The sequence below is a fragment of the Azotobacter chroococcum genome, assembly GCF_004339665.1.
Taxonomy (GTDB): domain Bacteria; phylum Pseudomonadota; class Gammaproteobacteria; order Pseudomonadales; family Pseudomonadaceae; genus Azotobacter; species Azotobacter chroococcum.
In genome coordinates this window covers 55,575-112,580 of sequence record NZ_SMMU01000009.1, presented here as the reverse complement: position 1 = coordinate 112,580, position 57,006 = coordinate 55,575, and the positions used below count along the sequence as shown (strand labels likewise).

The window sequence follows — 57,006 nt, the reverse complement described above, 5'->3', positions numbered from 1 at the left end:
AGCGCGACCTGCGCCTCGACTACGTAGTGCAGAGCGGCCCGCTCAAGGGCCTGGGCATCGCCTGGGCCAACGCCTCGCTGCGCAGCGACGTGGCCAGCCAGCGTGACATCGACGAGAACCGGCTGATCCTGCTGTACAGCATTTCGCTGCGCTGAGGGGCAGGCCCGCGGGCTCCCGCGCTTCAGGGCGGGCCGCTGCGTTCGGGGTGGCATGCCCAGGCCGGGCGTCTGGGCATACCGAAGGCAGGGATCAGTCGTTCTCGCTCCAGAGATACTGATCGATTTCCTGCATCAGGAAGGCATTGCTTCGGATGTTGCGCGCCACCGATTCGGCTTCTTCCTGGGTATAGCCGTTCAGGGTGAAGCTGGTCCGGCCCACCGGCTCGGCTTCATAGAACAGGCGCACTTCCAGCAGCCAGGTGTCGGCGCGGTGCGGATCGGACAGCAGGCGCAGATAAGCCTTGAGCTTCCTCTCGAGCGGGACGATCAGATTGAACACTTCCGTCGCTGCAGGCGATGACTTCACCTCACCCATTGGTTTCCCCTTGTCACTGCAAAGCCGCCGCTCGTACGCCGGGCCTTGCGTTTCATGATGTGCTTCCGTCCGTGCCCGGCGGGTCGCCCGGCTCGTCGTTGCCGTCCGGCGAGCGGTTTGGCAACATCCGGGCCCTCGCCGACGCGCATCGGCGGGATCGACTGGTGTGAGGCCGAGCCGCCGATCGGGCCGCATTAGAGCAGATCGTCATCCGCCGTGATACCGCCAGCGCAACGCTCGGTTTTTGCAACCGGTTTTGAATAAGGCTGTTTCGAGAGCGGCGGGAGTGCGGAGCGAAAGCATGAATATCTGGGCGCTGGACAAACATCAGGACATCCGTCACGTGCTGTTGCTGCTGCAGGAGCAACTGGGGCCGGATGCCTTCGTCGTCGATGCGGTGACCTCGCTGGACCCGCGGGCGATCTACCTGCTGCACCGCGAGGAGCCCGGCGTGCGCGCCTGGCTCTACACGCTCGGCCAGAGCCCGGACCGCTACGGCGTGCACCTGGAATACCCGAACAGCACCGACACCCACGAGAACGTGCCGCTGGCGGAGCTGGTGGCGATGCTCGCCGTGCATTTCGACGTGGCGACGATCCGGCCGCTGCCCTGATGCCGGCGGATTATCTATCTACCGCGCTTTAGCGATTCGGCGACCGGAGGCCGGATTCCTGTTGTTTCCCCATACAGGACGCTCGACTACAGTGGCGTACGCATGGCTGGTTGGTCTTGCGGTGAGTCATGTGGGAAAGGCCATGCCGATTGGCACGAGTCCCGTACTTATGCATCCGATATGAGGGAAGCAGCATGAAGGTCAGCGCCCGCAACGTGCTCGAGGGCACCGTCAGCGCTCTGAAGGAAGGCGTCGTCAACGCCGAAGTGGATGTCAGTCTGGGAGGCGGCGACAAGCTGGCCGCCGTGGTCACCCTGGAAAGCGCCAGATCCCTGGGGCTGGTCGTCGGCACGAAGGTGGTGGCCGTGGTCAAGGCACCCTGGGTCATGCTGGCGACCGATGGCAGCGGCTACCGTCTGTCCGCCCGCAACATCCTGGCCGGCACCGTCGAGTCGGTCGAGGCGGGCAAGGTCAACGTCGAAGTCACCCTGGCCCTGCCGGGCGGCACCAGGATCACCGCCGTGGTGACCAAGGAGGCCGCCACCGAGCTGGGCCTGAAGCCGGGCGTCAAGGCCTGTGCAGTGATCAAGGCCTCCAGCGTGATTCTCGGCGTTCCGGCCTGACGCCCGCCGGGAGGCGGCGGGACGCAACGCGCTATGCACTCCCCAGCCGCTCGGCCAGCCAGGGCAGCACCTGCTCGCAGGGCCGTTCGATCTTCAGGTTCAGCAGCGCTTCCGCGCGCATCGCGCCTTGGTTGATGGCCGCTAGCGGCTTGCCCCGCTCGGCAATCGAGCGGCACAGGCGGAAGCTCGAATAGGTCATCACCGTCGAGCCGACGACCAGCAGCGCCGGCGCCCGCTCGATGCTCGACGACGCCGCCTCGGTCTGCTCGGCCGGCACGCCCTCGCCGTAGAACACCACGTCCGGCTTGAGCAGGTCGCTGCCGCAGCAGGGACACCAGGGGATGCGGAAGCCTTCCAGATAGGCCTCCGCCAGCCGCGCGTCGCCGTCCGGGGCGAGGACGGCCTCGACGCCTTGCAGGTAGGCGTTCTCCGCCTCCAGCTCGGCCTGGATCTCGCTGCGCCACAGCCGTTTGCCGCAGTCCAGGCAGCGCACCCGGTGCAGGTTGCCGTGCAGCTCGATCACCTCCTCGCTGCCGGCCTGCTGATGCAGTCCGTCCACGTTCTGGGTGATCAGGCCGGCGATCCGCCGCCCGGCCGCGAGCCTGGCCAGGGCCTGGTGCGCCGTGTTCGGCCGTGCCTGATGCACCTTCGGCCAGCCGATCATGCTGCGCGCCCAGTAGCGCCGGCGCGCCGCGGCCGAGCCGATGAACTCCTGATAGGTCATCGGCGCCCGGCCGTGGCGGACGCCCTCCTTGTCGCGATAGGCCGGAATGCCGGAGGGCGTGCTGATGCCCGCGCCGGTCAGCACCAACAGCGGCTGGCGCACCATGAGCTCGCACAGCTCCAGCAGGGCGGCAGGGGGATCGAAGTCGTGCAGCATGGGCATCTCCACATCTGTCGGCCCGGCAGAAGCGACCGGCCGGTCAAGCGCTGTCTCGGTTGCAGGGGCAGGGCGAGACGGAAAAGCCTGAGCATAAGGCAGAGTGGGTCCGGCCGTCGTACTGCTCCGCAGTCCCCGAGGTTATCCACATTTTTTTCTTCTGCCGGCAGTTGACAAGCAGGGGCTTGTAGTACCTTCAGACGCGCTGGTTATCGCCTGTCGGCCTACTGGAAATGGCTTGATATTTCAGTCTGTTATGTGCTGGCAGGAGGCTTTGTCAATGCTGTGCTCAAAAAATGATCAGCAGCCCGCGAGCCAGATTCCATCGGCCTTGCGGCCGGTCATACCGATTTTATCCACATAACAATCCACGTCTTCTGTGGGTTACTCAAGGGCAGGTGATGGAGGTGGGCGGCAGGATAGCGCAGGCGCCGGGAGCGGCCTAAGCTTGCCCGGCGAGCTGAGTAATTCGTCGATCGAGGAGAAACCATGAAGCTCTACTACACCCCGGGGGCCTGCTCCCTGGTTCCGCACATCGTTCTTTGCGAACTGGGCCTGCCCTACGAACTGGAGAAGGTGGATCTGAAGAGCCATACCATCGAGGGTGGTGGGGATTACTACAACGTCAATCCCAAGGGCTATGTACCGACCCTGCAGCTGAACGACGGCCAGCGGCTCACCGAGAGTGGGGCCATTGCCCTGTTCCTCGCCGAGAAGCTGCCCGAGGCCGGTCTGCTGCCGGGCAACGGCAGCCTGGAGCGCTTCCGCGTCCAGGAGTGGCTGTTCTTCATCGGCAGCGAACTGCACAAGGAGATCGGCCAGCTGTTCAATCCGCAGATCACCTCCGAGTGGAAGAAGGCCGCGCTGGCCGCCGTCGAGCAGCGCCTGGCCTATGTCGACAAGGTGCTCACCGGACAGGACTACCTGAACGGCGCGCGCTTCTCCGTGGCGGATGCCTATCTATTCACCGTGCTGAGCTGGACCAAGCCGCTGGACATCGACCTTTCCCCCTGGCCGGCCCTGCGCGCCTTCCACGACCGGGTGGCGGCGCGGCCCGCGGTGCAGAAGGCGATGCAGGCGGAGGGGCTGCTCTAGCTTCGGCTGCTCTGGCTTCGGCCACGGGCAAAGGCCGGCAGGCCATGGGAACTCTCCAGACATGGCGCTGACCGGCCCTCCGATCAACCCTTTCCTTTCTCCGAATGCGCGTGCGGGGTCCTACCAGCGATAGCTGAGCGTGCCGATGGCCGTGCGTTCGTCGCCGTAGCGGCAGGCGTTGGCGCAGTACAGGTAGCGCTTGTTGGTCAGGTTCTGCACCTTGGCGGTCATCTGCCAATGGGCGTCGAGGTCGTAGCTGAGCAGCGCATCGACCAGGGTATAGGCCGGAATGTTGCGGTCGCTGACGCTCGCCGAGGTGCGCGTGGTGCCGTTGTAGCGGGCGCCGGCGCCGATCTTCAGGTTCGGCAGGCCGAACCTGGCCAGACGATAGTCCAGCCACAGGGACGCGCTGTGATAGGGGATGCCCTCGATGCGCGAGCCTTCGAGCACGGGATCGTTGTCGGCGATGATGTGGGCATCGGTATAGGCGTAGGAGGCGCTCAGGTTCAACTGCGGCGTCAGGCCGGCCTTGAGTTCCAGTTCGAGGCCCTTGCTGCGCTCCTTGCCGGTCTGCTCGTCGAAGTCGGAGCCGGGAATCGAGCTGACCACATTCTCCTGGGTCAGCCGGTAGACGGCGGCGCTGAGCATCAGGTCGCGGCCGGGCGGCTGGTAGCGCAGGCCGATCTCATACTGTTCGCCCTCGGTGGGTTCGAAGCTGCGGCCTTCGCTGTCGACGCCGTCGGTGGGCAGGAACGACTGGCTGTAGCTGATGTAGGGCGCCAGGCCGTTGTCGGCGAGGTAGACCATGCCGATGCGGCCGGACAGCTCCTGGTCGCTCTTGGTGCTGCGGCTCCGGTCGCGGTAGTTGCGGGTGTGGCTGCTGGCCCAGTCCTGGCGCAGGCCGAGCACGAAGACCCAGCGTTCGGCGAACTTGGCCTGTTCCTGCAGGTAGAAGCCTGCCTGCCGGCTGTGCAGGTCGGAGCCGCGGTCGATGGCGGTATTGACCGTGGGCAGGTTGCCGTACGTTGGGTTGGCCAGATCCAGCGAGGGCGCATTGCCGCTCCAGCGATGGCTGTCGTAGGTCTTGTAGTAGTAGTCGAGGCCGGCGAGCAGGGTGTGCTCCCAGCGGCCGCTGTCGAACGACCATTGCAGGCTGCTGTCGCTGGCCCAGCCGGTGGCGATGTCCTCGCGCGAGTTGTAGCTGCGGGTCAGCGTGGAGCGATCCGCGCCGGTGATCCGGCTGCCGTTCAGGCTGATGTAGTCGTAGTCGCTTTCGGAATGGAAATAGCGCAGGGCGTGGCGCAGTTCGAGGCCGTCGTCGAGCCGGTGCTCGAAGAGGTAGCCGAGGGTGCCCATGTCGCCCGAGTAGTCGTCGAAGCTCGGCTCGCCGGCGAACAGGTCGTAGGGGATCTTGCGGCCGGGCGTCGCGCTGTATTTGGTGACGTTGTAGTTCATCGCCGGGGTCAGGGTCGTGCGGGTTTCCTGATAGGTGGCGAGCAGGGTCAGGCGGGTATCGTCGTCGATGTGCCAGGTGAGGGCCGGGGCGAAGAAACGCCTGTCGTCGTCGATCGAGGTGTACTGCGTTTCGCTGTCGCGCCAGAGGGCGGTCAGCCGGTAGGTGAAGCGTCCCGACTCGTCGAGCGGACCGCCGTGGTCGGTGGAGATCTGGCGGCGCTGGTAGTTGCCGTATTCGACGTTGATTTCGTGCAGCGGATCGTCGGTGGGACGTTTGCTCACGGTATTCACCAGGCCGCCGGGAGACAGCTGGCCGTAGAGCACCGAGGAGGCGCCCTTGAGCACCTCGACCCGCTCCAGTCCGTAAGGCTCCTGGCCGCCCTCGAACTGGGAACTCTGCAGCTTCAGACCGTCGCGCAGCACGCCGCCGGTGCGCGGACCGATGTCGAAGCCGCGCAGGCGATAGTCGTCCGCCACGCGGCTGTAGCCGTTCGGCTGGGTGACCACGCCGGAGGTGTACTGCAGCGTGTCGGCGAGGCTGTCGTGCCGGCGGGTCTGCATCTCCTCGCGGGTGATCACCGAGATGGCCTGGGGCGTTTCGCGCAGGGCCGTGTCCGTCTTGGTCGCCGTGGCGCTGCGGCTGGCCACCAGGCCGTAGGCCGGACCCCGGGCGTCCTCCTGCCAGGAGTCGCTCACCAGAAGGGACGAGAGTTCCAGGGCGCTGCCGCTGCCGGGCAGCGCCTCGATGTTCAGGGCGCCGCTTTCCGTGACGCGCAACCGCAGGTTCCGCCCCTGCAGCAGCCGCTCGATGGCCTGCTCGACGGTGAAATCCCCGTGCAGGGCCTCGGCCTGCTCCCCGCGCACCAGCGCCGGATCGAAGAGAATGCCGCGCGCGCTCTGTCGGGCGATGGCGGTCAGGCTGTTTTCCAGGGGGCCGGCCAGCACGTCGAAGGCCAGGGTTCGCTGCTGCGTGGCGGCTGGGCTCTCGGCCAGAACCGGCGGGGCGAGGCAGGCCAGCAGCAACGACAGGGATACCGGCGACAGGGGAAAGGACAAACGGCGAGACATGACGGCTCCGCTGAACAGGCAAGGAATACCGTTCATGTGCAACGAGGCCCTGGAATTTTCAGGGGGCGTGCGAAAAAAAATCAGCTGTGTTCGATGGTCGTCCACCAGCCCAGGTAGCGCTGGATGCGCAGGGGCAGGATTTCCTCGAGCGAAGCCAGCACGTGCTCGCTGTCGTCCAGCGGAAACAGACCCGAAATGCGCAGGGCGGCGGCGGCCGGGGAAAGGCGCAGGTGACCCGGGTGATAGGGGCGCAGGGCGGCGATCAGCACGTCCAGAGGACGGTCGTGGAGTTCCAGCCAGCCGTCCTGCCAGGCGAACTCGTTCTTGCGCTGCCCCTCCAGGCGCTGGCAGACGTCCCGGTCGAAACGGGCGCCTTCGTCGGTCGCCAGTACCAGGCTGTTGCCGGAGCGGGTTTCCAGACGGACCTGCGCTGCCTGCACCCAGACCGTGGCGTCCCGTTCGCCGAGCGCGACGCTGAAGCGCGTTCCCAGCGCCTGCACGTGACCGAAGGGGGTTTCGACCACGAATGGCCGCCGGGCATCGGCCGTCACCTCGGCGAGCAGGGCGCCGCGCCGCAGCTGCAGGCGCCGCCGCCCGCCGCCGAAATCGACGTCGACACGGCTTTGCGCGTTGAGCAGCACGCTGCTGCCGTCGGTCAGGACGAAGCGCCGGCGCTCGCCCGTGGCGGTGCTCAGGTCGGCGACCAGGCCGTCCAGCGGCATGCCGGGGCGCGTCAGCCCGAGGCCGCCGAGCCCGAGACCGGCCAGCACGAGAGCCCCGCGCAGGGCCTGGCGCCGGCTGGTTCCGGCGCTCAGCAGGGTGTTTCGGGCAAGGTCGGCAGGCTGTTCGGCGACGCCGGCGAAGGCGCTGTCCAGCCGTCGCTGCAGGCGCTCCCAGGCGCCGCGATGCCGTTCGCTTTCGGCGAGCCAGCGTTCGAAGCGCTGCCGCTCGGCAGCGCTCATCCGGCCGGAGCGTTGCTGGGCCAGCCATTCGATGGCGGCGATTTCCTCGGGCGACAGGCGGGCGGGATTCATGCCGGCTCCAGTGCCAGGTAGCAGGTGGTCAGCCCCTTGACCACGTACTGGTGCACGCGGGTGACGGACACCCCCAGGCGCGTGGCGATCTCGGCGTAGGTCAGGCCTTCCAGCTGGCTGTAGAGAAAGGCCGCGCGGGCCTTCGGGGAAAGTCCGTCGAGCAGCTGGTCGATGGCCGTCAGGGCCTCCAGGACCAGGACGGTTTCCTCGGCAGACGGCTGGACGGCCTCCGGCTGCTGCGCCAGGGCCTCCAGATAGGCGCGCTCCAGGTCGCGGCGGCGCCAGCTGGCATAGACCAGGCGTTTGGCGATGGTGGTCAGCAGGGCGCGCGGCTCGCGGATGGCGCCGGGGTCCTCCAGGGCGACGACCTGGGTGAAGGTTTCCGAGGCGATGTCGGCGGCGTCGTGGGCGCAGCCGAGCCGGGCGCGCAAGCGCCCGAGCAGCCAGCCGTGATGCTCGCCGAACAGGCGATGGAGGACCTGGAGGCGCAGCGCGGAGGGCAGTGGCAGGGAGGCGGTCATCGGATCGGGTCGATAGTCTGCTAATGATAAACAATATCATTAACAAAAGGGCCGGGCCGGGCAAGCGCCGGATGCGGACGGATGCGCCATGGCCGGATGGACGGTCGACTGCGCAGGGAAAGGACGCCGAGTGCGGACTTGTCCGGCTGCTGCCGGCACGGATGCGATGGGGCGGGAAACGCCGGGAACGAAATGCGATCTGCTCGCATTTTGACAGCTTCGCACAATGCTGCCATAGCTTTTGATCGGCGCCAGGACAGGTCGGCCGGCCGCTCCATGGATTGACTCGGCATGCACGCCCGGTACTCGGGCGGCGAACGGTGGGGGAGTGCATCCCCGCCAGCCCATTCGAATTTCCTTGGAGGAGGTGTCCAGATGCCCGCCTTCGACGAACTGCGCGGCTACCTCGTGCACATCCGCATCGCCCACCACATCCACGGGCGCATCCGCCTCAAGCTGGTCGCCGGCTACGAGTCGCTCGCCGGACGCAGCCGGCAGGCCCGGCAATTCCAGTCTATTCTCGATCGCACGCCGGGCGTCCATTCGGTGCGGGTCAATGTGCTGGCCCGTTCGTGCTCCGTGGAATACGACCCGCAAGTGATTCCGGCCGAGGCCTGGAGCGACTTCCTGGCCGGGGTCGAGTCGCCTGCCGCAGCCACCCTCGAGCAGATTCTGCGTGAGATCTATCGGGAGATCATGCATGAGAAACTATGACGAGCCGATTCTGCGCAGTCAGAGTATCGATCCCGCCGCTCCCTTTCCCATCCTGCACCAGGCGGTGCGCATCGCGCTCTACGACGAATACGCCGCCCACGCCTTCTATGCCGGCGTCGTCGAGGCCTTCGGCCCGCGTCCGCCCTTCGCCAATATCCTGCGTTCGGAGGAACGGCACATCGCCGCGCTCTCGAACCTATGCCAGCGCTTCGGCATTCCCCGTCCGCTGAATCCCTTTCCGCAGGAAACGTCGGTCGCGCCCAGCTGGCTGGTCAACTGCGAGCGGGCCGTCGCCGGCGAGATCGCCAATATCCGCCTGTACGACTACCTGCTCGGCGAGGTCGGCGAGCCGGAGGCACGCCGGGTGTTCCTGAACCTGCAGGCGGCCTCGCGGGAGCGGCATCTGCCGGCCTTTCGCCAAGCGGTGGCGGATGCCATGGCCCAGGAGCGCTACCACGCGGCCCGGGGCATACCGCCGGAGGCGGCCTACGTGCGCCACGGGCCGTTCTCCGACTTCATGGAGCGGGCGCTCGCCCATGCCGGCCCGCTCGGTATTTTCAGCCCCCTCTTGCGTCACAGCCATCCCGCCATGCTGGCCGGCCTGGTGGCAGGCGGAGCAGGGATCTACCTGTTGAAGAACCGGCCAGGTCGAAATCGAAAGGAGGACTGAAATGTTCCATATCATTCCCTTTGCCGTCGGCATAGTGACGGGAGCCGTGATCCTCAAGCTGTTAAGGAGCGACAAGACCCAGGAGGGCCTGGAAAAGGCCCAGGGCGGCCTGCGCAGCGCCACCGTCTCCAGTCTGGAGGCGATCGAGAGCGCTTCGGCCAAGGCCCGCGCCCGCCTTGCCGAAAAACCGGCCGAGCCCGGGGCCCCCGCCAGCGAAGGCCCGCACCTCAGCGAGGCGGAGGCAGCCATGGCGCGGGCCGCCGCCGAGCCGGTGACGCCCGGCAAGCCCGCAGGCACGGAGGGACGGGCGTCATGAGATATCCGCTCCGCGGCTATGGCTATGGCCAGGCGGTTTTTCCGCCTTATCCGCCGCTCCCCCTGAGCAGCGAGTTCACCCGTGCTTTCGTCGCCACCGCCTGCCTCTCGGCATTCCAGGGCGAGCCCCGTGCGACCTCGCCGGTCCAGCTCCGGCGGGTGCTGCGCCAGGCCCTGCAGGGCGGCACGGCCTTCGCCGCCGGGTCCCGTGCTGCGACGGCCGTCCATCAGGGCGACTACTCCAGCGCGCTGGTGGCCACCGTGGTCGGCGCCGGTGGCGTGCTGCTGATCGAGCAGCTGCTGCGCGATACGACTCGGCTCGACAAGGAGAAACGGCATGGCCAAGAAGAATAAGCAGCAGAAGAAGATGCAGCGCGGCTGCCTTGGGCCTGGCGGTATGGGCTACGGCTACCCGCCGCCGGACGCCGCCGCTCCGCCCTATGGCGGCGGGCCGGAATACGGCATGGGGCCGGACTACGGTGCCGGAATTCCCCCGCAGGGCGGCTATGGCGGCTACGGAGGCTATGGCGGCGGGCCGCATCCGCATGCGCACCACCACGGCTACGGCTACGGTTACGACCCGGCGGGCGCCGCCTTCCATCATTCGCTGAAGCACCAGGGCTATGGCTATGGGTATGGCGGGGGCGCTCCGGGTGGCTTTCCCGGTGCCGGCCTGTTCGACGACGGCCTGCTGCAGGGCATGCCGGCCTTCCTGCGTTCGGGCAATGCCGAGCAGTTCCTGCTCGGTGCGGTGCTCGGCGCCACCGCGGCCTGGGTGCTGGCCGACGAGGAACTGCGCGGCAAGCTGATCAAGGCCGGCATGAAGCTCTATGCCGGCATCGCCGGCGGTTTCGAGGAGATGAAGGAGCAGATGGCCGACATCAAGGCCGAGGTCGCCACCGAGCGTCACGGAGATACCTGATGGACGGTACCTGGTTCGTCCGGCTGCAGTCGCTGCACCGGACACCCGGTCGGGTGCGCTTCCGCTACCGCTGCCGCGCGGGCACACCGCTCGATGCGCACAGCATCGAGCACGAGGTCAGGACCCTCAAGGGCGTGCTGCAGGCGCGCGCCAATCCGGCGGCGCGCTCGCTGGTGGTGGAGTTCGAGCCGGAGGTCACCGACTCCGACAGCCTCGCCGCCGCCATCCTCGCCCTGTCGCCGTCGGGCCTGCCGCTGCCGGCCGCCAACCACCGGCACAGCGAGGCCGCGCGCCTGGGGGCGGTGGCCCTGAGCGGCGCCACCCTGTTGGCCACCCGCAGCCTGCAGCCGACCCTGCAGGCACCGGTCGCCTTCGGCGCCGCGGTGCCGCTGCTCGGCGAGGCGGTCGACGACTTCCTCGAGCGGGGCATCACCTCCCATGTGCTGGAAGCCCTCGCCGTGGGTATCTCCATCAGCCGCAGCGATTACCTCGCCGCCAACACCACCTCCTTCCTGCTGGCCCTCGGCGAGTACCTCGAGGAGTCCATCGAGCGCCGTTCCGATGAAATGCTCAAGCATCTGCTGCACCCGCCGGGCGGCGAGGTGTGGGTCGAGCGCAACGGTGTCGAGACGCTCATCGACGCCGCCGAGCTGCAGGTCGGCGACAGCGTGATCGCCGCCACCGGCACGGTGATTCCGGTGGATGGCACCGTGCTCGGCGGCGAGGCGCTGGTCAACGAGGCGACCATGACCGGCGAGGGCGTGCCGGTGGTACGCCGGCGCGGCGACCGGGTGCTGTCGGCGACTCTGGTCGAGGAGGGCCGCCTGCGCATCTACGCCGAGCGGGTCGGCCGCCAGGCCGCCGCCGCGCGGATCGCCGAATTCGTCGAACAGTCGCTGTCGGTGAAGAGCGAGACCCAGCTCGAAGCGGCGCGCCTGGCCGACCGCCTGGTGCCGATGGTGCTCGGCCTGGCCGGCGCCACCTGGCTGTTGACCTCCGACGGGCAGCGCGTCGCGGCGGTGCTGCAGGCCGACTATTCCTGCGCCTTGAAGCTGGCCACCCCGGTGGCCTTCAAGGCAGCGATGTACCGCGCCGGCCAGTCGGCGATCCTGATCAAGAGCGCCAAGGCGCTGGAGCGTCTGGCCCGCGCCGATACCTTCGTCTTCGACAAGACCGGCACCCTGACCACCGGCATGCTCAAGGTGACCGACTCGATCGCTTTCAGCGCCGCCTACACTTCCGAGGACCTGACCAACCTGGCCGCCTCGGTCGAGGAGCACTACGTCCACCCGGTCGCCGAGGCGGTGGTGGCGGCGGCCCACCGCCTCGACCATCCGCACCACTTCGACCACCAGGCCGTGCAGTTCGTCGTCGCCCATGGCGTGGCGAGCATGATCGACGGCCGGCGCATCGTGGTCGGTTCGCGGCACTTCATCGAGGACGACGAGGGCATCTCCACCGCGGCCCATGCCGAGGTGATCGAGCGCCTGCACGCCGAAGGCAAGATCCTGCTCTACATCGGCTTCGGCGGCGAACTGATCGGCGTCCTGGCGCTGACCGAGAGCGTGCGCGACAACGCCGCCGACACCGTGGCGCGGCTGCGCGAACTCGGCGTCCGGCGCATCCTGATGCTCACCGGCGACCAGCCGGAGCGCGCCGGCGCGCTGTCCGCGGAGCTGGGCCTCGACGAGTTCCGCGCCGGCCTGCTGCCGGAGCAGAAGGCCGAGGTGCTGCAGCAGCTCGCCGCCGAGGGCGCGCGCATCGCCTTCGTCGGCGACGGGGTGAACGACGCGCCGGCCCTGACCGGCGCCCTGGTCGGCATCGCCATGCACCACGGCGCCGACATCGCCCGCCTGGCCTCCGACATCACCCTGCTGGAGGACGACTTCTCCCGGGTCGCCGATGCCCGGGCGCTGGCGCTGGCCACCCGCCGGCTGATCGACGGCAACTTCAAGCTCACCGCCGGCCTCAACACCAGCATCCTCGGCGCGGCGGCCTTTGGCCTGCTGACCCCGGTGGCCGCCTCGATGCTGCACAACGGCAGCACCATCGCCATCCTCCTGCGCGCATTGGCCGGCGCCGGCCTGCCGCGCCAGAACGGGACCCGGACGAAGCGCCGCACCGCAAAACGCTCCACCACGGGCCACTGACCGACAACCGAAACAGGGAGGTTTGCCATGCTGCTCAGGGATCTACACGTTGGCGAGCGCGCCAGGGTCCTCGGCTTCGCCGAGGGCGGCGGCGCCTACCGCCGCAAGCTGCTGTCGATGGGCCTCACGCCGGGTGCGGAAATCAGCATCACCCGGGTGGCGCCGATGGGCGATCCGGTGGAGATCCGCGTGCGCGGCTTCGCGCTGTCGCTGCGCCGTGACGAGGCCGACGCGCTCTCGGTGGAGCGGCTATGAAGGACCTTTACCGGATCGCCCTGGTCGGCAATCCCAACTGCGGCAAGACCACGCTGTTCAATGCCCTGACCGGCTCGCACCAGCGGGTCGGCAACTGGCCGGGGGTGACCGTCGAGCGCAAGAGCGGCGAGTACGCTTTTCGCGGGCTGCGCTTCGAGGTCGTGGACCTGCCGGGCACCTATTCGCTGGATGTGACCGATCAGGAGGTCTCCCTCGACGAGAAGCTCGCCCGTGATTATGTCCACGGCAGCGAGGCCGATCTGGTGATCAACATCGTCGATGCCGCCAATCTCGAGCGTAACCTCTATCTGACCAGCCAGCTCGTCGAGATGCGCGTGCCGCTGCTGGTAGTGCTCAACATGGTCGACGTGGCCGAGGCCCGGGGCATGACGCTGGACGCCAGGGCGCTGGCCGAGCGCCTGGGCTGCCCGGTGGTGCCGGTGGTCGCCTCCGAGGGCGAGGGCATCGAAACGCTCAAGGTGGCCATCGCCGAGGCCGTCGCCGAACGCCGTGGCGCGACCGCCGAGGTCGCCTACGAGGCGGCGCTGGAGGAGGCGATCGCTGCCCTGGCACCGCAGCTGGCGGCGACCGCCGCCCATGCCGGCACCTCGGCGCGCTGGCTGGCGGTGCGCCTGCTGGAGGGCGACGATCTTGCCCGGCAGACCGCCGGCAGTGCGCTGAGCGGGCAGGCGCAGGCGCTCGCCGCGAAGCTGGGCGAGGACCTCGACATCCAGGTGGCCGATGCCCGCTACGGGCTGGCCAACCGCCTGGCCGGCGAGGTGGTCGGCATCGGCGGCCGGGTCGGGCGCGACCTCACCGAGCGCATAGACCGCGTGGTGCTCAACCGCGCCCTCGGCATCCCGATCTTCCTGGCGATGATGTATCTGATGTTCATGCTCACCATCAACCTCGGCGGCGCCTTCATCGATTTCTTCGAGCAGCTCGTCGGGGTGCTGCTGGTCGACGGTCTGGGTGCGCTGCTGGCCAGTCTCGGCGCACCGGGTTGGCTGGAGCTGCTGCTGGCGCAGGGCGTCGGCGGCGGCCTGCGGGTGGTGGCCTCCTTCATTCCGATAATCGGCTTTCTGTTCCTGTCCCTGTCGCTGCTGGAGGATTCCGGCTATATGGCCCGGGCCGCCTTCGTGATGGACCGCTTCATGCGTTGGATCGGCCTGCCGGGCAAGTCCTTCGTGCCGCTTTTGGTCGGCTTCGGCTGCACGGTGCCGGCGATCATGGCGACCCGCACCCTGGAACACCGCCGCGACCGCCTGATGACCATCGCCATGGCGCACTTCATGTCCTGCGGTGCCCGCCTGCCGGTCTATGTGCTGCTGGCCGCGGCCTTCTTCCCCGAGGGTGCACAGAACGTGGTGTTCGGCCTGTACCTGATCGGCATTGCGGTGGCGGTGCTGACCGGGCTGGTGTTGAAGAACACCCTGCTGCAGGGCGAGGCCACGCCCTTCATCATGGAGTTGCCGCCCTACCATGTGCCGACCGTGCGGGGTGTGCTGATCCATGCCTGGGAGCGCCTGAAACGCTTCATCTTCCGCGCCGGGCGGGTGATCGTGCCCATGGTGCTGGTGGTGAACGTGCTCAATGCAGTGGGCACCGACGGCAGTTACAGCAATGAGAACAGCGACCGCTCGGTGCTGGCCGCCGTGGGCCGCGGCGTCGCACCGGCCTTCGCGCCGCTGGGGCTGGACGAGGACAACTGGCCGGCGGTGGTCGGCATCTTCACCGGCGTGCTGGCCAAGGAGGCGATAGTGGGCACCCTGAACGCCGCCTATGCGTCCCTGGCGGCAGGCTCGCAGGATGCCGGCGAGAGGTCACCCCTCGCCCTGGGCGCCGGCATCGCCGCCGCCTTCGCGACCATCCCCGCCAACCTCGCCGCGCTGTTCGACGGCTGGCTCAAGCTGCTGCCGGGCAGCACTTCCTGGCGCCGGGATGTCGCCGGCATCGAGGCGCAGAGCCAGAGCCTGCCGGAGGCGGATCAGGCCCGGACCAGCAGCATCTTCGGCGCCATGGCGAGCCGCTTCGACGGGCGTGCCGGCGCCTTCGCCTACCTGCTGTTCATCCTGCTCTACATGCCCTGCACCTCGGCAACCGCGACGGTCTACCAGGAGTCCGGCCCGCACTGGACGCTGTTCGTGGCGCTCTGGACCACCGGGCTGGCCTATGGCGTGTCGACCCTGTTCTATCAGGCGGCGACCTTGACGCGGCACCCGCTGTCCTCGCTGGCCTGGATCGGTGCGTTGCTGACCGGCTTCGGCCTGGCGCTGTATGCCATGCGCCGTTTCGCCGGGCGCGAAGCCGCTGCGGCGGCCGTTGCCCAGCGGGCCTGAGGGAGAAGCCATGATCCTCGCGGAGATCGGCCAGTACCTTCGCCAGCATGGTCGGGCCAGCCTGCGCGATCTGGCGACGACCACCGGCAGCACGCCGGAGGCGGTCGAGGCCATGCTCGCCAGCCTGGCGCGCAAGGGCCGCGTGCGTCGCCTGCCAGCCGGCTCCACCTGCGGCACCGCCTGCTGCCAGTGCGATCCGGCCACGCTCGCGCTTTACGAGTGGATCGGCGACTGACACCGCCTGAGCGCCGCGGAGGCAACCGATGGATATCCCCCCCACGCTGCTGGTGATCGGCATCCACCGCGAGGAACTGGCCTTCGGCCAGGCCGTGGCCGGCGGCGTGGACCCGGCGCAGGTGGCGGTGCTGGAGATCCCCGAGGGGCTTTCCGGGCAGCCGCCGCCCGCCGCGCGGCGTTTCCAGTACGAGACCCTGCACCGGGCGCTGTACCTGCAGCTGCTGCCTCATGTGCTGAATCATCACCGGCTGCTCGTCGATCTGCACAGCGGCGCCGACCCGCAGCTCGGCGCCGACCTGATCTGCGCCGACCCGGCACTGTGCGCCTGTCTGCGCACGGCCGTGGCCGGCGCCGAGCAGCTGGCCGGCGTGGAAGTCCGCGTGGTGCCCCTTGGCGACGAGGGCGCCGACCTCCATGCGCGGACCATCATCCCGCCGCAGGTATGGCACAACCCGGCCTTTCTCTATCTGGGCCTGGAAATCTATCTGCCGGAGCCGGCGTCGGATGAATGGCCGGGCGCCCGCGAGCTGGCCCGCGAACTGATCGCCATCGCCGCCGGCTGCGTCGGGCGGCTCGAAGGGCCTTGAGCGAGGCCCGGCATGTCGCTGCCATGCAGGCTGGTGCTGCTGTTCCTGCTCGCAGGCCTGCCTTCGGCGCTCGCCGTGCCGCCGGAACAGGGCGGGACGCAGACCATCGAGGTGTTCGTGCGCGACGGCTGCCCGCATTGCAGCGCGGCCAAGGCCTTTCTCGCCGAGCTGGCCGCCGGGCGCCCCGAGCTGCGCATCGTCCTGCGCCCGGTAGACCGGGATGCCGCGGCGCGGGAGGATCTGCTGCGGATTTCCCGCCAGGCCGGCGTCTGGCCGCCGAGCGTGCCGACCTTCGTGATCGACGAGCGGGTACTGGTTGGCTTCGACAGCGCCGGACGCAGCGGTGCCGAGCTGGTCGCGCTGCTCGACCGCCAGGCGGCGCCCAGCGATGCGCTCGAGACCGGGCTGTTCGGCTGCCTCAGCGTGGAGCGCCTGGGGCTGCCGCTGTTTACCCTGGCCCTCGGCCTGCTCGATGGCTTCAACCCCTGCGCGATGTGGCTGCTGCTGTTTCTTCTCTCGCTCCTGGTGCGCCTGCACGACCGCCGGCGCATGGCGCTGGTCGCCGGTACCTTCGTGCTGACCGGCGGCGCGGTCTATTACGCCTTCCTGGCCGCCTGGCTCAACCTGTTCCTGCTGCTCGGCGTCTCCACGACGCTGACCCGGCTGCTCGGCGGCCTGGCCCTGCTGATCGGCGCGCTCAACCTCCGGGACGGCCTGCGTCCGGGCGGCGATTTCGCGCTGTCGATACCGGCCGCGGCCAAGCCTGGGCTCTATGCCCGCCTGCGCGCCATCCTGCAGGCCGGGCGGCTGCTGCCCGCGCTCGCCGGCGTCGCCGTGCTGGCGGTGCTGGTGAACGTCGTCGAGCTGCTCTGCACCGCCGGCTTCCCGGCGCTCTACACGGCGATCCTCGCCCGCCAGGGACTGTCTCCGGCGCTCCACTACGCCTACCTGGGCCTGTATGTCCTGGGCTACCTGGCGGACGACCTGCTGATGGTGGCCGGCGCGCTGCTCGCCCTCTGCGGGCGCCGGCTGTCGGAGCGGGCGGGGCGCTGGCTCAAGCTGCTGAGCGGGGCGGTCATGCTGGCCCTGGGCGGGGTCATGCTGCTGCGGCCCGGATGGCTGGGGTAGGGCGGGGCCTTCCCGTCGCTCCCGGCGACGCTTTCATGTTTCAGGACTACTCTTTTTCCGAAGGGGAAGGCCTTCCACCTGGTCCGGGAATCGAGGCGGCCCCAGACACCTCGTTTTTCTTGGATGGGAAAAGGAAGGAAAACCGGCATGACCGAGAAAAAGCTCACCACGGCGGCGGGCTGCCCCGTCGTCGACAACCAGAACGTCATGACCGCCGGCCCGCGCGGTCCGCAACTGCTGCAGGACGTCTGGTTCCTGGAGAAGCTGGCCCACTTCGACCGCGAGGTGATTCCCGAGCGGCGCATGCACGCCAAGGGCTCGGGCGCCTATGGCACCTTCACCGTCACCCAGGACATCAGCCGCTACACCCGGGCGAAGCTGTTTTCCGCAGTGGGCAAGCAGACCGAGCTGTTCGTGCGCTTCTCCACCGTGGCCGGCGAACGCGGCGCCGCCGACGCCGAGCGCGACATCCGCGGCTTCGCGGTCAAGCTCTACACCGAGGAGGGCAACTGGGACCTGGTCGGCAACAACACCCCGGTGTTCTTCCTGCGCGATCCGCTCAAGTTTCCCGACCTCAACCACGCGGTGAAGCGCGACCCGCGCACCAACCTGCGCAGCGCGAAAAACAACTGGGATTTCTGGACCCTGCTGCCCGAGGCGCTGCACCAGATCACCATCGTCATGAGCGACCGCGGCATCCCGGCGAGCTACCGGCACATGCACGGTTTCGGCAGCCATACCTACAGCTTCATCAACGCCCAAAACGAGCGCTACTGGGTGAAGTTCCACCTCAAGTGCATGCAGGGCATCCGCAACCTGAGCGACGCCGAGGCGGAGGCGGCCATCGGCAAATGCCGGGAAACCCACCAGCGCGACCTCTACGAGGCCATCGAGGGCGGCGATTTCCCGAAATGGCAGTTCTGCGTGCAGATCATGCCGGAGCAGGACGCCGCCAGGGTGCCGTACCACCCCTTCGACCTGACCAAGATCTGGCCGCACAAGGACTACCCGCTGCAGGAGGTCGGCATCCTCGAGCTGAACCGCAACCCGGACAACTACTTCGCCGAAGTGGAGCAGGCCGCCTTCAATCCGGCCAACGTCGTGCCGGGGATCGGCTTTTCGCCGGACAAGATGCTGCAGGGCCGGCTGTTCTCCTATGGCGACGCCCAGCGCTACCGGCTCGGCGTCAATCATGCCCATATCCCGGTCAACGCCCCGCGCTGCCCGGTGCACAGCTATCACCGCGACGGCGCCATGCGCGTCGAGGGCAATTTCGGCAGCACCCTCGGCTACGAGCCGAACGGCTATGGCGAATGGCGGGAACAGCCCGACTTCCGCGAGCCGCCGCTGGCGCTGGCGGGTTCGGCGGATCACTGGAACTTCCGCGAGGATGACGACGACTACTACTCGCAGCCCGGCGCGCTGTTCCGCCTGATGACGCCCCAGCAGCAACAGGTGCTGTTCGAGAACACCGCCCGCGCCCTGGGCGAGGCGCCGGAGGAGGTCAAGCGGCGCCATGTCGCCAACTGCGGCAAGGCCGACCCGGCCTACGGCGCGGGGGTGGCCAGGGCGCTGGGGCTCGACTGAGCGTCGGAAACATCGTTTCTTCGAGAGGAGGGTTCCCATGGAAAACCGCAAAGGCAGGACTCCCGCCATCGATATAGGCATCGATGCCGCGGATCGCGAAAAGATCGCCGATGGCCTGTCGGCACTGCTCGCCGACAGCTACACGCTCTATCTGATGACCCACAACTTCCACTGGAACGTGACCGGCCCGCAGTTCAACACGCTGCACCAGATGTTCATGACCCAGTACACCGAGCAATGGGCCGCCCTCGACCTGATCGCCGAACGCATCCGCGCGCTGGGCTTTCCGGCGCCGGGCACCTACAGGGAGTTCGCCAAGCTGGCCTCCATCGAGGAGGTGAAGGGGGTGCCAAAGGCCGGCGAGATGGTCCGTTATCTGGTTTCCGCCCAGGAGGCGACCGCCCGCACCGCCCGCAAGCTGTTCCCGGTGGTCGACAAGGCCGGCGACCAGCCGACGGCCGATCTGCTCACCCAGCGCCTGGAAGTGCACGAGAAGACCGCCTGGATGCTGCGCAGTCTTCTGGAGGAGTAGGGAGTCCGGCCACGGGGAAGGGCGTGGCCGGGAGAGCGCTCAGCGCACCAGCGAGCGCCGGTGCACGCCCAGGTGCACGCCCAGGCAGGCGACGAACAGGCCGCCGGTGATGGCGTGCGCGCCTTTCTTGCCGGCCGCGGCCAGCGCCAGCGAGGCGGCCAGGCTGCCCAGCATGCCGAGCTTGGCGCCGCGGTTGATCTGCATCTTCAGCGAGCGCCGGCGCGGCGCGTGGGGCCGGGCCAGTTCGGCGTCGATGATCGCGTCGACCTTCGCCTCCAGTACCTCGACCGCGATCCGCGCGGCATCGAAGTGCATCACGAGGCTGCCGGCGCCGGCATTGGGCTGCAGGCTGGCGATGCCTTCGAGGGCGGACAGCGCTTCCTCGATCCGGGCCAGGCGCGCCCGGTCCCGCAGCGCTCTGTCACGAATACGGATGCGCCCGGGCAGCGCGGAAACGATACGACTCATGGGTGATTCATCCTGTACGACAGATGAGCGACGGCCCCGCCAGTCATGGCTGGCGGCAAGACGCAGGGCGGGGAGTCGTCATCGACGGGGTGTGCGAAATTGGCAATTGATAATTATACGCATTTGGCTTCGAGAGCAAGCAAAACCGGATGCCCGGTCGGTGCGGCATGTCCCGCCTGCCATTCTTCCGGGACGACCGCCCGCTGGCCTATGCGCCGGCGTGCTCCACCCGGTTGCGCCCGTTGCGCTTGGCCTGGTACAGCTCCGCGTCCGCCAGGCTGAGCATGTGCTCGAGGTCCAGCGAGCCATCCGCGCAGACGGCGACGCCGAAGCTGGAGGTGCAGCGGATGCGGGCCTCGCCGTGGGCGAGGCTGGTGGCGGCGATGGTGCCGCGCAGGCGTTCGGCGGCGACCAGCGCCTCGGGCAGGCTGGTCTGCGGCAGGATCAGCGCGAACTCCTCGCCGCCGAGGCGTCCGGCGATGTCCGCCTCGCGCACGTGTTCGCGCACGCTGTTGGCCACCGCGACCAGGACCTTGTCGCCGACGAAGTGGCCATGGATATCGTTGATCTGCTTGAAATGATCCAGGTCGAACATGATGACGGCGATGGGGCTGGCGGCGCGCGCGGCCTGCCGGAAGGCCTGCAGGCCCAGCTGGAAGAACGCCCGGCGGTTGTTCAGGCCGGTGAGTTCGTCGATGTGGGCGAGGGCCTCGGCCTGCCGCTTGGCCTCGGCGAGTTCCTCTTCCATGCGCTTGCGCTCGGTGATGTCGGTGGCGATCTCGATGCGCACCAGGCGGCCGTCCGCCCAGTGCCGGGCCTGGTCATGGCATTCGTACCAGCGTCCGGTGCGGGTGTTGCGGAACTCCCAGACGTAGACCCCGGCCGGCTCGCCGTTGGCGTCGAGCAGGTGGGGGTTGCTGCAGAAGTCGCAGGGGCCGGTCTGTCCGGCCTGCAGCAGCTGCCAGCATTTCATCCCCGCGGGATCGCCATAGTGCTGGCGCCCGTAGCTGTTGAGAAACAGCAGCTCGTAGCTGTGCATGTCCGCCACGTAGACGATGGCGTCGAGGCTGTCGAGGATGATTTCGAAGTCTGTGGCGCGGCTGCAGTCGCTGGCCTTCCGTGGCCGGCGGCTGCTCTTCTTTCGGTTGCTCCTGGGCGAATGCATGTCCGATCTACTGCTGGGCCGGCACTCCGGCCGGCGGGAATAAACCCGTCTGCGCCGCAGGCTGCAGACGGAGCCATGGCGCAGGATAGATCAATCCGCCACTATCCGGGGGCCTGTGCGTCGGGCTGCCTGCCTTCTTTAGTCGATCCCGCCGAGCACCTCGCCCACGGCGTCGAACAGGCGGTCCAGCTCGGCGGCCGAGCTGGTGAAGGGCGGGCCGAACTGCAGGGTGTCGCCGCCGCAACGCACGTAGAAGCCCCGGCGCCAGAGCCGCATGGCCGCCTCGAAGGGGCGCACCAGGGTGTCGCCGTCGCGCGGGGCGAGCTGCAGGGCGCCGGCCAGGCCGCAGTTGCGGATGTCGAGGACATGCCGCGCGCCGCGCAGGCCGTGCAGGGCGTTCTCGAAGTGCGGGGCCAGCTCCGCGGCCCGCTGCACCAGGCTCTCGCGCTCCAGCAGCTCCAGCGCGGCGAGAGCGGCGGCGCAGGCGACCGGGTGGGCGGAATAGGTGTAGCCGTGGGCGAACTCCACCGCGTGCTCGGGCAGGTCCTGCTGCATGAAGGTGGCGTAGATCTCGCTGCTCGCCACCACCGCGCCCATGGGAATGGCGCCGTTGGTGAGCTGCTTGGCGAGGTTGAGGATGTCCGGCACCACGCCGAAGCGCTCGGCGCCGAACAGCGCGCCGCTGCGACCGAAGCCGGTGATCACCTCGTCGAAGATCAGCAGGATCTGGTGGCGGTCGCAGAGCTCACGCAGCCGCGCGAGGTAGCCCTCGGGCGGGACGATGACGCCGGCCGAGCCGGCCATCGGCTCGACGATCACCGCGGCGATGTTCGAGGCGTCGTGCAGCTCGATCAGCCCAAGCAGCGCGTCGGCCAGGGCCGGGCCGCCGTGCGCGGGCAGGCCGCGGCTGAAGGCGTTTTCGGCGAGCAGGGTGTGCGGCAGGTGGTCGGCGTCCAGCAGCGGGCCGAAGGCCTTGCGGTTGCCGCCGATGCCGCCCAGGGCGGTGCCGCCGACGTTGACCCCGTGGTAGCCGCGGGCGCGGCCGATCAGTTTGCTCTTGCCGGGCTTGCCCTTCAGACGCCAGTAGGCGCGGGCCATCTTCAGCGCGGTGTCGGCGCATTCCGAGCCGGAGCCGGTGAAGAACACGTGGTCGAGGCCGGCCGGGGTCAGGCTGGCGAGCTTCTCGGCCAGGCGGAAGGACAGCGGGTGGCCGAACTGGAAGCCGGGCGAGTAGTCGAGGGTGCCGAGCTGGCGCGCCACCGCCTCGGCGATCTCCCGGCGGCCGTGCCCGGCGCCGCAGCACCAGAGGCCGGAGAGGCTGTCGTAGACCTGCCGGCCTTCGGCATCGGTCAGGTAGTTGCCTTGCGCCGCGACCACCAGCCGCGGGTCGCGCTGGAAGTTGCGGTTGGCGGTGAAGGGCATCCAGTGGGCGCGCAGGTCGAGTCCGGCAACGGGGGAGGCGGGGATTTGCTGCGGTCGATTCATGGGGCCTCGCAGGCTGGGAAGGGGCTGATCCCAGTCTAGCGGCCTGTGCCGTCGATGGGCGACCCGGCCCGGAGGGGCGAGGAAGCCTGCCTAACGCCTGGCGCCGAGGATCGTCAGGCCGATCAGGCGCGAGACCACCAGGGTGAAATACATGACCCCGGCGAATTCCTCGAGCATCACCAGGGCGCGGGCAAAGGGCTTGAGCGGCAGGATGTCGCCGACGCCGACCCCGGAGAGGGTGGTGAAGCTCAAGAACAGCAGGTCCATCCAGCTGCGCGTCGCGCCGGGATTCACCTGGCCGACGAAGCTGTCCGGGGCGACGAGCTGGCAGGCCATGAACAGGTAGGCGAAGGCCCAGGCCAGCAGGGTGAAGGTCGCGCCGGCGGCGAAGAGCTCGTCGGTGGTCGCCCGCTGGTCCTCCATCATGTAGAAGATCAGGCTGCCTGCCGCATAGAAATAGAAGGCGCTCTCCAGCAGGGCCAGGCTCAGCTTGATCTCCCAGGCGGAGGCCAGGGTGTTGGCCAGCATCAGGACGAGGATGGCGGCGGCCAGCACCAGGGCGATCCAGGTCACCGCGGCGCTGCGGCGCACCATGCGCAGCGCCGCGCCCAGCACGACGATCCCGAAGGCCCCGAGCAGCGCCGGTCCGATCTGGGTGCCCTCCATCAGCGGATAGAGCAGTACGCCCAGCAACTGGATGAACAGCAGTCCGGCGGAAGGCAGGCGGATGAAGTACTGGAGGAGTGGCGGCATCGGCGGCAGAGGCGTCGGTACAGGACTGAGGGCAGTGTAAATAGGCGCGGCGGGGCTGTCATGGGGCGCAGCCATCGGATAGATTTTCGTCCTCCGAATCTCCGGCCTGCTCCATGCCCATGGACCTTCCGCGCGACCACCGCTCGCTGATCGCCTGGATGCTGTTTTTCAGCATCCTGCTCGGCGCGTTGCATTGCAGCTTCGGCCATGGGCAGATGGTCGGCTTCATGCTGGCCGGGTCGGACGGCTCCTGTGCGACCGAGGGGCATGGCGGATCGATGTCGCATGGCGATGACGAGGGTTCGGCGGAGATGCCGGCCTTCTTCAACTGCCCGCTCTGCAGCTGCCTCGCCCTCGTCGATCTGGCCCTGCTGTTCGTCCTCGGCGCCTGGCTGCGCCCGCTGCATGTCTGGCGTCGCAGCCTGGCCCGGCGCGGCAAGGCACCCCCACGCCAGCACTGGCCTCCGGCCAACCCCCGCGCGCCCTGATTCCAGCCTGGCTTCGCCGTCGCTCCCATCCTCCGGGCCTGCCCGGGGCGAGCGTGCGCCGGCGAAGCCGGCCCTTCCTGCGACTTCGGCGTGGTCCCGGCCACGGCCGGGCCATGCCCGACACGGAACGAAGAAGAACTTCAGGAGAACGGGATGCGCCCTTCATCCATTCTGAGCCTGCTGGCGCTGAGCGCCGGCCTGGCAACCCCTGTCCTGGCCGAACAGATCGAGCTGGACAGCATGACCATCGACGGACGCCGCGAGCCGGACCCGACCGCGCCGACCCTGGCCGAGAAACGTGCCGAGTTCGCGCGGATTCCCGGCGGCGCCACGCTGGTCGACGGCGAAATCTACAAGACCGGCCGCAGCAGCACCCTGCAGGACGCCCTGGGCATGGCCACCGGGGTGTTCGTCCAGCCGCGCTTCGGAGCCGAGGAGTCGCGCCTGTCGATCCGCGGCTCCGGCCTGCAGCGCACCTTCCACGGCCGCGGCCTGCTGCTGATGCAGGACGGCGCGCCGGTCAACCTGGCCGACGGCAGTTTCGACTTCCAGGTCATCGAGCCGCTGGCCACCGACCACATCGAGGTGCTGCGCGGCGCCAACGCCTGGCACTACGGCACGGCCACCCTCGGCGGGGCGGTCAACTTCGTCGCGCCGACCGGCAAGAGCGCGCCGCCGCTGGACCTGCGCTACGAGGGCGGCAGCTTCGACTATCAGCGGCTGTTCATGGCGGTCGCCCAGGATTTCGGCGACTGGGACGCCTACCTGAGCATGACCGACTCCTCCCAGGACGGCTTTCGCGACCATGCCCGGCAGGACAACCAGCGCTACTTCGCCAACCTCGGCGGGCGGCTCACGGAGCGGCTGTCCACCCGCTTCTACCTGACCCACGTGGAAACCGACTCCGAACTGCCGGGCAACCTGACCAGGGCGCAGATGCATGACGACGACGAGCAGGCCGCGCCGAACAACCTGCGCAACGACCAGCGCCGCGACTTCACCCTCGACCGCCTCGGCAACCGCACCGTCTGGCTGCTGGACGGCGGCCACAGCCTGGAGCTGGCCAGCTTCTACAGCGAGAAGGATCTCTGGCACCCGATCTATCAGGTGCTCGATGTGGACAGCGAGGACTACGGCCTGCGCCTCACCCACAAGTGGCAGCGCCAGGGCTGGCGCTGGACCGGCGGCATCGAGGCCAGCCACGGGCGCAACCGCGACGTGCGCCACCAGAACGTCGGCGGACACGCCGGGCGCAAGCTCAACGAGCTGCGCCAGACCGCGCGCAACCTGAATGCCTTCGCCGAGCTGGAAATCCCGCTGGCCGAGCGCTGGGCGCTGATCGGCGGACTGGCCTGGCTGCACCAGGAGCGCGAGGTCGACGACCGCCTCAAGTGCAGCACCGCGGTCACCAGCCGGTGCGTGTTCCAGGACGAATCCTTCGAGTCGACCTACGTCGGCCGCGTCGCGCGCCTCGGCGTGCGTCACGATCTGGCCGAGGGCGTGCAGCTGTTCGCCAACTTCAGCCAGAGCTACGAGCCGCCGACCTTCAGCGAGCTGACCGGCGGCCAGATCGTCAGCGAGAACGACGCCCAGCGGGCCAGGACCTGGGAGGCCGGCCTGCGCTACAGCCGCGGCGGCGTGGAGCTCGACCTGGCGCTCTACCGCAGCGAGATCCGCGACGAGCTGCTGGCGCTCAACGACGCCAACGGCGACCCGCTGGGCACGATCAACGCCGACCGCACCCTGCACCAGGGCGTCGAGCTGGGCGGTTCCTGGTCGGTCGGCGCCTTCGTGCTGCGCGGGCAATACCTGTTCAACGACTTCCGCTTCGACGACGACGATGTCTACGGCGACAACCGCCTGGCCGGCGTGCCGCGCCAGTTCGTCAAGGGCGAGCTGCTCTGGCAACGGGCGGGCTGGTACGCCGGGCCGACCTTCGAGTGGGTGCCGAGCCACTACGCGGTGGACCACGCGGAGACCCTGTACACCGACCGCTACGCCCTCTGGGGGCTGAAGGCCGGCTACCGGGCGGCGCAGGGGCCGAGCTTCTTCATCGAGGGCCGCAACCTGTCCGACCGCCGCTACGCCGCCACCACCGGGGTGATCGCCGATGCCCGCGGGCAGGACAGCGCCCAGTTCCTGCCGGGCGATGGGCGCAGTCTGTATGCCGGGGTGGAATGGCGGTTGTGACGGTGGAGGCTCCGGGGTCCCATACCCCGGTTGTGCCGCGTGCATGGCTGGTTGGGGCGGATGGCCCCAACCAGCTGCAGCTTCGTCGTTAGCGGGGCGGCTGGCGGGCCACGACGCTACCTGCGCCGGGGGCCTTCTTGCCCGGCTATCCGGTCTGCTGCGCGCTGTGCCGGACAGCCGCTGGCTCGGGGCTTTTTCGATGGCTCGACGAGCCATCGCCAGGCAGGCGCCCTTCATGTTCCGACCGGACGGGCGCGACGGAAAATCGACTGCTGCCGATCAATTGCAATACTCTGGATCGATATAGTTACCAAGCTCGTGCGTGGCGAAGATATCGCAATAATCGCCTTTCCCTGAACTGGACCAGTTGCTGTGCTTGTCCAGGATCTCCATGACGCGATTCGCGAACTCGTACCTGTCCTGATAGGTGGAGCTGGATTGCAACTCGGCAGCCCAGTACACCAGTGTGTTGAAGTCCGTATCGGTGCTGGGATACCAGGTATTGGTGATGGTGGCGCCATCGACTTTCTTTCCATGGTAGAACTTCCACAGGGCCTGCCCGACCACGCGCCCGGCACTATAGGGATCTTCGGTGCTGGCAGCATTGGCACAGGAAAAGTCCGTCAACTTCGACAGATTGCCGTCATTCGTATGAACCCGGCCGACGCTCGAGTTTGAGAAATACAGCTTGTTCGTATCGGCCGGGGCATAGCCGACATTGTAGTAATCATGCCAAAAGGCATGAGGTACTGCCGTGCCAAGTACTCCCTCGTGCGTCAACTGCAACTCGTTCGAGCCACCACAGTCCAGGTCGGTATCCACAGCATGGTAGCGCTGTAAATAAAAGTGGTTGAGTTCGTGATGCAGTTCACTTGGATTGATGAAGCAGCCGTCACCTTGACAGCCCGCATTGCTATCGGATGAACCTGCAGGATCCTTGTGGGCAAGGCGAATAACGTCGCCACCTTCACCCTTGTCGTCATCGGTCGTGACTGGAAAGACGGAGTTGTACCAGGAGCGATTCTCCTCAGTGCAGGCGTTGCTGATGATGAGCACGCGCGGATAATCGCTTGCGGAACTCGGCAGGACCCCCAGGGCATCGAGAGAGGGTTTCAGCCACTGGCTGAACCAGCGCCCCCAGTAATAGGCATTGGTTTCGCCGAAAGTTTCCGATTCGCCGCCCGGAAAATACGAGACAAAATCCCGATCAAGTCTTCGGGTGGCGCGGATATAAGAAGATCCGTTATCGGTTCCATACGCATTTTCACACCAAGTGTCGCCAACCTGCGGCGTGAGGGAGCAGTCGGTTTCCGCGCTGCCCTCGCAACGATGATCGTTCATCATGTAGAAGAAGTCATGCTCCAGGCGCCGATCGTTCCGCGTATATTGGTTCGGCGAGACGATCTGCTGCGGGCTGAACAGGTCACCGCCCGTAAAATACCAGCGATTCACCTTCGCATCGTTATAGGCCTGGCTAACCAGGTCGCTCACGTTCAATACCGTGCCTTCCGCACGATCCACGATGACACGCCAATGGCATGCTCCCCGCTTGGAAGTCAGTTCGACGTTCCATACCCGTCTCTTGCGGATCAGGTCGATCGATGGTTCCACCAGCAGCGGTTTTGCATCGTCGCTCGCGCAGTCTTCCTTGGCATTCGAGGCGATCTTGATTGCCTTGTCACCCGGTATCCCGGCTTTCAACTTGTCCAGGGGAAATTTCTGCGGCGTCACGATCATTCGGCTGATGCCGACCACGTTCCAGTTGATATCGAATTGCACGATGGTCTTGCCATACAGGACGGCCTCGTTTTTCGAGTAGAACTGTTTGTAGATGGCCTTTCTCGTGTAGGCGCCATGCGTAAAGTCCATCAGTTTCATGCTTTCATTGAGTTCTTTCGCGCTGATCTCGAAGAGATTTCCATGCTGCTCGAGAAAGGCCTGCAGGATCTTTGAGGCCGCCCGTTTTTCCTTTGCCAGCAACTCTTTTGTCGGGCGCTCCCAGTCCAGCATTTCGTGGGGCGAGGACGCAGCTTCCGTTCTGTTCTCCTCCGTCACCTCATCGGCGGAGCTTTCCCTGGAGTCTTCCTTTTCCTTGCCTTTGGATTTTTCCGGCGTCTGCAACTCCTCGCCGACGTAGGGCAGTTGTTCGTCTGGTTGCGCTTCGATGTCGTGGCTCTGTTTTTCCAGAGTCCCCGAGAAAATCGGCGCTTGGATCTTCAATGGTTCGGCGGCCTGCGCCGGCAGGCCAAGCTCTTTCAAGGTCTTGACGGAATATTCTGGAATAGTCTCTTTAGGCGTCGTGGAAAAGCTGTCGATGTGGCCATTGAAAAATGAGAACGAAGCGTTCGGGTCCTGTGTGCGATATTCTTCCACCAGGGCTGAAAGCTTTTCGGATGGTTGGGTAGCCTGACTCCTCAGTTCGTTGTCATTCGACTTTCCGGCATCTCCCGTACCCCCGGGCATTTTGTCGCCAGCATGCGCACCACTTGCAGCCCAGCCTGCGCCACTAACCAGGATAAGCAGCGACATCTTGCCCAAAAGGGATATTTTTCTATGGCCGTTCCTTTCCATCTCACTCTCCGCGCGATAGGGGCACAACAGGTTGGCGAGCAGTGTGGGTGCGTCGATCTTTGACATCGCATCCACTCGATAACCGCTGAGGGGGAATCTGAAACAGTACTTGTGCAATGATTTTTCGACTTTTAATTATATTGCCATGTTCTGTTGTGACTCCCTTGGCGGTCTTGTGATCAAGAGCGGTTGACTGCCAAATCTAGACGCTGATACTCCGAAAGCTAGCGAAGCGGTTGCAGGATTCATTTGTTCATTTTCCAGAAGGCATGGCGTATCACTTCCGAACCAGGTGCCGTCGACATTTCGAGTCAGGGAAGGCGATGAGGCGAACTTGTAGAGTCGAGATTCCCATGGCGACAACTTTGTCGATTGGCAATGCCACGACTGATGCCCAGCGATAAACTTTGGCCGAAGCCGGAAAAGTTTTTTCGGAAATCCATCTGCCAAAAGCCGGGCCCGTGCGTGACGGTTGAATGAGTGCAAATGCATCCGGCGGATGCACGCGAACCATCCCAAGAGAGAGAAGCCTGCCCAGCGCAGTGCCTCCGGATGCGGGAGTCCGCCCTGCGAGCGCTTCGGGTCGAGGGGCCGGACTGGCGTAACCCCATGCCGGCGTGGAGTGGCTGGCGGCCGGCAGCCCACATGATCCGCTGGAGCATCCCCGCAAGTACCCGGTGCAGATCGGGCTGGTAAATGGCCTTTCGACGCGGAACTTTTCAGCCTCGACCAAAGCCCGTCGCCGAGCATCGAACGGTGCATCGAAACCCGTAGAATCGCCGGCGCAGGAGCTTTTATTCTGCAGGGTTGCTCTTCCTGATCGGTGCTCCCGACCCGAAGCGTCAAAAGTCCTTGATTGCGATGCAGTAGCGAATTAATGGCAATTGTATTGCCCTTGGATCCTGAAACCGCCATACTTACATACGGTTACAAGATTTTTCGTAATCACTTTGAAATATAAGACGTTGCGCGGCGAAAAACTCGAGAGTTTCTAAAGAACAAGTTGATTCGGACAGGGAGAGTCGGAAGCCTGGTCCCGGTGCTGCCAGTGTTGTTCGCTGGCGGTTTCCAGTCACTCCTTTGCGTCAAGGTTTCGGCATGCATTCATGTCGTACGTCTCCTATTCGAACTTCTCTTAATAACTTTATATTTAAGAAAAACTGAAAATGTTCGATGTATCGGAAGAGCGGGCTGCTGTTTGTGAGTCGGTATCGGAGTCATGCCCGCTGACCGGGTTGCAGCACGCCTATTGGGTTGGCGAGCAAAAGGTCTACAAGTTTCATACTGTCCCGTTCCTTTATTTCTGCTATTTCACCGAGGACCTCGACATTCCCCGGCTCGAAACGGCACTCCAGACAGTACTCGAGGCTTATCCCGAATTGTCCATGGAGTTCCTCTCCGACGGCACCCAACGTCCGGCGCTGGAGCCGATCGGGAAGGTTTCCCTCGAGTTGACCGATTGGCGCGACCGACCGCCGATCGGCACGGCCGAGCTGCAGGATCTGCGCAAGAAGGGCATGGAGGAGAAGCTGGCCCTGCTCGGCGCCAGGGTACAGGTCACGGCATTCCTGGACCGTGTCGCCGACGGTTATTACGTCAACTTCGCCTTCCGCCTGATTTCCTTCGACGCCTTCTCGGTGCGCCTGTTCTACAACGCGCTGGTGCGGGTCTATAACGGCATGGGCCTGCCCGAGGAGCCGCGTGCCTTCTTCGCCGAGTTCATGGCCAAGCGCCAGGCGCTCAAGCAGACCAGCGTCTTCCAGCGCTCCATGCAGTACTGGCAGGAGCGGATCGCCACGCTGCGCAACGCCCCGGAGCTGCCGGTGGTCGAGCACGAACGCATGCCGGATGAGTCCCGCCTCCGGCGCATCCGCTTCGTGTTCGGCCCGGAGCGGGTGGCCCGCCTCAACGAGCAGGCGCGCAAGCTGGGCATCAGTCCCAGCATGCTGTTCTGCACCGCCTATACCGATGTGCTGCGCCTCTGGTCGCGCAATCGATCCTTCACCATCAACATGCTGATGAGCCACCGCCCCTCGGGCGATCCGCGCTTCCAGCGCGCCTTCGGCAACTTCGGCAGCACATTGCTGCTGGAGTCCGTCGATGCCCCTGGGCTGTTCGTCGAGCGGGCCAAGGTCCTGCAACGGCAGCTGGCGCGGGATATACGCCACTCCCGTGTCGAGGGCGTCGACGTGATCCGCGCCATGGGCAGCACCGGCACCGGCCTGCCGGTCATGCCGGTGGTGTTCGCCAGTTCCCTCGGCCTCGACCTGCCGGAGGGCCTGCTGCTGCCCAACGAGTTCGGCCTGAAGAACATGGGTGGCGGTCTGCACACCCCCCAGGTCTGGCTGGACTGCCAGGTCTACATGTACCTCGATGAGCTGGTGCTGAACTGGGACTATGTGGAAGGCCTGTTCCTGCCCGGGGTCATCGAAAACATGTTCGCGGCCTTCGAGCAGCAGATCGAAGCCATCCTGCAGCACGACGCCCCCCAGGAAGCGCTGCTGCTGCCCAGGGTTCCGCCGCAGGCGCTGCTGGCGCGCCAGGCAGCCAACCAGACCGGGCGTGAGCTGCCGACCGGCCGGCTGGAGTACTTCGTCGCCGAGGCCTGTGCCCGTTATCCCGAGCGGGCGGCGATCATCGCCGCCGACCGCGTCGTCGACTACCAGAGCCTGTGGGGCTGGAGCACCAGCCTCGCGGCCCGCCTGCGTCAGGCCGGCGTGGGGGCCGACGATCTGGTCGCCGTGGTGGCCAAGCGTGGCTGGCGCCAGGTGACGGCCCTGCTCGGGGTGGTCCAGTCCGGCGCGGCCTATCTGCCGATCACCAGCGACCAGCCGGCGGCACGCAAGGAATGGCTGATCGCCCGTCCGGGGGTCAAGGTCGTGCTGATCGAGCGCGAGCTGGCCACCGGCCTGAGCCTGCCGCCGGACGTCCGCGTGCTGCTGCTGGAGGATGCGCTGCCCGATGCACCGCCGCCGGCGGTGGCGCTGGAGCCGGCCCAGGGCGAGCGTGATCTGGCCTATGTGATCTTCACCTCCGGCTCGACCGGTCAGCCCAAGGGCGTGGCCATCGACCATCGCGGGGCGGTGAACACCATCCAGGACGTGATCGCCCGCTTCGGCCTGAGCTGCGAAGACCGGATGATCGGCCTGTCCAGCTTCAACTTCGACCTGTCGGTCCACGACATCTTCGGCGGTCTGGCCGTGGGCGCCGCCCTGGTGCTGCCGCCGCATAGCGAGACGCCGGCGCCCGACCAGTGGACCGCCTGCGTGCGCGAGCATGGGGTGACGGTGTGGAACACTGTGCCGGCCTCGCTGGAGATGCTGATCGAGTTCCTCGGCCCGCAGGCCGCCGTCCATCTGCACAGCCTGCGGCTGGTGATGCTCAGTGGCGACTGGATCCCGATCACCCTGCCGGAGCGCCTGAAGAAGGTGGTGCCGGGCGTCACCCTGATCAGCCTCGGCGGCGCCACCGAGGCCTCCATCTGGTCCAACTACTTCCCGGTCGAGCGGGTCGCGCCGGGCTGGAAGAGCATTCCCTACGGCTGGCCGCTGTCCAACCAGAGCTTCCATGTGCTGACCCGGGAGCTCGAACCGGCTCCCGACTGGGTGCCGGGCGACCTGTACATCGGCGGCATCGGCCTGGCCCGGGAGTACTACGGCGACCCGGCGCGCACCGCGGAAAGCTTCATCATCCATCCGCAGAGCGGCGAGCGCCTGTACCGCACCGGTGACGTCGGCCGCTACTTCGAGGACGGCTGCCTGGAGTTCCTCGGCCGCCTCGACGGCCAGGTGAAGATCCGCGGCTTCCGCATCGAGCTGGAAGAAATCGACGCCAACCTCGCGCGCTGCCCGGGCATCCGCGCCGTCACCACGGTGGCGGTGCGCAGCGGCGACGACAGCCGTCTGGTGGCTTTCTACCAGCCATCGGCCGAACCGCTGGAGGTCGAGGCGATCCGCGCCCATCTGGCGACCGCCCTGCCTCCCTACATGATCCCGTCGCAGTTCATGGCGTTGTACAGCCTGCCGGTCACGGCCAACGGCAAGGTCGACCGCAAGGCGCTGTCGGTCATGGCCGACGCGCTCGGCCCGGAGGAGCGGCCCCGGCGCAGTCCGGGCAGCGAAACCGAGCGGCGCCTGGCCGGTTTGTGGCGCCAGCTGCTCGGCCTCGAGGAACTGGGTGTGGACGACGAGTTCTTCGAGCTGGGCGGTACCTCGCTGCTGGCGGTGCGCCTGATCAACGCCATCACCAGCGAGTTCGGCCAGACCCTGCCGCTGGTGTCGCTGCTGCGTCACGGCACCATCGCCGCCCAGGCCGGCATGCTTGACGCGTCCGAGCACGCCGGCCACCAGCGCACCCCGCTGGCGGTGATGCGCGAGGGCGGGCAGGCCACCCTGGCCGTGGTCCACCCGGTAGGCGGCAACATCCTCTGCTACCGGGAGCTGATCGAGCTGCTGCCCGCCGGCGTGACCCTGCTCGGCCTGCAGTCCCCCGGCGACGGCGCCCCGCGCCAGCTGGAGGCGCTGGCCGCCAGCTATGTGGATGCCCTCTGTACCCAGATTGCCGACCCGGCTTCGATTCACCTGCTGGGCTGGTCCATGGGCGGGGTGATCGCCCAGGAAATGGCCCGGCAGATGGAGGCCCGCGGCATCGCGCCGAACGGGGTGACGATGATCGACAGCTGGATGGCCGCGCCACAGAGCGAAGGCGGCCTGCGTCTGGAAGGGGAGGCCCTGTTGCTCAACTTCCTCCGTGACCTGCTGTCCGGCGAGCCGCTGCCGATCGACTTCGACAGCCTGTCGCGGCTGGACGAGGCCGAGCAGCCGGAAGCCATCGTGCAGGCGCTGAAGCAGGCCGGCGGCATCGGCTCCGACCTGTCCCGGGACGAGTTCCTCGCTCTCCTGGGCGAGTATAGAGCCAACTACGACGCGCTGGTCGCTCACGCCCCGCGCCCGACGGCCACACCCGCGCGCCTGTACCGGGCCAGCCGCGGCATGGACTTCCCGCTGCTGGCGCCGTTCGCCCTGGCGGAGGCCGCGCATCTCCAGGTGGTCGACTGGGAAGGCGACCACTTCTCGGTGGTCGAGCGGAACTCCCTGCGCGAGATCCTGGCGCACCTCGCCAATTCCAGCGAGGTCGCCTGCTGGTAGAAACCGGATAATCGCGACCGCCCCCTGCCACGGCAGTGGGCGGTCGTCCTCTTTCCCAGTCTCGGATTGAAAATTCAATGAGTGAACATTTCGACACCCTGATCGTCGGCGGCGGTCAGGGCGGGCTCTCTACGAGCTATTACCTGACCCTGCAGCAGCGTTCCCACCTGGTGCTGGAGCGTGGCGACATCCCCGCGCCGGTCTGGCGCGACGACCGCTGGGACGCCTTCACCCTGGTCACGCCCAACTGGGACTTCCGCCTGCCCGGCGCCACCTACGCCGGCGATGATCCCGACGGTTTCATGCCCCGTGAGGAGATCGTCCGGACCTTCGCCGACTACGTCCAGCGCCACCAACTGCCGGTGAAGTTCAATTGCGAGGTCACCGAGATCTGCGCCGATCCCGCCGGATTCCGCGTCTCTACCCGCGACGGAGACTACACCGCGCGCAACGTGGTGGTCGCCACCGGGCTGTTCCAGTTCCCGCGCCGGCACGCGATGGCGGCCGGGTTGTCCCCGTCGATCGTCCAGATGCATTCCGGCGCCTATCGCAACCCGGCGGCGCTGGCACCCGGCGCGGTGCTGGTGGTCGGCAGCTCGCAGTCCGGCTGCCAGATCGCCGACGAGCTGAACCGCGCCGGGCGCACCGTCTACCTGTGCGTCGGCCGGCACGACCGGGCGCCGCGCCGCTACCGCGGCAAGGACATCTTCGAGTGGATGCGCCTGTCCGGGCTGGCCGACCAGACCGTCGACAGCCTGCCGTCGCCGAAGCTCAGGTTCGCCCCCAACCCGATCATGGCCGGCCGCCGCGAGGGCGGCAGCCTCAACGTGCACCGGCTGGCCCGCAATGGCGTGCGGCTGCTCGGCACGCTGCAGGGCATCGACGGGACCGGCCTGAACCTCGCGCCCGACCTGCACGACAACCTGGCCGGCACCGACCAGCGCGAGGCCGAACTGCTGGGCAAGATCGACATGCTGGTGAGCATGCGCAAGCTGGACCTGCCCGAGGAGCAGCCCGAGCGCCTCGAAGACGGCTACGCCGCGCCGCTGGCCGAGCGGCTCGACCTGGCCGAGGCCGGCGTCACCACGCTGATCTGGGCCACCGGCTACGGCTTCAGCTTCGATCTGGTCAGGTTCCCGGTGTTCGACGAGGACGGCTATCCGCTGCAGCAGCGCGGCGCCACGGCCCAGCCGGGGCTCTACTTCGTCGGTCTGCCCTGGCTGTACAACAAGCGCTCCGGCCTGTTGAGCGGCGTCGGCGAAGACGCCGAGCACATCGCCGGACATATCCAGGCACGGGACAACGGGAAGGGCTGAGGTCGTGAGTCAAGAAGCACCGGCGAACGCCGCCGCACAACCCGCTGGCCCGACACCGGGAAGCGCCCGCAAGGCCAAGGCGATCCTCGCGCTGATCGCCGTCGCCGGCCTCGTCGTCGTGGGACGCATGTGGTGGCGCAGCACCTATTTCGAGGAAACCGACAACGCCTACGTGGAGGGCTATATCAGCGCCATCGCGCCCCGGGTCGACGGGGTGGTGACCCGGGTCCTGTTCGAGGACAACCAGAAGGTTCGCGCCGGCGACGTGCTGGTCGAACTCGATCCGGCCGACTATGCCGTGCGGGTCGAGGAGATCAAGGCCCAGGTCCTGGAAGTCGATGCCGAACTGCTCAAGCTGGATGCCGACATCGAGCAGGACGAGGCCAGGGTCCGCGCGCTGACCGCGCGCTCGGCCCGGCGTCAGGCCGAGCTCAAGCGCCACAGGCAGGACGCCGAGCGCCAGCTGGCGCTGCGCAACCAGGACATCAAGGCCGTGACCGGGACGGAGCTGGACGCGGCCATCGCCGCCCGCGACGGCGCCCAGGCGGATTACACCGCCCAGCAGGAGGAAATCCGTGCGGCCCAGGCCGGCGTCGAGGCGACCCGCTCGTCCCGCGCCGTCCTGCTCGCCCGCAAGGAAGTGCTCGCCGCCAAGCGGCGGGACGCCGAGCTGCAGCTCGAGTACACCACCCTCAAGGCGCCGGTGGACGGCCGGATCGGCAACAAGTCGGTCGAGGTCGGTGATCATGTGGCGAAGGGCCAGCGCCTGGTGGCGATCATCCAGGACGGCGTCTGGGTGACGGCGAACTTCAAGGAAACCCAGCTGCGCGACCTGATTCCGGGACAGAAGGTCGACATCCGCCTCGACACCTTCCCCGGCGAGAAGATCGAGGGACGGGTGGACAGCTTCGCGCCGGCCTCGGGCGCCAAGTTCGCCCTGCTGCCGCCGGAGAACGCCACCGGCAACTTCACCAAGATCGTCCAGCGCGTGCCGGTGAAGATCACCTTCTCCCCGGAAACGCCGAAGGCCCTGATGGAACGGGTGGTGCCGGGCATGTCGGCGCTGATCGAGGTCGATCTGCGCCAGGAACCGCCCAAGGTGGCCGCCCAATGAGCGGCCCACCCGCGCCCGCCGCGGATCAGGTGACGTCGCGGACCTGGATCGCCATCGCCGCGGCGGTCCTCGGGGTGTTCATGGCAGTGCTCGACACCCAGATCACCAACGCTTCGCTGCCGGAAATCCTCGGCTCGCTGTCGGCCTCCATGGAGGAAGGCTCGTGGATGAGCACCACCTACCTCGCGGCGGAGGTGGTGGCCATTCCGCTGACCGGCGTCTTCCTGCGGGTCTTCGGCCCGCGCGCCTTCATCCTGGGCAACACGGTGCTGTTCCTGGTGTTTTCGACCCTCTGCGGAATGGCCTGGAACCTCGAGTCGATGATCGTGTTCCGCACGCTGCAGGGCTTTTTCGGCGGCGCGCTGATTCCGACGGCGATGACCCTGATCATCGTCAGCCTGCCGCCGGGCAAGCGGCCGATGGCGCTCGCCTGGCTGATGCTGGCCAGCACCCTGGCGCCGACGCTGGGGCCGACGGTCGGCGGCATCCTCACCGAGTTCTACAGCTGGCCGTGGATCTTCTACATCAACTGGCTCCCCGGCGTCCTGATGCTGGCCGGCATCGCCATTGGCCTGGATGCGCAGCCGCAGAAGTTCAATCTGCTGCTGAGGATGGACTGGCTGGGCATCGCCGGGATGATCGTCGGCCTGGGCGCGCTGATCGTCTTTCTCGAGGAGGGCAACCGCAAGGACTGGTTCGACTCGGAGTTCATCCGCACCACCAGCTTCGTCGCCTTCGCCGGCATCCTCCTGTGGATCGGCAGCCAGTTGCTGCGCCCCGACCCCTTCGTCAACGTCTGGCTGTTCGGCCGGCGCAACTTCTGGGTGGCGTCCGGGGTCGGCGCGGTGGCGGGCCTGGGACTGTACGGCTCGACCTTCGTCCTGCCGCTGTTCCTCGCCCACATCGCCGACTACAACTCGCGGCAGATCGGCGAGACCATCATGTGGATGGGCCTGCCGCAGATCATCATGACCCCGGTGGCGGCGGTGCTGGCCAAGAAGATCGACAACCGCATCATCTGCTCGGCCGGCCTGCTGCTGTTCTCCGGCTCCTGCTTCATGAACGCCTACATGACAGCCGACACCGGCTACGACCAGTTGATCGTCTCCCAGGTGTTTCGCGCCCTCGGACAGCCGCTGATCCTCATCACCCTGTCCAACATGGCCATCCACCGGATCGAGCTGACCAACCTGTCCTCGGCCTCCAGCCTGTACAACATGACCCGGGTGCTGGGCGGTGCGGTCGGCACGGCACTCCTGTCCACGGCCATCACCATGCGCGAGCACCTGCATTCCGAGCACCTGGTCGAGGCGGTTTCCCTGTTTTCTTCAGCCACTCGCGAACGGATCGCGGCGATTACCACGATGCATATGAACAACAACGGCGACATCGCCCTTGCCACTCAGCAGACCATGGCCACCCTGAACGGCGTGGTGCAGCGCGAGGCCTTCGTGATGGCCTACAGCGACAGTTTCTTCATCCTGGGCAGCATGCTGCTGGCGTCGGTCGGCCTGGTCTGGCTGGCGGATCGCATCGTGGCTCCCGGCGCCAAGGGGAAGGACAACCGATGAACAACCGACTTCCCCTCCTGCTGGGACTGGCCGTCCTGCTGCAGGGCTGCAGCATCGAGCCTTTCGTGCTGGCGCCCGACCCGGAGTTGCCGTCGAGCTACCGTAAGGCTTCCCCGGACGAGCCGAACAACGTGGATGTCCGCTGGTGGCGGGTCTACCGGGACCCGGTGCTCGACTACCTGGTCGAGGGCGTCCTGGAGCGCAACCCCTACACCCAGTTCGGCGAGCTGCACGTGGCCGAAGGGCAGGCGGGCGTGCTGAGCACCCGGGCCGATCTCTTCCCCAACCTGAACTTCGGCGCCAGCCGGGACGAGAGCCACACCTCGACCAATACCCCGCTGGGCGAGCTGCTCCAGCAGGGAACCATCGCCGGCCAGAGCAACCGCATCACCACCAATACGGCCTGGCAGATCGACCTCTGGGGGCGGATCGCCCAGTCCGTCGAGCTGGCCAAGGCCAAGCTGGGCGTGGCCGAGGCCACCCGGCGCAGCGTGGCGCTGGTCCTCGCCCGCGAGGTGGCGGTCGCCTACTGGCAGTTCCGCGCCGCCGAGGCCGACCACGCCCTGCTGGAGCAGATCCGCGCCGAGCGGGCGGAGGCGGTCCGCTTGATCGGCATGCGCCTGGATACCGGCCTCAACACCGAGCAGGACCTGCTCGAGGCCAAGGTCAGGCTGGCCAGGGTGGAGGCCGAGATGCACGAGGCCGTGGTCAAGCGCGACATGAACGAGCAGGAACTGGCGATCCTGATGGTGGTGGACGTGAAGGACTTCCGCGTGCCGTCTCCGCCGGAGTACGCCCTGCCCGAGATTCCCACGGTGGCTCCCGGCCTGCCGGCGACCATCCTGTCCCGCCGTCCGGACCTGATGGACTCTTCCGAACGCCTGCGCGCCCTGATCGCCCAGGAGCGGATCGCCGAAACCGCCTTCTATCCCAGCATCAGCCTGACCAGCCGCTACGGCTTCGCCTCCCAGGACCTGAGCGACCTCACCAAGCACGCTTCCCGGGAGTTCTCCTTCGTGCCGATCTCCCTGAACCTGCCGATCTTCGACGCCGGGCGCAACCGGGCCAACCTGGAGGCGGCGCGCCTGCGCTACCAGCAGCATGTGAACGTGCACAAGGTCAACATCCTCATCGCCCTGCGCCAGGTGGACGACGGCCTGACCCAGGTCCAGGCGGCCCGGGAGCGGCTGAGCATCCTCGACGAGGCGCTGGAGGCTTCCCAGCGGCGTGCGGATGTCGCCGCGGCCCGCTATGCGGTGGGGCAGAGCAACTACCTGGAGGTCACCCGGGCCCAGGACAATTCGCTGTCGCTGCAGCGCAGGCAGGTGCGCAGCCGCATCGATGGCCTGATGGCCGCGACCATGCTGATGGAGGCGCTGGGGGGCGGCTGGAACGAGTCCCTCGAGGGAGGGCAAACCGTCGCCGGGACCGAATGAGGATGGCGTGTCGTACGGGAGCTCCCGCCGGGAACGGGCCGGCGCTCCTCTATCTTCGCGACGCGCAAAGCCCTTGAACGTTGACAGGGCTGGCGCTCAGCGCGGGCGGAAGCGGAAGCCCCGGTAGTTCAGCACCACGCCGTCGCTGGCGATCCGCTCCAGGACGATGCCGGGGCCGGCCTGGTCGCCCTGGTGCAGGATGCGTTCGTTGATCACCGCCATGCGCAGCTGCGGCTCCTCGGCGTAGGAGAAGCCGGAGAGGGAAAGCCTCGGCAGGCTCTGGCGCAGCTCGGCGGGCAGTTCGTGGAAGCCGAGCACCCGCTCGGGCGGCGCCGGCAGGGCAGGGGCGGGCCGGGCTGCCGGTTGCGTGGCGGCGAGCGCTGGAGCGGAGGGCGGGATCTCGGGCGCCGCCGGCGGGTCCAGGCGGATCAGCGGCGGCTGGCTGGCGACGGCGGGTCCGGGCCGTTCCGTCGCGGGCGCGGGGCTGGCGGCAACCGCTGCCGGGGCCGGGGCGACGGGTGCCGGAGGTGCGCTGCGCGGAGCGGGCGTTTCCGCTGGCGGCGCCTGAACGACCGCGCCGGCCACCGCGTTCTGCCAGGGGCGCCACCAGCCGAGGCCGGCGCCGATCAGCGCCAGGCCGAGCGCCAGCAGCAGGTAGGCCGGCGGGCGCCGGCCGGCGGTTTCGCGGGGCGGGGCGAGCAGCGGCGGCAGGCTGTTGAGGGCCGGCGCCTTGCCCTGCTGGCGGGCGTGCTCGGATTGCTTCAGGGCTTCGAGTATGTAGGACATCAGTGGCTCTGCCTCGTCAGGGCGGTCATCTCCGCGGCGCCCAGGCGGGCCAGGCGTTCCAGGGTCTGCGCGCCGACCACGCCGTCGGCGAGCAGGCCGTTGGCCTGCTGGAACTGGCGCACGCGCTGCTCCAGTTCGCTGCCGAACAGCGGGTCGCCGGCGCGCGGGCGGCTCTGTCCTTCCCAGCGCGCCAGCTGCAGGTCCACCCAGGCCACGTCGGCGCCGCGGCTGCCCAGGGTCAGGCGCCGGCTGCGGGCCAGCGGCGCCTGCTGCAGCTGGACGTAGCGGCCGCTCCAGCGCCGTGCCAGCGCGGCGAGGCCGACCTCGCGGACCTCGCCGGCCACGACCAGCCGTGCCCGCCGCCCGTCGCGCTCCAGCAGGGTGGCGAGGAAGGGCGGCCCCCCGGCCGGGGCGAGTTCGACGATCAGGGGCGGCTGCAGGCTGGCCAGGGACTCCGCCGCGGCCTGCCGGCGCAGGCAGCGCAGGCTCATCTCCTCGACCTGCCGGCAGGCGCCGTCGAGATCGCTGGGCTGGCGGATGCCCGCCTGCCAGTGGCCGAACAGCGCGCGCACCGCCAGCGCCTCGTGCAGCCAGTGATCCTCGCTCGCGGGGCCGGCGAGTTCCTCCTCCGGCGGCGGTTCGGCGGGTTCGGGATGTGGCGGCTCCAGGGGCGGCTCGCTTTCCAGGTCTGGAGATCCGGCCGGCGCGGCGGGGGGCGATGGCGTGTCGCCCTTGCCGGGGGTGGTGCTGGACGGCTCGGGCACGGGACTGGGAGCCGGCGGTGCGGCGTCGGCAGGCGCGGACGCGCTGGCGAGCAGGTTGTCCAGGCCGCTGCGGCCGGCGGCGAGCAGCGGCTGCGGCGCCAGTTGCCAGCCGGCCGTGGCCATGCCGGCGAGCAGGCTGACGCCGAGGGCGGCGGCGAGGGCGGCGGGGACTTTCGGCCGGCGCGGCAGGCCGAACACCTCGCGGGCGGCGCTGTCCAGGGTGGCCCGGTCCACCGCGGGCTTGTCCTGCACGTAGGCGCCGAGCAGGGCACGGTCGCAGAGCACGTTGATCAGCCGCGGCGTGCCGCCGCTCAGCCGGTAGAGGCGCTCCAGCAGCGGCGGCGCGAAGAGCTCGGCGCGGGTGCCGGCGACGGCCAGGCGGTGGCGGACGTAGGCGCCGACCTCTGGGCGCGACAGCGGCTCCAGGTGGTAGCGGGCGACGATGCGCTGGGCGAGCTGGCGCATGTCCTCGCGGGCGACGAGCTCGCGCAGCTCGGTCTGGCCGAGCAGGATGATCTGCAGCAGCTTGTGCCGCTCGGTTTCCAGGTTGGTCAACAGGCGCAGCAGCTCCAGCACCTCGGCGGACAGGTTCTGCGCCTCGTCGACGATCAGCACCGTCTTGCGGCCGCGGGCGTTGCTTTCCAGCAGGTGGGCGTTGAGCCGGTCGAACAGTGCCTTGAGGCTGCAGACGCCCTCGGGCGGGGCGATGTGCAGTTCCTCGCAGAGGGTCTTGAGCAGTTCCAGGCGGCTCAGCTTGGGGTTGAAGATGAAGGCGATGTCGCAGTGCTCCGGCACCTGCCCGAGCAGGCAGCGGCACAGGGTGGTCTTGCCGGTGCCGACCTCGCCGGTGAGCAGCACGAAGCCGCCGTCGATCTGCAGGCCGTAGAGCAGGTGGGCCAGCGCCTCGCGGTGCCGCTCGCTCATGAACAGGTAGCGCGGATCGGGCGAGATGGAAAAGGGGGCCTCGGAAAAGCCGAAATACGGGTTGTACATGTGCCTGCGTTCCGTGGCTGGAAACTGTTTTCAGGGTAGACGCATCGGGCGACAGCTTGGTGGCAGGAGGCTGCATTCCGTCATGGCGGGCCTGCTGCCGGGGACAGGGCCTGTTAACACTACTCCGCGCGGCCGCGACGGAGCCTGTTTTTGCGCGGGGTTAGGCGCGAGGAGAGAAGTTTGGTCATTCCAAATGAACGACGAGCAACGACGCACCGCGCAAAAACAGGCCCGTCCCTGCGGGTTGCGCGGCAAATGGCGCCATGCGTCGTTGCGGGACTTGGCAAGGGAATGCCATTCCCTGCGTCCCGCGCCTCGCCTGGCGCCATTTGGCGCAGCAACGCGGCTCGCGGAGAGTAGTGTTAACAGGCCCTAGACCGGGGCCGCGGCGGACGCGGTCCCGGTTTCGGCCCGTCCCCCGGCGGGCGGGGGACGGGCCGGGTTTCACTGGACGGTCACGGTGATCTCCCTGCTGGTCAGGCTGCTGGTCAGGGTCACGGTCCTGTCGGCCGGCGGCGCCACGGCGCTGTTGCTGGCCTTGATCTGCCAGCGGCCGTTCTGGCTCGGCGTGGCCGTTCCCAAGGTGACGCCATCGACCAGCACCCGGATGCTGTTGCCGGTCACCACGCTGGTGGTGCCGCGGATGTCCCAGCTCCAGCGGTTGGCGTTCTTCGCCTGCACGGTGGCCCTCTGCACCGCGAGGTTTTCCTGCACCGCCGCTGCCGTGACCGCGACCGTCACGCTGGCGACGTTGGAGACGGCGCCGAGGCTGTCGCGGACCTGATAGCTGAAGCTGGTGCTGAAGTTCGCGGTGACGCCGCTCGGCGGGGTGTAGGTGACCTGGGTGCCGTCGGTGGCGAGCGTGCCCTGGCCGCTGGCCGGCTGGGTCAGGTTGACGATGCTCAGCGGCAGGTTGCCCTCCGGATCGTTGTCGTTGACCAGCACGTCGATGCTCACCGCTGTGCCGTTGCCGATGGCGCTCGCCGTGTCGTTCGCCGCGACCGGAGCCTGGTTGGGCGCCACGCTGACGGTGACGGTGGCCGGTGTCGACTGGCCGCCGCGGGCGTCCTGGACCCGGTAGGTGAAGGTCGTGACCAGCTGGGTCGTGACCGTGGCCGGCGGTGTGTAGACCACCTGGGTGCTGCCGCTGAGGGCGGTGCTGCCTTGCCCGTCGGCCGGCTGGGTCAGGCCGACCACGCTGAGCGGCGTGTTGCCGTCCGGGTCGCTGTCGTTGGCCAGCACGGCGATGGGCACCGGCACGCCGGCGCTGGTCGTGGCGCTGTCGTTTTCCGCCACGGGGTCCTGGTTCGGCCCGACGACCGGGGCGCTGCCGACCATCGTCACCGGCTCGCTGTCCACGCCGCCGGCGGAGGACTTCACGGTGACGCTGGCCGGCGGCTGGGCCAGGTCGCTCACGGTCAGGGTCTGCAGGGTGCCGGTCTTGGCCAGGAGCCCGTAGCCCTGCGCGGCGAGGTCGGGAAGCGCGGTTTCGTCGCTGGAGCTGGCCTCGATGGTCAGGCTGCGGTCGGCCCAGGCGTAGCGGGCGGTCCTGATCTTCACCACGTCGCTGAGGCGCGCCGACAGCGCGGTCGGCCGGGTCGTTCCCGACGGATCGCTGGCGGTGAGCACCACGAAGGGCGGCAGGCCCTGGCTCGGCGGATTGCTGGCGAAGAAATGCCCGTTGTTGTCGCCGGTCAGCTCGGCCCCCTCCAGACAGGGCGAGGGCGGAGTGCCGTCGACCAGTTCCAGGGTTTCGCGGTAGCAGAGTTCGGCGCCGTTGGCGGAGCTGGCGAACAGGTCGAGGCGGGTGCTTGCGGTCGTGCGCCCGTAGGTGGCGCGGCCGACGCTCAGTGCGGTCGCCGGGCGGGCGTCGCGCACCTTGCCGGACAGGACGAACTGGTCGGTCTGGATGACTCTCCCGCCGGGGCCCTCGATGCGCACGAAATTGTTGCCGGACAGCCCGCCGGTCACGGTCGTCGGTACGTTGGGGTCGCCGATGAAGGTTTCAGGCAGGTTGGTTTCCGGATTGACAGCCGTGACCTGGCCGGCCGTGCTGGTCAGGAAGGGGCCGACATCACCCTGCAGGGCGCCGCTGAAGTCGCCCGGCGCGCCGATGCCGATGTCGCGGGTGATGTTGATCGCCCGCCGGCCGGCGGTTTCGACCTGGACCGTTTCCACGCCGTAGGGGTGGGTGATGGTGTAGGTGCCGGCCACCGGCACCGAGGCGCGGATGCGGATGCGCGCGAAGCTCTGCTGGTCGCCGTCCCTGGGCTGCTCCAGGGCGAAGGCCGCCTCGATGGCGGCGACGTAGACCTCCAGTTCGAGGCCGCCGTTGTCGGGGATGCTGGTCTCGGCGAGGAACCAGAAGAGTTCCGGCGGCCAGTTGTCCGGAAAGACCATCGGCTGGGTGTCGTCGTAGACGCCCGGCTCGGGGAGCAGGGTGCAGAGATAGGCGCCCGGCGTTCCGGACGGGCTGAGCGCCTTCGACTGGCAGAGCTCCAGGCTCAGCCCGTTTTCGTCCTGGTACCACTGGGGAAAGCCGCCGGTCGCAGGGGTATAGGGGCCGGGGTCGACGGCTGCGAGTTCGGCCCGGGCCGCGCCGGCCGCGACGGCCAGTCCGAGAGCGCCGAGCAGTAATCCTGTCCGCTTGTTCATGATGCCTCCTGGCAATGTGGGTGCGCTGCCGGTCACTGGACGATGAGCACTTCTTCGGTGTCGCTGCCGCCGTTGGCGGAGTTCACCGTGACCCGTGCCGGGGGGATGGGGCTGATGCCGGTGTCCAGGCGCTTGAGCGCGCCGTCGCCTTCGACGGGCTGGTCGAGCTGGCCGATCGGCGTGCCGCTGGCGGCGTCGCTGGCGGTCAGGACGGGCTGCGCGATCCGGTCGCTGGAGCCGGCCACGATCAGCAACTGGCCGGAGCCGGGGTTGTACTCGGCCCGCTCGATGGTCACCTGGTCGACCAAGATGGTGGGCAGGGTGGTCGCTGCATTGGGTGGGCTGGCCGCGCTGTTGTCGGCGCGGACCTCCAGTTCGGCCAGCGGCGTCGGCGCAGAGCCCGACTGGCCGTACCAGTGGCCGGTGCCGTCGGCCTCGGTCATCTCGACGCCGGCGCCGGCGCTGTCCCTGAAGCTGGCCAGGCCGGGCGGCGGCGGGGCCTGGACGAACAGGTCCTGGCTCTGCAGCGTCACGCCGCTTGCGTCGGTGTCGCGCGAATAGGTGCTGCGCTGGATGATCAGCGGAGTCGGCCGCTGCACCGTGGAGAGCTTGCCGGAGACGGCGAAGACGTCGGTGCGCAGGTCGAGGCCGTCGGGGCCCTGGATGCGCAGGTAGTTGGTGCCGAACGGGCTGCCGGTGACCTGTTCCTCGAGGTTGGGGTCGCCGACGAAGCGTTCGAGCGTGCCGGTGTCCGGGTCGGTTTCCTCGTAGGGGCCGTTGACGCTGCGCAGGAAGGGACCGACGTCGCCCTTGAGGGCGCCGCTGAAGTCGCCCGGTGCGCCGATGCCGATGTCGCGGGTCAGGTTGATCGCCCCCACGCCGTCGGTTCCGAGGTCCTCTGCCGTGACCTCGAACACCTCGACACCGTAGGGGTGGGTGATGGTGTAGCTGCCGGCGCTGGTCAGGTCGACGCGCAGGCGGATGCGCGCGAAGCTGATCTGGTCGCCGTCGACCGGCTGTTCGGTATTGAAGGCGGCCTCCAGGGCCGCGCCATAGCCGAGGTTGACGCCGCCCTGCTGGATGAAGGCATCGGCGGTGAACCAGAAGGCCTCGCTGGGGAAGTTGCCGGGGAACACGATGTCCGCGGTATCGTCGAAGACGCCCGGTTCGGGCAGCAGCGCGCACATGTAGCTGGGGGCGTCGGGCGTACCTGGCACCCGCGAGCTGAGCGCCTTGGACAGGCACAGGTCGAGCACCCGGCCGTGGCTGTCCTGGTACCAGGCGGCGAAGCCGGCGGTGTCGTTGCCGTAGGGTCCGCTGTCCACGGCGAACAGCGCCGCCTGGGCGGGATTGCCTGCCGCGAGGCCGAGCAGGGCTGCGGTCGCGGCTGTCGAGAAGGTTCTGCGCATGAGTCTCTCCCTGATGATGAGCAGGGCCGCTCGTGGACTTCTGGACTGCCTGTACACACCACTGGCTGGCTGCCATCAGCCACGGGCAACTTCCATACCAGGCCGCTCCGTTGATGCGAAACGGCGAAGCGGCAAGGCTTCGGCGGGCCTGGCGCCGCTGGAGGCCGGGGGTAGGGGCTTGCGGATATACCCGGAATTGGGGGGGGGGCGGGGGCGGATGGGGGAAAGCGGGCGTGCCCGGGGCCGGGCACGCCCCAGGGGTCAGCGGGTCGCCGCCTCCCGCTCGCCGCGGGCCGGGTGGCGCCAGCGGTAGAAGACCTTTTCCAGCTCCACCGCCAGGCACACGCCGACCGCGCCGAGCAGGCACCAGCCCCAGGCGTTGAGGCTGAGCGCGGCGGTGCCGAACAGCTGCTGCAGCGGCGCCCAGTAGGTGAAGGCCAGTTGCAGCAGCAGCAGCAGGAACACCATGGCCCAGACCATGGGGTTGTGGCGGACGCCGAAGTAGGCCGGCTCGCGCAGGCGGCGACAACTGAACAGGTAGCCGATCTCGCCGGCGACCAGCACGTTCACCGCCAGGGTGCGGCTTTCCTCCAGCGTCCAGCCCTGCTGCTGGGTGAGCAGGAACAGGCCGAGGCTGGCAACGGTCAGCAGCAGCGACACGCAGAACACCCGCCAGAGCAGCCAGCCGCTGAGCAGCGGGGCCTTCGGATCGCGCGGCGGCTGCTGCATGAGCCCGCGTTCGGCCGGCTCGAAGGCCAGGGTCAGGGCCAGGGTCACGGCGGTGATCATGTTGACCCAGAGAATCTGCAGCGGGGTGATCGGCAGGGCCAGGCCGAGGGCGATGGCCACCAGCAGCACCATGGCCTGGCCGCCGTTGGTGGGCAGGATGAACAGGATCGACTTCTTCAGGTTGTCGTAGACGGTGCGGCCCTCGGCCACCGCCTGCACCAGGGTGGCGAAGTTGTCGTCGGCCAGCACCATCTGCGCCGCCTCCTTGGCCGCCTCGGTGCCCTTGATGCCCATGGCGATGCCGATGTCGGCGCGCTTGAGCGCCGGGGCGTCGTTGACCCCGTCGCCGGTCATCGCCACGCGGGCGCCGCAGGCCTGCAGGCGCTCGACCAGGCGCAGCTTGTGGGTCGGGCTGGTGCGGGCGAACACCGAGGTTGCGGTGAGACGGGCGTCCAGTTCGGCATCTCCCAGCGTATCGACTTCGGCGCCGATCATCGCCCGTCCCTCGCCGAGGCCCAGGCGCTGGGCGATGGCGCCGGCGGTGGCGGCGTGGTCGCCGGTGATCATCTTCACCGCGATGCCGGCGCTCACGCATTCGGCGATGGCGCGGATGGCCTCCTCGCGCGGCGGGTCGATCATGCCTACCAGGCCGAGGAGGATGAAGCCCTCGTTCAGGTCGTCCTCGTCGAGTTGCTGGCGGGCCTGCTCCAGCGGCCGGATGGCCAAGCCGATCATGCGCAGGCCCTGGCGGGCGCCCTCGTCCAGGCGCTGGTGCCAGTAGCGCCGTTCGAGCGGCTCGTCGCTGCCTGCCCGCCACTGGCGCTGGCAGACCTCCAGCAGGCGTTCCGGGGCGCCGAACTGGTAGATCAGGCCGTGCCCGGCGTGGTCGTGGTGCAGGCTGGCCAGGCTGCGCCGTTCGGCGCTGAAGGGGATGGCGTCGACCCGCGGCAGGCGCTGGCTTTCCTGGGGCAGGTGTAGCCCGACCTTGCCGGCCAGGGTGAGCAGGGCGGCTTCGGTGGGGTCGCCGGCGATGCCCCAGCCGTCCGGCAGGTGATGCAGGCTGGCGCTGTTGGCGAGCAGGCCGGCGCGGGTCAGTTCGAGCAGGTCGTTGGCGGTCTCCAGCTCGCACAGCCGGCCGTCGTCGCAGTGGATGGTGCCGCGCGGCGCATAGCCGACGCCGCCCACCTCGTAGCTGTGTTCACGGGTGAAGACGCGCTGCACGGTCATCTCGTTGCGGGTCAGGGTGCCGGTCTTGTCCGAGCAGATCACCGTCACCGCGCCCAGGCTCTCCACCGCCGGCAGGCGGCGGATGATCGCCCGGTGGCGGGCCATGCGCTGCACGCCGAGGGCGAGGATGATGGTCAGCACTGCCGGCAGCCCTTCGGGGATGGCCGCCACGGCCAGGCCGACCGCGGCCATCAGCATGTCGCCGGCGGAGTAGTCGCGCAGCAGCACGCCGAAGGCGAAGGTCGCCACGGTCAGGCCGAGGATGATCAGGGTGAGCTGCCGGGCGAAGTGCGCCATGTCGGCCAGCAGCGGGGTCTGCAGGCGCTGCACGTCGCCGAGCAGGTGGCTGATGCGGCCCAGCTCGGTATGCCCGGCGGTGGCGACCACCAGGCCGACGCCGCTGCCGGCGCTGACCAGGGTGCCGGAGTAGGCCATGCTGCTGCGGTCGCCCAGGCTGGCGGCGGCGCCGACCGGCTCGCGGCCCTTGTCGCTGGGCAGGGATTCGCCGGTCAGCGCGGCTTCCTCGATGCGCAGGTTGCGGGTGTCGAGCAGGCGCAGGTCGGCCGGCACGCGGTCGCCGGCCTCGAGCAGGACCAGATCGCCCGGCACCAAGTGTTCGGCGTCGACCACGCTGACCTTGCCGTCGCGGCGCACCCGGCTTTCCTGGGTGAGCATCTTCTGGATGGCGCGCATCGCCTGTTCGGCCTTGCCTTCCTGGACGAAGCCGACCACCGCGTTGATCAGCACCACGCCGAAGATCACCGCGCTGTCCAGCCACTCGCCGAGGATCAGGGTGACCCCGCAGGAGGCCAGCAGCACGTAGATCAAGAGGTTGTGGAACTGCAGCAGGAAGCGCTTGAGCGGCCCATCACCCTTGCGCTGCGGCAGGCGGTTGGGACCGTGCTGCTGCAGGCGGCGCTGGGCTTCGTCGGTACTGAGGCCGTCCGGGCCGCTGTCCAGCGCGGCCAGGCTGTCCTCGGCCGCTCGGGTGTGCCAGTCGCTGTGGGGGTGTCCTTGCATCGCGTTCCTCGTCCTGTCTGTCCATCGTCGCGGGTGCGCCGGCGCTGGCTGGGTGCTTTCTTGCTCCCGTTCCAGCCGCATGTCGTCGGCAGTCGGACAACATAGCGCATTCGGCACGGCAAGCGCCGTTCATCGACTGTTTCCGGATTGTGCCGGAATCCGGCCGGCCCTGCGCCTCGGCGAGTACGACATGAGCTGTCGCGCGCTGCTGGCATGCTGACTCCATTCACCGGCACCCCCGCATGGAGTCTTTCACGATGCTCGCACTGGAACGGATTCAACCCTGGATGCTGCTGCGCGACAGTCGCTGCGGCACCTTGCTGCGCGTCCTCCGGGTCGGCCCGCTGCTGGCGGGCAGCATCGCCGTCGACGGCCAGGATCAGCTGGGAAACCCTGCGGAAATAACCCTTTCGCGCAGCGACGAGGCCCACCTGCAGCCGCTGGACGATGCCCCGCGCCTGAAGCGCGATCCCGCCGCCGTGCTCGGCTGTCTGCTCGGCGGGGCGGTGGGCGATGCCCTCGGTGCGCCGGTCGAGTTCCTCCACTGGGCCGGGATCGAACGGCAGTTCGGCACGCGCGGCATCGTCGATTTCGTCCCGGCCTACGGCCAGCTTGGCGCCATCACCGACGACACCCAGATGATGCTGTTCACCGACGAAGGCCTGCTGCGCGCCAGCCGCCGCCTTGGCGAACCGGCCGGCAACGCCAGCAAGGGCTGCGGCGGAGTGATGCGCGTGGCGCCCTGCGCCTTCTTTCCCAACCCCTTCGACAAGGCCGCCGACTCCGCGCGCCTGACCCACGGCCATCCCACCGGCTATCTGGCCGCCGGGCTGTTCGCCGACATCCTCGCGCGCCTCTGGAACGGTGAGGACTCGCTCGCCGCCGCCACCCAGGCCAGCCTCGCCGCGCACGGCGGGCGGCCCGGCATGGAGGAAACCCGCCGCCTGGTCGGGCACGTCCTCGCGCTGCACGCCGAGGACATGAGGCCGACGCCCCGGCGCATCGAGCAGCTCGGCGGCGGCTGGGTCGCCGAGGAGGCGCTGGCCATCGGCCTCTGGTGCGCACTGTCGGCCGACAGCCTCGAGGAGGGCGTGATCCGCGCGGTCAACCACGGCGGCGACAGCGACAGCACCGGGCTGATCGCCGGCCACTTCCTCGGCCTGCTCCACGGCCACGAGGCCATTCCGGCGCGCTGGCTGGACCAGTTGGAGCTGCGCGACGCGATCGAGCGCATCGCCCTGGACATCAGCCTGGTACCCGCCAGTTACCGGAATGACGGCAGCGAGGCGAGCCGGGCGATCTGGGAGCGGTATCCGGGGTGGTGAGGGGGCCTCCACCAAGAACCGGATAGCCGCAGCTGGAGTGGCACCGCGCCAGTCTGGTCCATCGCCTGCGTCACATTTTTACCTCCGGGTACATCCGCAACCTTGCCCTCGCCCGGCAGGCCGGTAGCATCGGGCTTTCGCAATCGAGGAGTCAGGCATGCGCGCGCGACTGGAAAGCTGTTTGCAGAGTATCGACCGGGTGTTGCTGGGCAAGGAGCTGCAGGTGCGTCTGGCTCTGACCTGTCTGCTGGCGCGCGGCCATCTGCTGCTCGAGGATCTGCCCGGCATGGGCAAGACGACCCTCAGCCATGCGCTGGCCAGGGTGCTGGGCCTGGGTTTCCAGCGCATCCAGTTCACCGCAGACCTGCTGCCCGGCGACATCCTCGGAACCTCGGTGTTCGACAAGGAAAGCGCGCAGTTCGTCTTTCATCCGGGGCCGATTTTCTGTGAGCTGATCCTGGCCGACGAGATCAACCGGGCCACCCCGAAAAGCCAGAGCGCGCTGCTCGAGGCGATGGAGGAGGGGCAGGTGACCATCGAGGGGGCGACCCGGCCGCTGCCGTCGCCGTTCTTCGTGATCGCCACCCAGAACCCAGTCACCCAGGGCGGCACCTTCGCCCTGCCGGAGTCGCAGCTTGACCGCTTCCTCATGCGCCTGTCGCTGGGCTATCCGGCGCGGGCCGCGGAAAAGGCGCTGCTGCTGGCCGGTTCGGGACGCCAGCGCCTGCCGGAGCTCGAGCCGGTCCTCGACCATGCCGCGCTGGCGGCGATCCAGGCGGAGATCCCCCGGGTGCGGGTCAGCGATGCGCTGGTCGACTACGTGCTGCGGCTGGTCGAGGCCACCCGCAGCCAGCCGCAGTTCGCCTGGGGGCTGTCGCCGCGGGGCAGCCTGGCGCTGCTGGCGGCGGCCCGGGCCTGGGCCTATCTCGCCGGGCGCGACTACGTGATCCCGGAGGACGTGCAGGCGGTGCTGCCGGCGGTGGCCGGCCACCGCCTGCGCGAGCGGGCCGACCCGGCGGGACAGGGCGGCGGCACCTTGGTGCAGTGGCTGCTGCGCGAGGTGGCGGCAGTCTGATGCTGGCCGAATCCCTGAAAGGCGTCCGTCCCCGCTGGCCGGGACGGATCGTCCGCGCCGCGGGCGGCGTGCGGCTCGACCGCAGCTGCATCTTCATCGTCCCCAGCCGCGTCGGCCTGGCCTTCGGCGTGGCCCTGCTGCTGATGCTGCTGGCGGCGATCAACTACCGCAACAATCTGGCCTATGTGCTGACCTTCCTGCTCGGCTCGGTGTTTATGGTCGGCGTGCTGCACACCTATCGCAACCTGGCCGGGCTGCGCCTGCAGGCCGGGGCGCCGGCGGCGCTGTTCGCCGGCGGGCAGGCGCGCTTTCCGATCCGTCTGGACAGCGACGGCCGCGCCCGCCAGGCGCTGGCGCTGGGCTGGTCGAGCGGCGATCTGCAGCTGCACGACCTGCCCGCCGAGGGTTCCGCCAGCGTGGAGCTGAGCCTGCCCGCGCCGCGCCGCGGCTGGCTGCCGGCGCCGCGCCTGCGGGTCGAGAGCCGCTTCCCGCTGGGCCTGATGGTGGCCTGGAGCTGGATCGACCCGGGGCAGCGGGCGCTGGTCTATCCGCAGCCGCTGGCCGGCGATCTGCCACTGTCCGCCGGCGCGCAGGAGGCGGCCGAGGACGAGGGCCGGCAGGCGTGCGGCGAGGGCGTGGACGACTACCAGGGGCTGCGTGCCTATCGCCCCGGCGACTCGAAGCGGCGCCTGGACTGGAAGGCCTACTCCCGCGGCCGGGGCCTGTTGGTCAAGGATTTCGCCGCGCTGGAGGGCAGCGAGTTCTGCCTTGATTTCAGCGCGCTGGCGGGCGACGGCGAAAGCCGCCTGTCGCTGCTCTGCCACTGGGTGCTGGATCTGTCGGAACGGCAGCGGCCGTTCGTCCTGCAGCTGCCCGGCCAGCGGCTCGGCCCGAACAGCGGCGAGGCGCACCGCGAGGCCTGCCTGCGCGCCCTGGCGCTGTACGGGGAGGCGTCATGACGACGGCGAAGTCCGGCGCGGCGCTGCAGCCGATTCCGCGGGTCGGCCTGACCTGGCTGCTGGTCGCCCAACTGCTGGTGGTCCTGCCGCACCTGGGGCATCTGCCGCTGTGGATCGTCGGTCTCTGGCTCGGCTGCGCTGCCTGGCACATCCAGATCTTCCGCATGCGCGCGCCCTATCCCAACGGCTGGATCAAGGCCGGGCTGATGCTCGGCACCGGCTTCGGCGTGTATCTCTCCCGCGGCGGGCTGATCGGTCTGGAGGCCGGGGTGGTGCTGCTGATCGCCGCCTTCATCCTCAAGCTGGTGGAGATGCGCAGCCGGCGCGACGCCCTGGTGGTGATCTTCCTCGGCTTCTTCGCCCTGGCCACCGCCGGCCTGTTCGAGGACGGCATCCTCGCCGCGCTCTACTACCTGTTGCCGCTCGCCGCCCTGCTGGCGGCGCTGATCGGTCTGCAGCAGAGCGCTTTAGCCGCCGATCCCTGGGCCACCCTGCGCCTGGCCGGCAGCCTGCTGCTGCAGGCGGCGCCGCTGATGCTGCTGCTGTTTCTGTTCTTTCCGCGCATCGAGCCGCTGTGGAGCCTGCCCGGTCCCCGCGAGCGCGGCGTGACCGGGCTGTCCGACAGCATGACGCCCGGCGACATCGCCGAGCTCGGCCAGTCCGGCGCGCTGGCCTTTCGCGCCAGCTTCGAGGGGCCGCTGCCGGAGCGCAGCCGGCTCTACTGGCGGGCGTTGACCCTGGAGCATTTCGACGGGCGGCGCTGGTCGCAGGTCCCGGAGGCGGCGCAGGTCGAGCCGCCGCTCTGGGAGAAGCGCGGCGCGCCGCTCGCCTACAGCATCGTCATGCAGCCGAGCAACCGGCCCTGGCTGTACAGCCTGGACGTCGCCGAAGGCGGGCCGGACGATGCCCGCCTGCTGGCGGATTTCCGCCTGCAGCAGCGCCGCCCGGTGACCCGCCCGCAGCTCTACCGGCTGACCTCCTGGCCGGATGCCCAGCGCGAGCCGGAGGGTTCCGTACCGGCGCTGCAGCGTGCCCTGCAGTTGCCGGAGCGGGGCAATCCGCAGAGCCGCGCCTGGGCCGCCGAGCTGCGCCGCCGCCATCCGGAGCCGGAGGCCCTGGTGCAGGCGCTGCTCGGGCATTTTGGCCGCGAAGCCTTCCACTACACCCTGAAGCCGCCACGGCTGGGGCGCGACAGCGTCGACGAATTCCTGTTCGCCACCCGTCGTGGCTTCTGCGAGCACTTCTCCAGCGCCATGACCTTCGTGCTGCGCGCCGCCGGGATTCCCGCGCGGGTGGTCACCGGTTATCAGGGCGGCGAGTTCAATCCGGCCGGCAACTATCTATTGGTGCATCAGTTCGATGCCCATGCCTGGGTCGAGTACTGGCAGCCGCCGCGTGGCTGGACCACCGTCGACCCCACCTTCCAGGTGGCGCCGGAGCGCATCGAGCGGGGGCTGCAGCAGGCGCTCGGCGAGGAGCAGGGCTTCCTCGAGGAGGCGCCGCTGTCCCTGGCGCGCTATCGGAGCATCGACTGGCTAAACCGATTGCGTCTGTCCTGGGACAACCTGAACTACGGCTGGCAACGCTGGGTGCTCGGCTATCAGGGCGAGCAGCAGATGCAGGTCTTGCGCAGCTGGTTCGGCAAGGCGGACCTGCGCCTGCTGGGGCTGACCGCCGTTGCCGCGGTCGCGGCGACGCTGCTGCTGGTCGCGCTCTGGCTGTTCAAGCCCTGGCGGCGCGAGGGCGATGCACAGCAGCGGCTGTTCCAGCGCTTCGAGAAGCTGCTGGCGCGCCATGGCCTGTACCGAGCGCCCGGCGAGGGGCCGCGGGCCTTCGCTGAGCGGGCGGCGCAGCGCTTGCCGGACCATGCCGGGGCGATCCGCACCTTCGTCGAACTCTTCGAGGCGCAGCGCTATGGCGGCCAGCAGGGCGCGCCGGGCGAACTGGGACGGGCACTTCGCCAACTGCGCCGGGCGCTGCCCTGGCGCTCCGGCGAGGAGTGACTTCGGTCTGGCCGGCGCCGGCCGCTCACTCGCCCTTGCGCTGGCAGGCCCGCCAGGCCCGCCGCCAGGCGCCGCTCAGGACGAACCACGGGAAGGTCAGGAACTGCTCGACCAGCAGGTGGGATACGGAGTTCTCCGGGTGCCGGGGGTCCGCACCGGCCTCGAAGTGGTGGCCCTGGGCGATCAGGGCGAGGGCGGCGGACAGGCCGAGCCCGCCGAGGATCAGCGTCAGCAGATCCCGTTGCACCAGTGCGCTCGCCAGCACCAGGCAGGCCACGACGAACAGGGGCAGGGCGAGCATGTGCAGGGCCAGGTTGGTCCGGTTGTGGTGGCATTCTTCGTAGTGTTGCCATTGACGGTGGAAATACTCCGCAGCGCGCTTGCCCATATCCGTATTCCTCAAGGCCGTGGATGAGGAAAGTCTAGTCCGGTTTCGGGCAGGCGCTTGTGGCTGGTCGTGTCCCGGCAAGTGAAGCAGTTTGCGACGGGCTCGCACCAGTGAGGCAAGGCGCTGAGTGAGAGACGAGGTTATGCCGGCAGGTCCCGCGCCGGACTGCCCGGATGCATCGCGGAAACTCGGGAGCGGACCCCGGCGGATTCGCCTGCTGCAGGCCGGTGCAGCTCAGCAGCATTCCTGGCTCCAGTTCCAGGCGCTTTGGGCGACGGCGTCGTGGGCATGCAGGCTCTCGGCATGCACCACACGGACATGAAAGGCCCGGATGCCGTCGAAGCCGCTCAGGGCCCGGTGCAGGCGCCGCGCGGCATCCTCGCAGAACATCGGGTTCTGTCCGTTGGCCAGGGCGAAGGCCTGTTCGTCGCCGCGCTTGACGGCCGTTTGTACAGGGGTGGCGAGCGAGTCCTCGGCAGTGTCCAGCAGGGCCTGCAGCGGAAGTTCGCTCTGCCCGGCCGCCAGCCTGATGCGCAGCGAGGCGACGCTGCGCTGGCTGTGCGGGGTCGCGGCGATGCCCCGCTCGCTGCCCAGCCAGGCGAGGAGTTCGGCACGCTGCAACGGCCGGCCGGCGAAGTCTTCGGCGAAGCGTTGCTGGATCACCTGCCTGGCCAGCGCGGCCGAGCAGGGGCAGGTGGAGGAATAGTCGACATCCAGTTTCAGCTCGATCCGCAGTCCCTTCGCGTCGAGGCGTGCGTCCACCTCGAACGGATACGACTTCCAGCCCGACAGCGGGCTGACCAGGGCGGGACGTTTCAGCAGCAGCTCGCCGCGAACGGCAAGAAACGCGCGTTTCGACAGGCCGGCATGCGTGGCCAGGAAGTGCCCGAGCACATGCTTCAGTAGCCCCGGGGTCAGCGGCCGATCCTCCAGACATTCCAGCGCCAGGTACAGCCGCGACATGTGAATGCCGCGGGTGGCGGGATCGTCGAGGCTGACGCCCGCGTCGGCGAAGGCGGCGATCCGCTGGTCGGCCAGCACGACGGGCAGCGCGATGTTCTGCATGCCGACCCATTCGAGCGCGATGTCCTGGGGCGCACGGGTCTGGCTGGCGACGTCGGGTAGGGCGAGGGAATTCATGGGCGCTGGTCCAGGGTAAAAATGTTATGTTATAACAATAATTATCGTGTTCCTCTCGCGCAAGGTGCGCAAGCGGAAGTCCCGTCGCGCAGCGGGAGGGGAATGTTGCGAGGTATCCCCTCCGGAATGCGCCTGTGGAGGTCCTGACCCTGGAGACTCCCATGACCGAAGCCGAACTGCTTGCCCAGCCCGAAGAGGCCTACATGAACGAGCAGCAGCAGGCCTTCTTCCGCGACCTGCTGCTGGCGCAGCGCGCCGAGCTGCAATTGCGCATCGACGAGCAGTTCGCCGCCTTGCGCGAGCAGTCGCCGGGCGGCGATCCGGCGGATATCGGCAGCGCCGAGGAGCAGCGGCAATGGCAGCTGCGCGTGCTGGAGCGGGAGAAGAGGCTGCTGGACAAGATCGACGCGGCGCTCGAGCGCCTGGCGCACGGCGCCTATGGCTGGTGCGTCGAGACGAGCGAGCCGATCGGCTTGCGGCGGCTGCTGCTGCGTCCCACCGCGACGCTCTGCATCGAGGCGAAGGAGCGTCAGGAGCAGCGCGAACGACACCTGCGTGACACCTGAGGAGAATCCTGTGGATCGACGACTGCCCGTGACCGTGCTGTCAGGCTTTCTGGGAGCCGGCAAGAGCACCCTGCTCAACCATGTCCTGAAGAACCGCGAAAACCTCCGGGTGGCGGTGATCGTCAACGACATGAGCGAAATCAACATCGACGGCAGCGAGGTGCAGCGCGACGTCAGTCTCAACCGTGGCGAGGAAAGGCTCGTCGAGATGAGCAACGGCTGCATCTGCTGCACCTTGCGCGAGGATCTGCTCGAAGAGGTCAGCCGGCTGGCGCGCGAGGGGCGCTTCGACTATCTGCTCATCGAGTCCACCGGCATCGCCGAGCCCCTGCCGGTGGCGGAAACCTTCACCTTCCGCGACCGGCAGGGGCGCAGTCTGTCCGACCTGGCCCGCCTGGACACGCTGGTGACGGTGGTCGACGGGGTCAACTTCCTGCGCGACTTCCACGAGGCCGAAAGCCTGGCCAGCCGCGGCGAGACGCTGGGAGAGGAAGACGAGCGCTCGATCACCGATCTGCTGATCGAGCAGGTCGAGTTCGCGGACGTCATTCTGATCAGCAAGATCGACCTGATCTCCCGGGCCGAGCGGGAAGAGCTGACGGCGATTCTCGGCCGGCTCAACACCCAGGCCGAGATTCTGCCGATGAGCATGGGCCGGGTGCCGCTGGACAGGATCCTCGACACGGGCCGCTTCGACTTCGAGCGCGCCGCCCAGGCGCCCGGCTGGCTCCGGGAAATGCGCGGCGAGCACGTGCCGGAAACCGAGGAATACGGCATCGCCTCGACTGCCTACCAGGCCCGCCGCCCCTTTCACCCGCAGCGTTTCTTCGATTTTCTGAGCCGCGAATGGGACAACGGGCGACTGCTGCGCTCCAAGGGCTGGTTCTGGCTGGCGAGCAAGCCGGAGGAGGCCGGCAGCTGGTCCCAGGCCGGCGGCCTGATGCGCCACGGCCATGCCGGGCGCTGGTGGCGCTTTGTGCCCAGGGAGCACTGGCCGCAGGACG

The 57,006-nt window shown here is 68.3% G+C and carries 47 protein-coding genes (2 of these 47 running past the window's edge); 30 read left to right on the top strand and 17 right to left on the bottom strand.

What is annotated here, in order from left to right; all coding sequences use genetic code 11:
• Positions 1–155 carry the 3' portion of an OprD family outer membrane porin gene (locus EV691_RS10315; protein ID WP_242672691.1) on the top strand. It extends 127 nt beyond the left edge of the window, so the window shows 155 of its 282 coding nt (coding positions 128–282); its start codon lies off the left edge, out of view; it ends in the stop codon at positions 153–155.
• A 94-nt stretch (positions 156–249) separates the two neighbouring features.
• Here EV691_RS10315 and EV691_RS10310 read toward each other — a convergent pair whose 3' ends face one another.
• Positions 250–534 carry a hypothetical protein gene (locus tag EV691_RS10310; protein ID WP_089167909.1) on the bottom strand — a complete coding sequence of 95 codons (285 nt, stop codon included), beginning with the start codon at positions 532–534 and terminating at the stop codon, positions 250–252.
• 301 nt (positions 535–835) lie between these two features.
• Between EV691_RS10310 and EV691_RS10305 the strand changes: the two genes are divergently transcribed.
• Together EV691_RS10305 and EV691_RS10300 are read left to right on the top strand one after the other, a co-directional pair.
• Positions 836–1,147, top strand: a complete 312-nt coding sequence (locus EV691_RS10305; protein WP_089167910.1) for a hypothetical protein — start codon at positions 836–838, stop codon at positions 1,145–1,147.
• A 194-nt stretch (positions 1,148–1,341) separates the two neighbouring features.
• Entirely contained in the window at positions 1,342–1,770 is a 429-nt protein-coding gene (locus EV691_RS10300; protein ID WP_131302900.1) for a TOBE domain-containing protein, read from the top strand.
• 31 nt (positions 1,771–1,801) lie between these two features.
• Here the strand turns inward: EV691_RS10300 and EV691_RS10295 are convergent, their stop codons facing one another.
• A complete protein-coding gene (locus EV691_RS10295) occupies positions 1,802–2,650 on the bottom strand; it encodes an NAD-dependent protein deacetylase (protein WP_131302902.1) in 849 nt (282 codons plus the stop codon).
• A 489-nt stretch (positions 2,651–3,139) separates the two neighbouring features.
• On the opposite strand from EV691_RS10295, the gene gstA reads away from it, so the two are divergent.
• Complete coding sequence (gstA, locus tag EV691_RS10290) at positions 3,140–3,745, top strand: glutathione transferase GstA (RefSeq protein ID WP_039804647.1); 606 nt, start codon at positions 3,140–3,142, stop codon at positions 3,743–3,745.
• A gap of 120 nt (positions 3,746–3,865) precedes the next feature.
• On the opposite strand, the gene EV691_RS10285 is transcribed toward gstA, so the two are convergent.
• From EV691_RS10285 to EV691_RS10275, 3 genes are all read right to left on the bottom strand, one after another.
• Positions 3,866–6,268, bottom strand: a complete 2,403-nt coding sequence (locus EV691_RS10285; protein WP_131302904.1) for a TonB-dependent siderophore receptor — start codon at positions 6,266–6,268, stop codon at positions 3,866–3,868.
• 80 nt (positions 6,269–6,348) lie between these two features.
• Positions 6,349–7,302 carry a FecR domain-containing protein gene (locus tag EV691_RS10280; RefSeq protein ID WP_131302906.1) on the bottom strand — a complete coding sequence of 318 codons (954 nt, stop codon included), beginning with the start codon at positions 7,300–7,302 and terminating at the stop codon, positions 6,349–6,351.
• Positions 7,299–7,823: a sigma-70 family RNA polymerase sigma factor gene (locus tag EV691_RS10275; protein ID WP_039804640.1), complete on the bottom strand. Its 525-nt coding sequence runs from the start codon at positions 7,821–7,823 to the stop codon at positions 7,299–7,301. Before EV691_RS10275 ends, EV691_RS10280 begins: the two co-directional genes overlap by 4 nt.
• Before the next feature lie 375 nt (positions 7,824–8,198).
• On the opposite strand from EV691_RS10275, the gene EV691_RS10270 reads away from it, so the two are divergent.
• From EV691_RS10270 to EV691_RS10210, 13 genes are all read left to right on the top strand, one after another.
• Positions 8,199–8,537, top strand: a complete 339-nt coding sequence (locus EV691_RS10270) for an HMA2 domain-containing protein (RefSeq protein ID WP_039804638.1) — start codon at positions 8,199–8,201, stop codon at positions 8,535–8,537.
• Entirely contained in the window at positions 8,524–9,207 is a 684-nt protein-coding gene (locus tag EV691_RS10265; RefSeq protein ID WP_131302907.1) for a ferritin-like domain-containing protein, read from the top strand. The genes EV691_RS10270 and EV691_RS10265 overlap by 14 nt, the downstream gene beginning before the upstream one ends.
• A 1-nt stretch (position 9,208) precedes the next feature.
• A complete protein-coding gene (locus EV691_RS10260) occupies positions 9,209–9,523 on the top strand; it encodes a hypothetical protein (RefSeq protein ID WP_242672692.1) in 315 nt (104 codons plus the stop codon).
• Positions 9,520–9,876 (top strand): hypothetical protein, encoded by a 357-nt coding sequence (locus tag EV691_RS10255; RefSeq protein ID WP_131302909.1) that lies wholly within the window; start codon positions 9,520–9,522, stop codon positions 9,874–9,876. Before EV691_RS10260 ends, EV691_RS10255 begins: the two co-directional genes overlap by 4 nt.
• The gene (locus tag EV691_RS23885) at positions 9,860–10,444 is read left to right on the top strand and encodes a YtxH domain-containing protein (RefSeq protein ID WP_242672693.1); all 585 of its coding nucleotides are present in this window, start codon (positions 9,860–9,862) and stop codon (positions 10,442–10,444) included. Before EV691_RS10255 ends, EV691_RS23885 begins: the two co-directional genes overlap by 17 nt.
• The gene (locus EV691_RS10245) at positions 10,444–12,594 is read left to right on the top strand and encodes a heavy metal translocating P-type ATPase (protein ID WP_131302911.1); all 2,151 of its coding nucleotides are present in this window, start codon (positions 10,444–10,446) and stop codon (positions 12,592–12,594) included. Before EV691_RS23885 ends, EV691_RS10245 begins: the two co-directional genes overlap by 1 nt.
• A 27-nt stretch (positions 12,595–12,621) precedes the next feature.
• Positions 12,622–12,849: a FeoA family protein gene (locus EV691_RS10240; RefSeq protein WP_131302913.1), complete on the top strand. Its 228-nt coding sequence runs from the start codon at positions 12,622–12,624 to the stop codon at positions 12,847–12,849.
• Positions 12,846–15,188, top strand: coding sequence for a Fe(2+) transporter permease subunit FeoB (gene feoB, locus EV691_RS10235; protein ID WP_131302915.1), 2,343 nt, complete (start codon positions 12,846–12,848; stop codon positions 15,186–15,188). Before EV691_RS10240 ends, feoB begins: the two co-directional genes overlap by 4 nt.
• A gap of 10 nt (positions 15,189–15,198) precedes the next feature.
• Complete coding sequence (locus EV691_RS10230) at positions 15,199–15,423, top strand: FeoC-like transcriptional regulator (protein WP_131302917.1); 225 nt, start codon at positions 15,199–15,201, stop codon at positions 15,421–15,423.
• A 28-nt stretch (positions 15,424–15,451) separates the two neighbouring features.
• On the top strand, positions 15,452–16,012 hold the full coding sequence (locus EV691_RS10225; RefSeq protein ID WP_131302919.1) for a hypothetical protein: 561 nt from the start codon (positions 15,452–15,454) through the stop codon (positions 16,010–16,012).
• Positions 16,013–16,024: 12 nt separating this feature from the next.
• On the top strand, positions 16,025–17,140 hold the full coding sequence (locus EV691_RS10220) for a glutaredoxin family protein (RefSeq protein ID WP_131302921.1): 1,116 nt from the start codon (positions 16,025–16,027) through the stop codon (positions 17,138–17,140).
• Between the two features lie 147 nt (positions 17,141–17,287).
• Complete coding sequence (locus EV691_RS10215; protein ID WP_131302923.1) at positions 17,288–18,727, top strand: catalase; 1,440 nt, start codon at positions 17,288–17,290, stop codon at positions 18,725–18,727.
• Positions 18,728–18,764: 37 nt separating this feature from the next.
• The gene (locus tag EV691_RS10210; protein WP_039804617.1) at positions 18,765–19,259 is read left to right on the top strand and encodes a Dps family protein; all 495 of its coding nucleotides are present in this window, start codon (positions 18,765–18,767) and stop codon (positions 19,257–19,259) included.
• 39 nt (positions 19,260–19,298) lie between these two features.
• Here EV691_RS10210 and EV691_RS10205 read toward each other — a convergent pair whose 3' ends face one another.
• From EV691_RS10205 to EV691_RS10190, 4 genes are all read right to left on the bottom strand, one after another.
• Entirely contained in the window at positions 19,299–19,727 is a 429-nt protein-coding gene (locus EV691_RS10205) for an HMA2 domain-containing protein (protein ID WP_131302925.1), read from the bottom strand.
• A gap of 208 nt (positions 19,728–19,935) precedes the next feature.
• Entirely contained in the window at positions 19,936–20,892 is a 957-nt protein-coding gene (locus tag EV691_RS10200) for a sensor domain-containing diguanylate cyclase (RefSeq protein ID WP_131302927.1), read from the bottom strand.
• Positions 20,893–21,030: 138 nt separating this feature from the next.
• Positions 21,031–22,377: an omega-aminotransferase AptA gene (gene aptA / locus EV691_RS10195; RefSeq protein WP_131302929.1), complete on the bottom strand. Its 1,347-nt coding sequence runs from the start codon at positions 22,375–22,377 to the stop codon at positions 21,031–21,033.
• Between the two features lie 90 nt (positions 22,378–22,467).
• Positions 22,468–23,130: an ion channel gene (locus tag EV691_RS10190; protein ID WP_131302930.1), complete on the bottom strand. Its 663-nt coding sequence runs from the start codon at positions 23,128–23,130 to the stop codon at positions 22,468–22,470.
• Positions 23,131–23,243: 113 nt separating this feature from the next.
• Between EV691_RS10190 and EV691_RS10185 the strand changes: the two genes are divergently transcribed.
• Both EV691_RS10185 and EV691_RS10180 read left to right on the top strand, forming a co-directional pair.
• Positions 23,244–23,618, top strand: coding sequence for a DUF2946 family protein (locus tag EV691_RS10185; RefSeq protein WP_242672694.1), 375 nt, complete (start codon positions 23,244–23,246; stop codon positions 23,616–23,618).
• A 153-nt stretch (positions 23,619–23,771) separates the two neighbouring features.
• Positions 23,772–25,808 carry a TonB-dependent receptor family protein gene (locus EV691_RS10180; RefSeq protein ID WP_131302932.1) on the top strand — a complete coding sequence of 679 codons (2,037 nt, stop codon included), beginning with the start codon at positions 23,772–23,774 and terminating at the stop codon, positions 25,806–25,808.
• A 279-nt stretch (positions 25,809–26,087) separates the two neighbouring features.
• Here the strand turns inward: EV691_RS10180 and EV691_RS10175 are convergent, their stop codons facing one another.
• Entirely contained in the window at positions 26,088–28,445 is a 2,358-nt protein-coding gene (locus EV691_RS10175) for a hypothetical protein (RefSeq protein ID WP_131302934.1), read from the bottom strand.
• A 1,100-nt stretch (positions 28,446–29,545) separates the two neighbouring features.
• Here EV691_RS10175 and EV691_RS10170 point away from each other — a divergent pair.
• The 5 genes from EV691_RS10170 to EV691_RS10150 all read left to right on the top strand — a co-directional run bounded on the left by EV691_RS10170 (position 29,546) and on the right by EV691_RS10150 (position 38,963).
• On the top strand, positions 29,546–33,526 hold the full coding sequence (locus tag EV691_RS10170; protein ID WP_131302936.1) for a non-ribosomal peptide synthetase: 3,981 nt from the start codon (positions 29,546–29,548) through the stop codon (positions 33,524–33,526).
• Between the two features lie 77 nt (positions 33,527–33,603).
• Positions 33,604–34,842 carry an NAD(P)-binding domain-containing protein gene (locus EV691_RS10165; RefSeq protein ID WP_131302938.1) on the top strand — a complete coding sequence of 413 codons (1,239 nt, stop codon included), beginning with the start codon at positions 33,604–33,606 and terminating at the stop codon, positions 34,840–34,842.
• A 4-nt stretch (positions 34,843–34,846) separates the two neighbouring features.
• The gene (locus tag EV691_RS10160; protein WP_131302940.1) at positions 34,847–35,956 is read left to right on the top strand and encodes an HlyD family secretion protein; all 1,110 of its coding nucleotides are present in this window, start codon (positions 34,847–34,849) and stop codon (positions 35,954–35,956) included.
• The gene (locus EV691_RS10155; protein WP_131302942.1) at positions 35,953–37,527 is read left to right on the top strand and encodes a DHA2 family efflux MFS transporter permease subunit; all 1,575 of its coding nucleotides are present in this window, start codon (positions 35,953–35,955) and stop codon (positions 37,525–37,527) included. Before EV691_RS10160 ends, EV691_RS10155 begins: the two co-directional genes overlap by 4 nt.
• Entirely contained in the window at positions 37,524–38,963 is a 1,440-nt protein-coding gene (locus EV691_RS10150) for an efflux transporter outer membrane subunit (RefSeq protein WP_131302944.1), read from the top strand. Before EV691_RS10155 ends, EV691_RS10150 begins: the two co-directional genes overlap by 4 nt.
• Before the next feature lie 96 nt (positions 38,964–39,059).
• On the opposite strand, the gene EV691_RS10145 is transcribed toward EV691_RS10150, so the two are convergent.
• The 5 genes from EV691_RS10145 to EV691_RS10125 all read right to left on the bottom strand — a co-directional run bounded on the left by EV691_RS10145 (position 39,060) and on the right by EV691_RS10125 (position 48,546).
• Positions 39,060–39,749, bottom strand: a complete 690-nt coding sequence (locus EV691_RS10145; protein ID WP_131302946.1) for a general secretion pathway protein GspB — start codon at positions 39,747–39,749, stop codon at positions 39,060–39,062.
• Positions 39,749–41,506, bottom strand: coding sequence for an AAA family ATPase (locus EV691_RS10140; RefSeq protein ID WP_131302948.1), 1,758 nt, complete (start codon positions 41,504–41,506; stop codon positions 39,749–39,751). The genes EV691_RS10145 and EV691_RS10140 overlap by 1 nt, the downstream gene beginning before the upstream one ends.
• Before the next feature lie 444 nt (positions 41,507–41,950).
• Positions 41,951–44,161, bottom strand: coding sequence for an Ig-like domain-containing protein (locus EV691_RS10135; protein ID WP_131302950.1), 2,211 nt, complete (start codon positions 44,159–44,161; stop codon positions 41,951–41,953).
• A gap of 32 nt (positions 44,162–44,193) precedes the next feature.
• Positions 44,194–45,570, bottom strand: coding sequence for a hypothetical protein (locus EV691_RS10130; RefSeq protein ID WP_131302952.1), 1,377 nt, complete (start codon positions 45,568–45,570; stop codon positions 44,194–44,196).
• Positions 45,571–45,831: 261 nt separating this feature from the next.
• Entirely contained in the window at positions 45,832–48,546 is a 2,715-nt protein-coding gene (locus EV691_RS10125) for a cation-transporting P-type ATPase (RefSeq protein ID WP_131302954.1), read from the bottom strand.
• A gap of 257 nt (positions 48,547–48,803) precedes the next feature.
• On the opposite strand from EV691_RS10125, the gene EV691_RS10120 reads away from it, so the two are divergent.
• From EV691_RS10120 to EV691_RS10105, 4 genes are all read left to right on the top strand, one after another.
• Positions 48,804–49,871: an ADP-ribosylglycohydrolase family protein gene (locus EV691_RS10120; RefSeq protein ID WP_242672695.1), complete on the top strand. Its 1,068-nt coding sequence runs from the start codon at positions 48,804–48,806 to the stop codon at positions 49,869–49,871.
• Positions 49,872–50,028: 157 nt separating this feature from the next.
• A complete protein-coding gene (locus EV691_RS10115; protein WP_131302955.1) occupies positions 50,029–50,946 on the top strand; it encodes an AAA family ATPase in 918 nt (305 codons plus the stop codon).
• Positions 50,946–51,905 carry a DUF58 domain-containing protein gene (locus tag EV691_RS10110; RefSeq protein ID WP_131302957.1) on the top strand — a complete coding sequence of 320 codons (960 nt, stop codon included), beginning with the start codon at positions 50,946–50,948 and terminating at the stop codon, positions 51,903–51,905. Before EV691_RS10115 ends, EV691_RS10110 begins: the two co-directional genes overlap by 1 nt.
• Positions 51,902–53,908 (top strand): transglutaminase TgpA family protein, encoded by a 2,007-nt coding sequence (locus tag EV691_RS10105; RefSeq protein WP_131302958.1) that lies wholly within the window; start codon positions 51,902–51,904, stop codon positions 53,906–53,908. The genes EV691_RS10110 and EV691_RS10105 overlap by 4 nt, the downstream gene beginning before the upstream one ends.
• Positions 53,909–53,933: 25 nt before the next feature.
• On the opposite strand, the gene EV691_RS10100 is transcribed toward EV691_RS10105, so the two are convergent.
• Together EV691_RS10100 and folE2 are read right to left on the bottom strand one after the other, a co-directional pair.
• Positions 53,934–54,296, bottom strand: coding sequence for an Mpo1-like protein (locus EV691_RS10100; protein ID WP_131302960.1), 363 nt, complete (start codon positions 54,294–54,296; stop codon positions 53,934–53,936).
• A 234-nt stretch (positions 54,297–54,530) separates the two neighbouring features.
• Positions 54,531–55,436 carry a GTP cyclohydrolase FolE2 gene (gene folE2, locus EV691_RS10095; protein ID WP_131302962.1) on the bottom strand — a complete coding sequence of 302 codons (906 nt, stop codon included), beginning with the start codon at positions 55,434–55,436 and terminating at the stop codon, positions 54,531–54,533.
• Between the two features lie 161 nt (positions 55,437–55,597).
• On the opposite strand from folE2, the gene dksA reads away from it, so the two are divergent.
• On the top strand, positions 55,598–56,002 hold the full coding sequence (gene dksA, locus EV691_RS10090) for an RNA polymerase-binding protein DksA (protein WP_131302964.1): 405 nt from the start codon (positions 55,598–55,600) through the stop codon (positions 56,000–56,002).
• Between the two features lie 10 nt (positions 56,003–56,012).
• On the top strand, positions 56,013–57,006 hold the 5' portion of the coding sequence (gene zigA / locus EV691_RS10085) for a zinc metallochaperone GTPase ZigA (RefSeq protein ID WP_131302966.1). 212 nt of this gene lie beyond the right edge of the window; the window shows 994 of its 1,206 coding nt (coding positions 1–994); its start codon is at positions 56,013–56,015; its stop codon lies beyond the right edge, outside the window.

Bases quoted from the DNA above. Each gene is read 5' to 3' on its own strand.
- EV691_RS23885 (WP_242672693.1), top strand. From the start codon at position 9,860: ATGGCCAAGAAGAATAAGCAGCAGAAGAAGATGCAGCGCGGCTGCCTT.
- EV691_RS10145 (WP_131302946.1), bottom strand. From the start codon at position 39,749: ATGTCCTACATACTCGAAGCCCTGAAGCAATCCGAGCACGCCCGCCAG.
- EV691_RS10110 (WP_131302957.1), top strand. From the start codon at position 50,946: ATGCTGGCCGAATCCCTGAAAGGCGTCCGTCCCCGCTGGCCGGGACGG.
- EV691_RS10170 (WP_131302936.1), top strand. From the start codon at position 29,546: ATGTTCGATGTATCGGAAGAGCGGGCTGCTGTTTGTGAGTCGGTATCG.
- EV691_RS10205 (WP_131302925.1), bottom strand. From the start codon at position 19,727: ATGAGTCGTATCGTTTCCGCGCTGCCCGGGCGCATCCGTATTCGTGAC.
- EV691_RS10190 (WP_131302930.1), bottom strand. From the start codon at position 23,130: ATGCCGCCACTCCTCCAGTACTTCATCCGCCTGCCTTCCGCCGGACTG.
- EV691_RS10300 (WP_131302900.1), top strand. From the start codon at position 1,342: ATGAAGGTCAGCGCCCGCAACGTGCTCGAGGGCACCGTCAGCGCTCTG.
- EV691_RS10295 (WP_131302902.1), bottom strand. From the start codon at position 2,650: ATGCTGCACGACTTCGATCCCCCTGCCGCCCTGCTGGAGCTGTGCGAG.
- EV691_RS10255 (WP_131302909.1), top strand. From the start codon at position 9,520: ATGAGATATCCGCTCCGCGGCTATGGCTATGGCCAGGCGGTTTTTCCG.
- gstA (WP_039804647.1), top strand. From the start codon at position 3,140: ATGAAGCTCTACTACACCCCGGGGGCCTGCTCCCTGGTTCCGCACATC.
- EV691_RS10105 (WP_131302958.1), top strand. From the start codon at position 51,902: ATGACGACGGCGAAGTCCGGCGCGGCGCTGCAGCCGATTCCGCGGGTC.
- EV691_RS10225 (WP_131302919.1), top strand. From the start codon at position 15,452: ATGGATATCCCCCCCACGCTGCTGGTGATCGGCATCCACCGCGAGGAA.
- EV691_RS10210 (WP_039804617.1), top strand. From the start codon at position 18,765: ATGGAAAACCGCAAAGGCAGGACTCCCGCCATCGATATAGGCATCGAT.
- EV691_RS10270 (WP_039804638.1), top strand. From the start codon at position 8,199: ATGCCCGCCTTCGACGAACTGCGCGGCTACCTCGTGCACATCCGCATC.
- EV691_RS10230 (WP_131302917.1), top strand. From the start codon at position 15,199: ATGATCCTCGCGGAGATCGGCCAGTACCTTCGCCAGCATGGTCGGGCC.
- EV691_RS10130 (WP_131302952.1), bottom strand. From the start codon at position 45,570: ATGCGCAGAACCTTCTCGACAGCCGCGACCGCAGCCCTGCTCGGCCTC.
- EV691_RS10265 (WP_131302907.1), top strand. From the start codon at position 8,524: ATGAGAAACTATGACGAGCCGATTCTGCGCAGTCAGAGTATCGATCCC.
- EV691_RS10125 (WP_131302954.1), bottom strand. From the start codon at position 48,546: ATGCAAGGACACCCCCACAGCGACTGGCACACCCGAGCGGCCGAGGAC.
- feoB (WP_131302915.1), top strand. From the start codon at position 12,846: ATGAAGGACCTTTACCGGATCGCCCTGGTCGGCAATCCCAACTGCGGC.
- EV691_RS10305 (WP_089167910.1), top strand. From the start codon at position 836: ATGAATATCTGGGCGCTGGACAAACATCAGGACATCCGTCACGTGCTG.
- EV691_RS10155 (WP_131302942.1), top strand. From the start codon at position 35,953: ATGAGCGGCCCACCCGCGCCCGCCGCGGATCAGGTGACGTCGCGGACC.
- EV691_RS10185 (WP_242672694.1), top strand. From the start codon at position 23,244: ATGCCCATGGACCTTCCGCGCGACCACCGCTCGCTGATCGCCTGGATG.
- EV691_RS10115 (WP_131302955.1), top strand. From the start codon at position 50,029: ATGCGCGCGCGACTGGAAAGCTGTTTGCAGAGTATCGACCGGGTGTTG.
- EV691_RS10285 (WP_131302904.1), bottom strand. From the start codon at position 6,268: ATGTCTCGCCGTTTGTCCTTTCCCCTGTCGCCGGTATCCCTGTCGTTG.
- EV691_RS10100 (WP_131302960.1), bottom strand. From the start codon at position 54,296: ATGGGCAAGCGCGCTGCGGAGTATTTCCACCGTCAATGGCAACACTAC.
- EV691_RS10150 (WP_131302944.1), top strand. From the start codon at position 37,524: ATGAACAACCGACTTCCCCTCCTGCTGGGACTGGCCGTCCTGCTGCAG.
- dksA (WP_131302964.1), top strand. From the start codon at position 55,598: ATGACCGAAGCCGAACTGCTTGCCCAGCCCGAAGAGGCCTACATGAAC.
- EV691_RS10140 (WP_131302948.1), bottom strand. From the start codon at position 41,506: ATGTACAACCCGTATTTCGGCTTTTCCGAGGCCCCCTTTTCCATCTCG.
- EV691_RS10180 (WP_131302932.1), top strand. From the start codon at position 23,772: ATGCGCCCTTCATCCATTCTGAGCCTGCTGGCGCTGAGCGCCGGCCTG.
- EV691_RS10215 (WP_131302923.1), top strand. From the start codon at position 17,288: ATGACCGAGAAAAAGCTCACCACGGCGGCGGGCTGCCCCGTCGTCGAC.
- aptA (WP_131302929.1), bottom strand. From the start codon at position 22,377: ATGAATCGACCGCAGCAAATCCCCGCCTCCCCCGTTGCCGGACTCGAC.
- EV691_RS10135 (WP_131302950.1), bottom strand. From the start codon at position 44,161: ATGAACAAGCGGACAGGATTACTGCTCGGCGCTCTCGGACTGGCCGTC.
- EV691_RS10260 (WP_242672692.1), top strand. From the start codon at position 9,209: ATGTTCCATATCATTCCCTTTGCCGTCGGCATAGTGACGGGAGCCGTG.
- EV691_RS10240 (WP_131302913.1), top strand. From the start codon at position 12,622: ATGCTGCTCAGGGATCTACACGTTGGCGAGCGCGCCAGGGTCCTCGGC.
- EV691_RS10175 (WP_131302934.1), bottom strand. From the start codon at position 28,445: ATGTCAAAGATCGACGCACCCACACTGCTCGCCAACCTGTTGTGCCCC.
- EV691_RS10220 (WP_131302921.1), top strand. From the start codon at position 16,025: ATGTCGCTGCCATGCAGGCTGGTGCTGCTGTTCCTGCTCGCAGGCCTG.
- folE2 (WP_131302962.1), bottom strand. From the start codon at position 55,436: ATGAATTCCCTCGCCCTACCCGACGTCGCCAGCCAGACCCGTGCGCCC.
- EV691_RS10275 (WP_039804640.1), bottom strand. From the start codon at position 7,823: ATGACCGCCTCCCTGCCACTGCCCTCCGCGCTGCGCCTCCAGGTCCTC.
- EV691_RS10280 (WP_131302906.1), bottom strand. From the start codon at position 7,302: ATGAATCCCGCCCGCCTGTCGCCCGAGGAAATCGCCGCCATCGAATGG.
- EV691_RS10200 (WP_131302927.1), bottom strand. From the start codon at position 20,892: ATGCATTCGCCCAGGAGCAACCGAAAGAAGAGCAGCCGCCGGCCACGG.
- EV691_RS10120 (WP_242672695.1), top strand. From the start codon at position 48,804: ATGCTCGCACTGGAACGGATTCAACCCTGGATGCTGCTGCGCGACAGT.
- EV691_RS10165 (WP_131302938.1), top strand. From the start codon at position 33,604: ATGAGTGAACATTTCGACACCCTGATCGTCGGCGGCGGTCAGGGCGGG.
- EV691_RS10310 (WP_089167909.1), bottom strand. From the start codon at position 534: ATGGGTGAGGTGAAGTCATCGCCTGCAGCGACGGAAGTGTTCAATCTG.
- EV691_RS10245 (WP_131302911.1), top strand. From the start codon at position 10,444: ATGGACGGTACCTGGTTCGTCCGGCTGCAGTCGCTGCACCGGACACCC.